The sequence below is a fragment of the Microcoleus sp. B9-D4 genome (genome assembly GCF_036705105.1).
Lineage (GTDB): Bacteria > Cyanobacteriota > Cyanobacteriia > Cyanobacteriales > Microcoleaceae > Microcoleus.
Map to the genome: position 1 here is coordinate 1 of NZ_JAUBTS010000031.1, position 57,671 is coordinate 57,671.

Annotated in this window: 49 protein-coding genes (1 of these 49 running past the window's edge); 20 read left to right on the plus strand and 29 right to left on the minus strand. The window is 46.7% G+C overall.

What is annotated here, in order from left to right:
- The 4 genes from QUB24_RS18740 to murJ all read right to left on the minus strand — a co-directional run.
- The coding region (locus QUB24_RS18740) for a DUF4347 domain-containing protein (RefSeq protein ID WP_333154679.1) at nt 1-2,268 on the minus strand (2,268 nt) is incomplete at its 3' end.
- 296 nt (nt 2,269-2,564) lie between these two features.
- Nucleotides 2,565-2,708: a hypothetical protein gene (locus tag QUB24_RS18745; protein ID WP_333154735.1), complete on the minus strand. Its 144-nt coding sequence runs from the start codon at nt 2,706-2,708 to the stop codon at nt 2,565-2,567.
- Nucleotides 2,656-2,859, minus strand: coding sequence for a sulfotransferase (locus QUB24_RS18750; protein ID WP_333154680.1), 204 nt, complete (start codon nt 2,857-2,859; stop codon nt 2,656-2,658). The genes QUB24_RS18745 and QUB24_RS18750 overlap by 53 nt, the downstream gene beginning before the upstream one ends.
- 512 nt (nt 2,860-3,371) lie before the next feature.
- A complete protein-coding gene (gene murJ, locus QUB24_RS18755; RefSeq protein ID WP_333154681.1) occupies nt 3,372-4,985 on the minus strand; it encodes a murein biosynthesis integral membrane protein MurJ in 1,614 nt (537 codons plus the stop codon).
- 67 nt (nt 4,986-5,052) lie between these two features.
- Between murJ and QUB24_RS18760 the strand changes: the two genes are divergently transcribed.
- The 3 genes from QUB24_RS18760 (at nt 5,053) to QUB24_RS18770 (ending at nt 8,602) form a co-directional block, all read left to right on the plus strand.
- On the plus strand, nt 5,053-6,222 hold the full coding sequence (locus tag QUB24_RS18760) for a DUF3095 domain-containing protein (protein WP_333154682.1): 1,170 nt from the start codon (nt 5,053-5,055) through the stop codon (nt 6,220-6,222).
- Between the two features lie 74 nt (nt 6,223-6,296).
- Nucleotides 6,297-7,028: a DNA/RNA nuclease SfsA gene (gene sfsA, locus QUB24_RS18765; RefSeq protein ID WP_333154683.1), complete on the plus strand. Its 732-nt coding sequence runs from the start codon at nt 6,297-6,299 to the stop codon at nt 7,026-7,028.
- A gap of 251 nt (nt 7,029-7,279) precedes the next feature.
- Nucleotides 7,280-8,602 (plus strand): 3-isopropylmalate dehydratase large subunit, encoded by a 1,323-nt coding sequence (locus QUB24_RS18770; RefSeq protein WP_333058197.1) that lies wholly within the window; start codon nt 7,280-7,282, stop codon nt 8,600-8,602.
- Nucleotides 8,603-8,817: 215 nt separating this feature from the next.
- Here the strand turns inward: QUB24_RS18770 and QUB24_RS18775 are convergent, their stop codons facing one another.
- Nucleotides 8,818-9,216, minus strand: a complete 399-nt coding sequence (locus QUB24_RS18775) for a transcriptional regulator (protein WP_333154684.1) — start codon at nt 9,214-9,216, stop codon at nt 8,818-8,820.
- A complete protein-coding gene (locus QUB24_RS18780) occupies nt 9,200-9,499 on the minus strand; it encodes a type II toxin-antitoxin system HigB family toxin (RefSeq protein WP_333154685.1) in 300 nt (99 codons plus the stop codon). Before QUB24_RS18780 ends, QUB24_RS18775 begins: the two co-directional genes overlap by 17 nt.
- Nucleotides 9,500-9,946: 447 nt before the next feature.
- Here QUB24_RS18780 and QUB24_RS18785 point away from each other — a divergent pair, with 447 nt between their 5' ends.
- The 3 genes from QUB24_RS18785 (at nt 9,947) to QUB24_RS18795 (ending at nt 12,359) form a co-directional block, all read left to right on the plus strand.
- Complete coding sequence (locus QUB24_RS18785; protein ID WP_333154686.1) at nt 9,947-10,708, plus strand: DNA-binding protein; 762 nt, start codon at nt 9,947-9,949, stop codon at nt 10,706-10,708.
- A 335-nt stretch (nt 10,709-11,043) separates the two neighbouring features.
- Nucleotides 11,044-11,742, plus strand: a complete 699-nt coding sequence (gene aqpZ, locus QUB24_RS18790; RefSeq protein ID WP_333154687.1) for an aquaporin Z — start codon at nt 11,044-11,046, stop codon at nt 11,740-11,742.
- Nucleotides 11,743-11,870: 128 nt separating this feature from the next.
- Nucleotides 11,871-12,359, plus strand: a complete 489-nt coding sequence (locus tag QUB24_RS18795; protein WP_333154688.1) for a gluconokinase — start codon at nt 11,871-11,873, stop codon at nt 12,357-12,359.
- Between the two features lie 221 nt (nt 12,360-12,580).
- Here the strand turns inward: QUB24_RS18795 and QUB24_RS18800 are convergent, their stop codons facing one another.
- Nucleotides 12,581-13,558 carry a carbohydrate kinase gene (locus QUB24_RS18800; RefSeq protein ID WP_333154689.1) on the minus strand — a complete coding sequence of 326 codons (978 nt, stop codon included), beginning with the start codon at nt 13,556-13,558 and terminating at the stop codon, nt 12,581-12,583.
- A gap of 238 nt (nt 13,559-13,796) precedes the next feature.
- Nucleotides 13,797-13,940 (minus strand): hypothetical protein, encoded by a 144-nt coding sequence (locus tag QUB24_RS18805; RefSeq protein ID WP_333154690.1) that lies wholly within the window; start codon nt 13,938-13,940, stop codon nt 13,797-13,799.
- A 60-nt stretch (nt 13,941-14,000) separates the two neighbouring features.
- Between QUB24_RS18805 and QUB24_RS18810 the strand changes: the two genes are divergently transcribed.
- From QUB24_RS18810 to QUB24_RS18825, 4 genes are all read left to right on the plus strand, one after another.
- The gene (locus tag QUB24_RS18810; protein WP_006633901.1) at nt 14,001-14,276 is read left to right on the plus strand and encodes a photosynthetic electron transport-dependent transcriptional regulator PedR; all 276 of its coding nucleotides are present in this window, start codon (nt 14,001-14,003) and stop codon (nt 14,274-14,276) included.
- A 34-nt stretch (nt 14,277-14,310) separates the two neighbouring features.
- Nucleotides 14,311-14,592, plus strand: coding sequence for a hypothetical protein (locus QUB24_RS18815; RefSeq protein ID WP_333154734.1), 282 nt, complete (start codon nt 14,311-14,313; stop codon nt 14,590-14,592).
- A 130-nt stretch (nt 14,593-14,722) separates the two neighbouring features.
- The gene (hisS, locus tag QUB24_RS18820) at nt 14,723-16,000 is read left to right on the plus strand and encodes a histidine--tRNA ligase (protein ID WP_333154691.1); all 1,278 of its coding nucleotides are present in this window, start codon (nt 14,723-14,725) and stop codon (nt 15,998-16,000) included.
- A gap of 256 nt (nt 16,001-16,256) precedes the next feature.
- Nucleotides 16,257-17,006, plus strand: a complete 750-nt coding sequence (locus tag QUB24_RS18825) for a Uma2 family endonuclease (protein ID WP_333154692.1) — start codon at nt 16,257-16,259, stop codon at nt 17,004-17,006.
- A 110-nt stretch (nt 17,007-17,116) separates the two neighbouring features.
- Here the strand turns inward: QUB24_RS18825 and QUB24_RS18830 are convergent, their stop codons facing one another.
- The 3 genes from QUB24_RS18830 to QUB24_RS18840 all read right to left on the minus strand — a co-directional run bounded on the left by QUB24_RS18830 (nt 17,117) and on the right by QUB24_RS18840 (nt 21,445).
- A complete protein-coding gene (locus QUB24_RS18830; RefSeq protein ID WP_333154693.1) occupies nt 17,117-17,440 on the minus strand; it encodes a hypothetical protein in 324 nt (107 codons plus the stop codon).
- A 280-nt stretch (nt 17,441-17,720) separates the two neighbouring features.
- On the minus strand, nt 17,721-19,886 hold the full coding sequence (locus QUB24_RS18835) for a hypothetical protein (protein ID WP_333154694.1): 2,166 nt from the start codon (nt 19,884-19,886) through the stop codon (nt 17,721-17,723).
- Nucleotides 19,862-21,445, minus strand: coding sequence for an ATP-binding protein (locus QUB24_RS18840; RefSeq protein ID WP_333154695.1), 1,584 nt, complete (start codon nt 21,443-21,445; stop codon nt 19,862-19,864). The genes QUB24_RS18835 and QUB24_RS18840 overlap by 25 nt, the downstream gene beginning before the upstream one ends.
- Before the next feature lie 175 nt (nt 21,446-21,620).
- Here QUB24_RS18840 and QUB24_RS18845 point away from each other — a divergent pair, with 175 nt between their 5' ends.
- From QUB24_RS18845 to QUB24_RS18855, 3 genes are all read left to right on the plus strand, one after another.
- Nucleotides 21,621-22,757, plus strand: coding sequence for a DNA cytosine methyltransferase (locus tag QUB24_RS18845; protein ID WP_333154696.1), 1,137 nt, complete (start codon nt 21,621-21,623; stop codon nt 22,755-22,757).
- Nucleotides 22,758-22,837: 80 nt separating this feature from the next.
- Nucleotides 22,838-23,485 carry a hypothetical protein gene (locus QUB24_RS18850; protein ID WP_333154697.1) on the plus strand — a complete coding sequence of 216 codons (648 nt, stop codon included), beginning with the start codon at nt 22,838-22,840 and terminating at the stop codon, nt 23,483-23,485.
- A gap of 117 nt (nt 23,486-23,602) precedes the next feature.
- On the plus strand, nt 23,603-23,827 hold the full coding sequence (locus tag QUB24_RS18855) for a DUF433 domain-containing protein (protein ID WP_333154698.1): 225 nt from the start codon (nt 23,603-23,605) through the stop codon (nt 23,825-23,827).
- 103 nt (nt 23,828-23,930) lie between these two features.
- On the opposite strand, the gene QUB24_RS18860 is transcribed toward QUB24_RS18855, so the two are convergent.
- Genes QUB24_RS18860 through QUB24_RS18875 form a run of 4 tightly spaced genes read right to left on the minus strand, consistent with a single transcriptional unit; the run spans nt 23,931 to nt 26,910 of the window.
- Nucleotides 23,931-25,145 (minus strand): class I SAM-dependent methyltransferase, encoded by a 1,215-nt coding sequence (locus QUB24_RS18860; protein ID WP_333154699.1) that lies wholly within the window; start codon nt 25,143-25,145, stop codon nt 23,931-23,933.
- Between the two features lie 34 nt (nt 25,146-25,179).
- The gene (locus QUB24_RS18865; RefSeq protein ID WP_333154700.1) at nt 25,180-25,407 is read right to left on the minus strand and encodes a type II toxin-antitoxin system HicA family toxin; all 228 of its coding nucleotides are present in this window, start codon (nt 25,405-25,407) and stop codon (nt 25,180-25,182) included.
- On the minus strand, nt 25,407-25,685 hold the full coding sequence (locus tag QUB24_RS18870; protein ID WP_228049875.1) for a type II toxin-antitoxin system HicB family antitoxin: 279 nt from the start codon (nt 25,683-25,685) through the stop codon (nt 25,407-25,409). Before QUB24_RS18870 ends, QUB24_RS18865 begins: the two co-directional genes overlap by 1 nt.
- A 40-nt stretch (nt 25,686-25,725) precedes the next feature.
- Nucleotides 25,726-26,910, minus strand: a complete 1,185-nt coding sequence (locus QUB24_RS18875; RefSeq protein WP_333154701.1) for an NAD(P)H-quinone oxidoreductase subunit H — start codon at nt 26,908-26,910, stop codon at nt 25,726-25,728.
- A gap of 57 nt (nt 26,911-26,967) precedes the next feature.
- Here QUB24_RS18875 and rsmH point away from each other — a divergent pair, with 57 nt between their 5' ends.
- The 3 genes from rsmH (at nt 26,968) to QUB24_RS18890 (ending at nt 31,039) form a co-directional block, all read left to right on the plus strand.
- Nucleotides 26,968-27,870 carry a 16S rRNA (cytosine(1402)-N(4))-methyltransferase RsmH gene (rsmH, locus tag QUB24_RS18880; RefSeq protein WP_333154702.1) on the plus strand — a complete coding sequence of 301 codons (903 nt, stop codon included), beginning with the start codon at nt 26,968-26,970 and terminating at the stop codon, nt 27,868-27,870.
- 562 nt (nt 27,871-28,432) lie between these two features.
- Nucleotides 28,433-30,106 carry a SpoIIE family protein phosphatase gene (locus QUB24_RS18885; RefSeq protein WP_333154703.1) on the plus strand — a complete coding sequence of 558 codons (1,674 nt, stop codon included), beginning with the start codon at nt 28,433-28,435 and terminating at the stop codon, nt 30,104-30,106.
- 510 nt (nt 30,107-30,616) lie between these two features.
- Nucleotides 30,617-31,039, plus strand: coding sequence for an ATP-binding protein (locus QUB24_RS18890; protein ID WP_006633914.1), 423 nt, complete (start codon nt 30,617-30,619; stop codon nt 31,037-31,039).
- A gap of 157 nt (nt 31,040-31,196) precedes the next feature.
- Here QUB24_RS18890 and QUB24_RS18895 read toward each other — a convergent pair whose 3' ends face one another.
- The 3 genes from QUB24_RS18895 to QUB24_RS18905 all read right to left on the minus strand — a co-directional run bounded on the left by QUB24_RS18895 (nt 31,197) and on the right by QUB24_RS18905 (nt 33,382).
- Nucleotides 31,197-31,442: a hypothetical protein gene (locus QUB24_RS18895; RefSeq protein ID WP_333154704.1), complete on the minus strand. Its 246-nt coding sequence runs from the start codon at nt 31,440-31,442 to the stop codon at nt 31,197-31,199.
- A 104-nt stretch (nt 31,443-31,546) separates the two neighbouring features.
- Nucleotides 31,547-31,981, minus strand: coding sequence for a nuclear transport factor 2 family protein (locus tag QUB24_RS18900; protein WP_333154705.1), 435 nt, complete (start codon nt 31,979-31,981; stop codon nt 31,547-31,549).
- Nucleotides 31,982-32,419: 438 nt separating this feature from the next.
- On the minus strand, nt 32,420-33,382 hold the full coding sequence (locus QUB24_RS18905; RefSeq protein ID WP_333056433.1) for an orange carotenoid protein N-terminal domain-containing protein: 963 nt from the start codon (nt 33,380-33,382) through the stop codon (nt 32,420-32,422).
- A 209-nt stretch (nt 33,383-33,591) separates the two neighbouring features.
- Here QUB24_RS18905 and queG point away from each other — a divergent pair, with 209 nt between their 5' ends.
- On the plus strand, nt 33,592-34,557 hold the full coding sequence (queG, locus tag QUB24_RS18910; protein ID WP_333154706.1) for a tRNA epoxyqueuosine(34) reductase QueG: 966 nt from the start codon (nt 33,592-33,594) through the stop codon (nt 34,555-34,557).
- A 171-nt stretch (nt 34,558-34,728) separates the two neighbouring features.
- The gene (locus tag QUB24_RS18915; protein WP_333154707.1) at nt 34,729-35,367 is read left to right on the plus strand and encodes an HAD-IA family hydrolase; all 639 of its coding nucleotides are present in this window, start codon (nt 34,729-34,731) and stop codon (nt 35,365-35,367) included.
- Nucleotides 35,368-35,642: 275 nt separating this feature from the next.
- Here QUB24_RS18915 and QUB24_RS18920 read toward each other — a convergent pair whose 3' ends face one another.
- The 3 genes from QUB24_RS18920 to QUB24_RS18930 all read right to left on the minus strand — a co-directional run bounded on the left by QUB24_RS18920 (nt 35,643) and on the right by QUB24_RS18930 (nt 40,272).
- A complete protein-coding gene (locus QUB24_RS18920) occupies nt 35,643-36,470 on the minus strand; it encodes an SWIM zinc finger family protein (RefSeq protein ID WP_333154708.1) in 828 nt (275 codons plus the stop codon).
- Nucleotides 36,471-36,497: 27 nt separating this feature from the next.
- Entirely contained in the window at nt 36,498-36,662 is a 165-nt protein-coding gene (locus QUB24_RS18925) for a hypothetical protein (protein ID WP_333154709.1), read from the minus strand.
- 250 nt (nt 36,663-36,912) lie between these two features.
- Nucleotides 36,913-40,272 (minus strand): DEAD/DEAH box helicase, encoded by a 3,360-nt coding sequence (locus QUB24_RS18930; RefSeq protein ID WP_333154710.1) that lies wholly within the window; start codon nt 40,270-40,272, stop codon nt 36,913-36,915.
- A 448-nt stretch (nt 40,273-40,720) separates the two neighbouring features.
- Between QUB24_RS18930 and QUB24_RS18935 the strand changes: the two genes are divergently transcribed.
- Nucleotides 40,721-42,874, plus strand: a complete 2,154-nt coding sequence (locus tag QUB24_RS18935) for a polyribonucleotide nucleotidyltransferase (RefSeq protein WP_333154711.1) — start codon at nt 40,721-40,723, stop codon at nt 42,872-42,874.
- 74 nt (nt 42,875-42,948) lie between these two features.
- Here QUB24_RS18935 and QUB24_RS18940 read toward each other — a convergent pair whose 3' ends face one another.
- Nucleotides 42,949-43,095, minus strand: coding sequence for a hypothetical protein (locus tag QUB24_RS18940; protein ID WP_333154712.1), 147 nt, complete (start codon nt 43,093-43,095; stop codon nt 42,949-42,951).
- A gap of 144 nt (nt 43,096-43,239) precedes the next feature.
- Between QUB24_RS18940 and QUB24_RS18945 the strand changes: the two genes are divergently transcribed.
- The gene (locus QUB24_RS18945; protein ID WP_333154713.1) at nt 43,240-43,419 is read left to right on the plus strand and encodes a hypothetical protein; all 180 of its coding nucleotides are present in this window, start codon (nt 43,240-43,242) and stop codon (nt 43,417-43,419) included.
- Nucleotides 43,420-43,546: 127 nt separating this feature from the next.
- Here QUB24_RS18945 and QUB24_RS18950 read toward each other — a convergent pair whose 3' ends face one another.
- The 7 genes from QUB24_RS18950 to QUB24_RS18980 all read right to left on the minus strand — a co-directional run.
- Nucleotides 43,547-44,770, minus strand: coding sequence for a Rid family detoxifying hydrolase (locus tag QUB24_RS18950; protein ID WP_333154714.1), 1,224 nt, complete (start codon nt 44,768-44,770; stop codon nt 43,547-43,549).
- Between the two features lie 299 nt (nt 44,771-45,069).
- Nucleotides 45,070-50,388 carry a response regulator gene (locus QUB24_RS18955; protein ID WP_333154715.1) on the minus strand — a complete coding sequence of 1,773 codons (5,319 nt, stop codon included), beginning with the start codon at nt 50,386-50,388 and terminating at the stop codon, nt 45,070-45,072.
- A 51-nt stretch (nt 50,389-50,439) separates the two neighbouring features.
- Nucleotides 50,440-51,258, minus strand: a complete 819-nt coding sequence (locus QUB24_RS18960; RefSeq protein ID WP_333154716.1) for an HNH endonuclease — start codon at nt 51,256-51,258, stop codon at nt 50,440-50,442.
- A gap of 140 nt (nt 51,259-51,398) precedes the next feature.
- Nucleotides 51,399-54,491, minus strand: coding sequence for a methyl-accepting chemotaxis protein (locus QUB24_RS18965; RefSeq protein ID WP_333154717.1), 3,093 nt, complete (start codon nt 54,489-54,491; stop codon nt 51,399-51,401).
- Nucleotides 54,492-54,638: 147 nt separating this feature from the next.
- Complete coding sequence (locus QUB24_RS18970; RefSeq protein WP_039887356.1) at nt 54,639-55,172, minus strand: chemotaxis protein CheW; 534 nt, start codon at nt 55,170-55,172, stop codon at nt 54,639-54,641.
- Nucleotides 55,173-55,870: 698 nt separating this feature from the next.
- On the minus strand, nt 55,871-57,109 hold the full coding sequence (locus QUB24_RS18975; RefSeq protein WP_333154718.1) for a response regulator: 1,239 nt from the start codon (nt 57,107-57,109) through the stop codon (nt 55,871-55,873).
- A 359-nt stretch (nt 57,110-57,468) separates the two neighbouring features.
- A protein-coding gene (locus tag QUB24_RS18980) for an RNA-guided endonuclease TnpB family protein (protein WP_333154719.1) crosses the window boundary here: on the minus strand, nt 57,469-57,671 show its 3' end. The gene runs 1,009 nt beyond the window's last position; only the last 203 of its 1,212 coding nucleotides appear in the window; the start codon falls outside the window, past its right edge; it ends in the stop codon at nt 57,469-57,471.

The following is a 57,671-nucleotide window of genomic DNA, read 5'->3' on the forward strand; positions in this document are numbered from 1 at the left end:
GGTGACATCAATAGTTTCTACAACTGAGTTATCGGAGAGTTTCTTGATGACAATATTGCCGATGCCTTTTTGTACGGCTTCACTCAAGGTGACGACTAAATCAGCAGCAACTGCAACACTGGTGGCGTTGTCTGCGGGGGTGAAACTGGCGGCTGTCGGTTGTGTGGTGTCAGCTACTGTGGTGAAATTCCAAGCAGTTGGGTCTACAAGGCCGGCATAATTGTTACCTGCTAAGTCTTTAATTGCACCAGTGGCAATTTCAACGTAGTAATCTGTACCCTCAACTAAATTTGCTGTGGGATTAATGGTGACGGTACTGCCGCTAACCGTGACATTGGCTGAGGTGACATCAATAGTTTCTACAACTGAGTTGTCGGAGACTTTCTTGATGACAATATTGCCAGTACCTTTTTGTACGGCTTCACTCAAGGTGACGACTAAATCAGCAGCAACTGCAACACTGGTGGCGTTATCTGCGGGGGTGAAACTGGCGGCTGTCGGTGGTGTGGTGTCGAGTAGGGTAATCGTTCCATAGGTATTACTATTATCAGTAGCAGTGGTACTGGCATTTGTGGCAGAATTACTACTGTAGGTCACTCCTGATGCTGTTACCGTTGCACCAGCGTTCACGAAAATAGCACCGCTTTTACCCTGACCGGGCTGAGCGCTAAATCCGCCCGAGCCTCCAGTGGCGCTGTTGTTATTAAACGTGACATTCGTTAGCATCAGAGAACCATTGCGAAGGAAAATGGCTCCGCCTAATCCAGCTCCGCCGCCACCGCCAGCGTTGTAACCATTGCCGCCGAAACTGCCTCCTAAGCCACCGCCGATATTCCCGCTACCACCACCACCACCAAAGCCACCATTACCACCAAGACCCTGGGTAGAACCGTTAGCATCAATGCCCGCATTACCACCACCGCCACCGAATCCTCCATCACCGCCTTGACCCGATACACCGCTAAACTGGCTAGCACCACCGGCACCGCCGCCACCAAAGTCACCTCCTTGACCGCCGTTGGTACCATTAGCACTGACAGCACTGAGGCCACCGCCGCCACCGCCACCGAACCCTCCGTTGCTAGCAACTCCACTATTGCTGGTTGTGCCTCCCGTGCCGCCGGTGTTACCAAAGAAGCTACTGCCACCACCGGTACCCCCACCAGTGGTGCCATTAGTCCCAATCTCACTAAATCCGCCGCCGCCACCCCCACCACCAGGTTGGTAGGCACCAGAGCCACCGACTCCGCCGAAGCCGCCACCACCCCCACCACCATTAGAAGCGCCTCCATTACCGCCTACTGCCTGGTTCTGGGTAAAGCTAACATTATTGATGGTCACTTGAGCGGGCAGTGAAGTTCCGTTGCCATTGATAAATAATGCACCACCAGCCCCTAGTCCACCACCACCGCCAGCAGCACCATTGCCACCATTGCCGCGTCCGCCATGCAGGGTGAGGTCGCTAAAACTCACTGTGCCTTGGTTAACAAAGAACAGGCGCACATCAGCGTTGTCATTAATGCCATTATTATTGGCATCTCCACTTATCTTCACGAGGTTCAGCCCAGTCCCCTGAATGCTCACACTGTCATCGACGATTAGTTGCGAATTGAGGCGGATGGTTTGGGAGGTGTTAAATACACTGGGATCGAAAACAATGGTGTCTGCACCCGTCTGGGTATTGGCTTGGGCGATCGCCTCGCGCAACGACCCCGCCCCACTGTCGTTGGTGTTCGTCACGGTAAAGGTGGCAAGTACCCCATCATACTTCTGTGCTCCTTGTGTCTGAAAAGCTATGGGAGTCTCAATGTTGCCGGTGTTTACCTCCAAAGCCCAGTCGCCACCTAATGCTGCATTACCGGTCTTGTCGGTGGATGCTGCCACATCCGCCCCTGTTATTTCACTGAGGCGTTTTACGAAGGTTGCTCCAACTTCTCCCGCTGCTACATCGCATCCATAAAGTAGAATATCCCCATTTGCTGTCAGCGCACTTCCCCACTGTTTTAGCCGATCGCTGAAAGTTTCTAGGTTATTGTCATTGAGTACGTCAGCACCGAGTTTTAAACTGCCTTCGCTGCCGTGAGAAACTATATGAACTGCTTCAATATCTTTTTGATCTGCCAAGGCGTTTGTAATTTGGTCGATCGCGCTGGAATTTTCATTTAAAATCACAATTTGAGCGGGATCGATGCCTTGGATCAGGCTTTGATAATCTTGTACAGAGGAGTCAACGAAAATAATTTGCTTGTTCGCGGTTGGTACGTTCATAATTCCTGACATCCTTTATATCTATCGTTTACATCCAAGTCTGGTCGGGGTTGAAACCCCCGCATCGCTTAAGTCCTCGCTATGAGGACGGAATAATTTATTAGTTCTATTGCTTAAATAAATCGGTCGGTAAAATTGTTAGCCCCTTCCGCTGGAGGATTAAATAACCTGGAAACATCCAAGGCGTTACCGCGAATTAGTAGCTCGATACAGTCCATAATTCAAGCGATGTTTCTGATACAGAACATCACTTTGGCTTCGGGAAATAATGCCAGGATTAATGACAGTTTGCTGCATCACAGGCGATTGGTGTCCCCCATCACTTCTTTTTCAGCTTGTGGCTGGTAGTAAGCCGAAAAGATACTCATAATCAGCGTCGGTTTTAGTTCAGGGGAAATAAACACGGAACACTGATTGTTTTGGGTCACGGCTGACAGCATTCGATCGACTTGCGCCCCCAATAGGGGAAGTCATAGCGCTGTGAAACCGGGGATTTTGTCGTAGTAGTGCAGCCAGTAAAGTAGAGCCTGAGCGGGGTAGTCCTGATATGAAGAGGGCTCTCACTGGCTTCGCGTGGGAATGAATGTACATAACATAGATGCAAATTTAATATATCATACTAAAGACATATTCTTATAGCCTACTTTTATTTAACACTTGGCAACACAACACTTCTGGTTTACGATATCTTTACAATCTAGAGATCGTGGGTTGGCTTTCCCTATCTCTATCGTTGCTTCGGGCCCCTGCCTCTGTAAAGTCGGAAAAGTCGGATCTTAAAGTCGGAAAAGTCGGATCTTTGCCATGAGGACATAATTTAGGCATCCAAGAGAGGCTGTGGGTATGAGGGTTTATTTGTTTTAGCGGAATTTTATTGGCTATTTTGCCAGACAGCATAAAGGTTGACGATATCTTGAGAATCTAGACATCGCCCTTGTTAATTACTCTGGAATTTTTGACCGCAGATGGTGGCGGATGTACGCAGATGGACGCTTCGGAGTGTTGATTTGGATTTAAGGACGAGATTCCTTTTTGGTATTTTGTGTACTTAAGGGATCTCGCACTTTTGTTGATTCCTTGAATCTGCCGCAAATTTCCGATATTTATTTGCGAAAACGGCCGCGAATGCGATCGACAAACATATCAACTTCCGGCAACTTCATCTGACTGACAAACAGGGCAAAAACCCCTAACCCTACAAAACTTGCCACACTCAACTGCACTAATTGAATTACCAAACCTTCAGTACCCAAAACTCTTTGACACGCTTGCAGAGTAGCCAAGGTAACGAAAGCAGTTAGAGAACTGCCCGAAGTTAACCCCAGAAAAGGCAAACTCCACTCCCCCCAAGGCAGGCCACCCAGCTTTTTATTTAAACAGTACAAAAGCATAATCATCGAAATAAGATTCACTCCCACCGTCGCCAAAACTAATCCGGGCGCGCCAAATGCTCCTACTAACAAATAATCCAAAAGAGCGTTTAAAAAGATATTGATTATACTGATGCGAAAAGGGGTTTCTCCGTCTCCCAAAGCGTAGAATACCCGTACCAAAACGTCGCGTCCCAAATACACAAACATTCCAATACTGTAAGCCATCAATATCGGCGTGACAAACTGCGAGGCCGATCGATCAAAAGCATAGCGTTCGTAAACCACGCGGACGATCGGCCCGGCAAGTGTTACCATTAAAGCGCTCAGAGGCAGCATCGTAAGGGCCGTCAAAATTAAAGATTGACGAATTCGAGCTTTTAATTCCGGCCAATCTCTCGGATCGGTGAGGCGAGAAAATATGGGTAGAAATGGCACTAAAATTACATTAGAAATAATGCCTAAAGGCGTCATAACTAACAACCCACTGTAACCCAACGCAGAGGCAGCTTGAGGGATGTAGGATGCGAAAAATAGGTCAGTATAAACATTAATTTGCAGCATTCCTGATGATAAGGTCGCAGGAACCATCACCTTAATTACTTCTTGCACTCCCGGCCGTTTAAAATTAAACCGCAAGCGCAATGTTCCCAAGCCGGCGCGCCACTGCGCCGCTAGTTGCACCAACCACTGCAAAACTGCGCCCGCTAAAGTTCCCCAAGCTAACACTAAGCCGCCAATTAGTGCGTATTCTGGCTGAATAATTTTGTTTCCGAGTTGCAGTGCGAGAATCCCCAAACCGCCGACAAGTGCAACGCTGGAAAATAAAGGGCTAATCGAAGGCAACCAGTACATATCGGCGGCATTGAGAGTGCCGAAACCAATGCCGATTAAGCCTGAAAGTAATGCCATCGGCGCCATAATCCGAAATTGCTGGACGGCAATTGCTTTAATTTGTAAACCTTCTGCTGTTCTATTTAATCCCGGTGCCACCAAATCGATCAGCGGATCGGCAAAAATAATTAAAGCGATCGTCACCAACAGCAGCAAGCCCCCGACTAAGGTGGTGATAGTCTCGACTAAGGGTGCTGCTTCTTTTTTATCCCGGCGGGCTAAAACACTGACTATGGCGCTGTGAAATGGCCCGTTAATCCCTCCGAGCAAAATAAATAAGAAACCAGGGATGACGTAGGCGTAGTTGTAGGCATCGACGGCGACACCGACTCCAAAGGCTGCGGCGATCGCAATTTGGCGCACTAATCCAAAGACTTTGCTAATTAGAGTGGCGACTGCGACAATGCCGGCAATCCCTGCGAGGGAACGAGAGGGCTTCTGTAATTGGGACACAAATGGTTACAAACGCTAATGCTAAAAGGATTCACTTATTTTAATCGCGAATCGGGAGAATGATAACATGAATTCCGAAAACTTCTATTCCCAATTACCTTTACTGGACAATTTTATCAAGATTACCGATCTCGGTAATTTTGTTGACGTACCTGATGATTGGTACATTGTTGTCACAGATATTCGCGGTTCTACAAAAGCGATTGAAGCTGGAAAATACAAAGAAGTTAACTTATTGGGGGCTTGTTCGATCGTTGCTGTTTTGAATGTCGCAGGCAAAACTGAGATTCCGTTTGTGTTTGGTGGCGACGGCGCTTCTCTTTTAATGGGGCCATCGCTTTTACCCGCTGCTAAGATTGCTTTGCTGGCCACTCAACAAATGGCTAAGACTCAATTTGACATGGATTTGCGAGTTGGGGCCGTCCCGGTTCAAGTTGTGGCAGCTAATTATCCGGTTAAAATAGCTAAGTTTAAAGTTTCAGAAAATTACAGCCAAGCTGTTTTTAGTGGCGGCGGCTTAACTCGTGCTACTGAACTTATTAAAGATCCGGCGCCTGGTAATATTTACAGTATTAAAAATAAGGGCATTTCTGCAACAGCCGATTTTTCTGGATTGGAATGCCGGTGGCAGGATATTCCCAGCAAGTATGGGGAAATAGTAACGCTGCTGGTAATGGTGCGAGAAGATTTTGGTCAGCAAAGTCATCAATTATATAGAAAAATTATCAAAAAAATTAACTACATTTACGGCAAGGAAAATTGTTTAAATCCTATCGATAGTAAAAACCTTAAATTGACACTTAATAGCACAAAGCTGATTAAAGAAACTCTAGTTAGGGCGAGCAATGCTAGTTGGTTTGACCGCCAGATGTATTTATCAAAAATCCAGTTAGAGACGGCGCTTGGTTCGCTGCTAATGAATTTGAAGGTTAAGACAGAAGAGTTAGATTGGGGAGTTTATAAAGATATTGCGATCGCAGCTACGGATTACCGCAAATTTGATGATATGTTGAGAATGGTAATTTCTGGCAATGAGTGGCGGCGAAAAAAATTGACGGGGTACTTGGAAAGGAATTACCGAGAAGGCAAGCTGGTTTACGGTTTGCACGTTTCTGACAGAGCGTTGATGACTTGTCTGGTGTTTGAACGCAACGGTCGCCAAGTACATTTTATAGACGGTGCTGATGGAGGTTATGCTTTAGCTGCTAAGGATATGAAACAAAGAATGCAGGACTAAAGTCCTTACTACAAACCGTCGTTTCATGCTATGATGCCTCACTCTAAAATCTAAAATCTAAAACCTAAAATCGAATGACTGACTTAATTTACAAATATCCTCCTCTTTTACCCGGAATTCTCATCAAACGTTACAAGCGATTTTTTGCCGAAATTGAACTAGATTCGGGAGAAATAATCACCGCGCACTGTCCGAATACTGGCCCGATGACTGGTGTTTACATTCCGGGAAATCCAGTGCTAGTATCTCCCAGCGACAATCCTAAACGCAAGTTAGCTTATACTTGGGAATTAATTAAAGTTTGCGACACTGTGCCAACTTGGGTGGGAGTTAATACGGGGCTACCCAATCGAGTAGTTAAATTAGCTTTGGAATTGAAATTGTTTCCCGATTTGGGCAATTACAGTTTAATTCAACCGGAGGTTGTTTACGGCACTGATAAAAAAAGTAGAGTTGATTTTTGGCTGACTGGTGAGGAAAAACCGATTTTTCTGGAAGTGAAAAATACAACTTGGGTAAAAGAGGAGTTGGCTCTATTTCCCGATACAGTGACGGAGAGGGGACAGAAACATTTGCGGGAATTGATGGAAGTGGTGCGGCAGGGTTCGAGGGCTGTAATGCTGTATTTTATTAATCGGGGGGATTGTACGGATTTTGCTCCGGGGGATAGTGCCGATCGCCTTTACGGAGAATTGTTCAGACAGGCTATAAGTGAAGGTGTAGAGGTTTTGCCTTGTCGGTTTGACGTGACGCCAGAAGGTGTTCGGTATTTGGGATTGGCGAAGCTAAATCTTTATAGCCTTTAATCCTAGTGAAAAAGTGGGATTTTATAAGTCTACTAATACTGCAATAAACTTTCCTTGACCTTTCATTAAAACTAATAGTTCGATCGCGCTTGACTAAATAAGTTTTTGGCGGGTGAACAATAACTTCGCAATCAGGCGTACTCCCACTTTGAGGAGAAGACGCTCATATTCATAATAAATTCCCTCTCAACATCAGGCGATGTTTCGTACAATACACTATATAGCATCTAATAAAAAAGAGCGATCGCACTATGGGAATGACCCTGACCGAAAAAATCTTAGCTAAAGCATCAGGCCGCACTAAAGTTGAGCCCGGAGAAAATATTTGGGTAGAAACAGACGTGTTGATGACCCACGATGTCTGCGGGCCCGGCACCATCGGCGTTTTCAAACGCGAATTCGGTGAGAATGCTAAAGTCTGGAACCCTGACAAAATCGTCCTCATTCCCGACCACTACATTTTCACCAACGACGAACGCGCTAACCGCAACGTCGATATTCTCCGCGATTTTGCCAAAGAACAAGGGATAAAATACTTTTACGACATCACGGATCGATCGGACTTCAAAGCAAATCCCGACTACAAAGGAGTTTGCCACATCGCGCTAGCACAAGAAGGCCACACGCGGCCCGGCGAAGTGCTCTTCGGCACAGATTCCCACACCTGTAATGCCGGCGCTTTCGGACAATTCGCCACCGGTATCGGCAATACAGACGCGGCTTTTATCATGGGAACCGGCAAACTGTTAATCAAAGTTCCCGCAACCATGCGCTTTGTGTTCAACGGTGAACTGCCGGATTATTTGTTAGCAAAAGACCTAATTTTGCAGATTATTGGTGATATTAGCGTTGCGGGTGCTAACTACCGGACAATGGAATTTGCCGGCGATACAGTTGAGCGTTTGACGATGGAAGAACGGATGACGCTGTGCAATATGGTGATTGAAGCTGGCGGTAAAAACGGCACGGTTGCGCCGGACAAAACTACGTTTGATTACGTTACTTCGCGGACTGATAAACCCTTCGATTCATTTTACAGCGATGGGGATGCTAAATTTTATAGCGATCGCACCTACGATGTCACCCAATTAGAACCAGTCGTCGCCAAACCGCACTCTCCCGACAACCGCGACTTAGCCCGCAACTGCCGCGATGTCAAGATCGATCGAGTTTACATCGGTTCCTGCACCGGCGGCAAAACCTCCGACTTTCTAAATGCCGCCCGCATTTTGAAAGGAAATCAAGTCAAAGTTCCGACTTATTTAGTACCAGCAACTCAGAAAGTTTACGAAGATTTGTTTGTCACAAAATACGACGGTCAAACGCTTTCGGAAATCTTCTTAGCAGCAGGCTGCATCGAACCCGCCGCGCCTTCTTGCGCCGCTTGTTTGGGCGGCCCGAAAGATACTTTCGGGCGGATGAATGAACCAGAAATTTGCGTGTCTACAACTAACCGCAATTTCCCCGGCCGCATGGGGAATAAAGAAGCGCAAGTTTATCTAGCGTCGCCTTACACGGCGGCGGCGTCTGCGCTGACTGGGTATGTCACCGATCCGCGCGAATTCCTGTGTTAGATAGTGGCTTTTTACCAGTTGTAGGGTGCGTCAGACTTTCACTCTAGAATTTATTGAGGGTTTGGGATATGACGCACCTTATATTATGTTCGATCGATTAGTATCGATCGGGGCGGGCGCGGGTTTATTGTATTGTCGATTCTAGGCAAATATTATTGGTGAACCCGCCCCTACAAGACATGGAATTAGATTGTAACTGATCGATTCATCTTAAATTAAATGAACAAGCTAGGTGAGATTTGAAAATAATCGCCGAGTGCCTTAGCTTGTGCTTTGCTAATGGATCGCTTGCCGTTCACAACTTCAGATACTACGCCGCTAGATCCAATGATACCTACCAAGTCTGCTTGGCGGGTGCCGCTGGATTCCATGATATGTTGCAAAATCTCATGAGGTTCGGATTTGTCTATCGGATAGTTTTCTGTCTCGTAAACTTCTATCAAAGTGACTAACAACTTGTATAAAACTTTCTCCTCTGGAGTGAGGTTTTTAGCAAATGTTAGCCTTTCTGCAACTGCCAGGAGGCGATCGTATTCTTCCTCAGTTTCGATCGCCTTGGGAGCAATTTCTGCGAGCAAGTTGCTGTAAGTCGTTCGGTCAAAAGTAAGGGTCATTTTTCCATTTTTCTTTGTCGTATTCAGAGTGGGTTAGGAAATATTTGTAGAAAACAGTTTGGTTGTCATAGTTAATCCCAACAATCAGGCGATAGTCGTTGCCTTTGATATTAAAGACGGTAAAGTTTCCTACTGCTTCGGCATCCCGATAAATTTTGCGAATATCCTCCAAATTCTGCCATTCCGCTTTGTTGACAGTTTCTTTCCAAATCTCAATTTGGTTTTTGACATCCGGGTACTTAGCAGCATCATTGCGGAGGTGGCGGAGCGAAATTAGGTGCATTTGTTTTTAGTTTTTTGGTCGTTTTGTACTGCATCTCTTTCCCCTCGCTAACGTGGCTTATTTCATCACTTTATGCAGGACTTACTCACAGATTTTATCTGTAGAGCGATCGCTGTCCACCAGAACTCTACAGGTGATGTAAAAGTTCGGTTATGTAGCGTCATACCAAATCCGGGTTGGTTAGGCATCCCCTTTATTGTCATTGCGAGCGAAGCAAAGCAATCGCAGAGAGGGAAGCGATTGGTTCGCTTCGCTCGCAATGACGGAATATTTATAACAGGGGTGGTAAACTCGGATTTGGTATAAGTTCTGTTTGTATACTTACACTCTCATTTTGAGAGGAAAATGTCAAGGGTCGATCGGGTAAACATTTTTTAAGCCGTGTGGGTGAGTTGTGTTTGTGCAGTACGCACTGTTCACCCTACTTGAATTGACAGGAGATTTACTTTGAAAACACTATTTTTGGCTTGGCAAAGCCCGGGCAGCGGTTCTTGGTTTCCGATTGGTAGATTGACATTTAACGGTAAAGAATACCAGTTCAATTATACAAATGGTGTTCTAGAAGCGAAACTTAAGTGCGGGTTTCTGCCTTTGCCATCTTTCCCGGATTTCAACAATGTTTACACTTCACAGAAACTGTTTTCGTTGTTTTCTAATCGAGTGATGGCCCGATCGCGCCCTGACTACCCTGAATTTGTACAGTGGTTGAATATCCCTGAACACGAACATGACCCAATTGCTTTATTGGCGCGCAGCGGAGGCAAACGGGTAACTGATAAATTTGAAGTGTTCCCTTGTCCTGAACCGGATGAAAATGGACGTTACTGTATCCATTTTTTTGCAGATGGACTGCGATACCTTTCAAAGTCGGCAATTGAACGGATTCATCGGCTTCAAGTGGGCGAACTTTTGTATTTAGCCCACGAATTTAAAAATCCGCGCCCTTCTCGTCTGCTTCTGTGTACTAAAGATCACTGGATTGTCGGCTATTGTCAGCGCTATCTGGTGGATGATATTTTTGAAATTATTTCGCAGCATCCAGAATTGGTTCGCGTAGAAGTTGATCGCGTCAATCAACCCCCAACGCCGCTACAATTCCGCTTGCTGTGCAAGATGACTGCCGATTGCCAGCAAGGCTTTCGCCTCTTCTCCAGTCAGATGTACCAGCCGGTTAGCAGTGATGTTTTAGCTGCAAGTGCGATCGGATAATCAGCAACAATAAGTAAAATTACGATCGCAGAATTAGGAAAAAAGTCAAGTTAATTATTGTGAATTGAATACAGAAGATTGCACAATTTATACAAATAATTGGCTCACTCTTGACATTTTTTCCATAATAGAGTATGTTTGAGCTAATTTATCGATTCCCAATTCCGCAGTCTCAGTTTAAGCCCAGAGAATTTATGAAAGTTAGAGCTACACGTTGCTAATGATTTCCATTAGTATTGTGGCGCTTAGTGAAACAAATTCGAGTTCTAATTTTTAGAATTAGAACTCGTAGGGGTGTGAAATAGACAGATCAGAAACTTCCGAGAATTGTGAGTATGAACAAAAAAATAAAGATTGGGGTTGCTGAAGCTTTTGGTACTTTTGTGTTGGTATTAGGTGGATGTGGCAGTGCGGTTTTAGCTGGAGACAAAATCGGCTTTTTGGGAGTGTCGATCGCCTTTGGTCTATCCCTCTTAATCATGGTTTATACCATCGGCCCTATCTCTGGATGCCACATTAATCCGGCGGTAAGTATCGGTTTAGTAGTTGCGAAACTGATCGATGCTGTTTTGCTTCCTTATTATATAGGAGGTCAGATTGTAGGGGGAATTTTAGGCGGTCTTGTTTTGTACATGATAGCATCAGGAAAACCCGGATTTGATGCGGCTGCTTCTGGATTTGCATCTAACGGTTTTGGAGAACATTCTCCCACTGGTTACGGACTTTTGGCAGCAGCTTTGACGGAAATTGTACTAACTGCTTTTCTGTTATTTACAATCATGGGTACTACCCATCCCAAATATCCCGTCGGTTTGGGCGGAATTCCGATCGGCTTGATGCTGGTGTTGATTCACTTAGTCGGAATTCCCGTAACCAATACTTCAGTTAACCCAGCTAGAAGTATCGGTGTCGCACTTTTTCAAGGCGGATGGGCAATCCAACAGTTATGGGCGTTTATTGTATTCCCTGTGATGGGTGGAATTATCGGCGTTTTGGCTTATAATTTCATTAAACCCACTATGGAAGAAATTTAAGCGACAATCATAAATAAACCGGGTTTATTGAATTTTTTAGGGTGGTAGAATTCATCCGGCAACTTAAGAAACCCGGTTTGTCGATCGCACAACTTGATAAAGTTCCAAGTATTCGATAAATAGGTGCCATGATTACGATCGTGATGGGAGTCTCAGGTTCTGGCAAAACTACTGTAGGCAAGTTGCTGGCGCAATCTCTCAACTGGGATTTCAGCGATGCTGACGATTTTCACCCATCAGCTAATATCGATAAAATGAGTGGGGGCATTCCTTTAGAAGATGCGGATCGCCTTCCTTGGCTTTTACAATTGCAAGCTGCAATAGACAGGTGGCTGTTAGAAAATAAAAATGTGGTTTTGGCTTGTTCTGCTTTAAAAACATCTTACCGCGAAATGCTCTACCGAGACCAAAAGCGAATGAAGATAGTTTATCTAAAATGTTCTTTTCAGCTATTAGCCACAAGGTTAAAAACTCGCGAAAATCACTACATGAAAGCAGACTTGCTTTTAAGTCAGTTAGACAGTCTCGAAGAACCAGAAGATGCAATTATCATAGATGCTTCGCAGCCGCTAGAGTTAATCGTGCGCCAAATTAAAAATCATCTGATGTGCGGTTAATTGCCCCAAATAAAACCTATAATACTAGATCTGGCTTCAATACCAGTTTATTTATTAGTCCCTCTTAACTAGGGCGAGAGTTTGTAGAGTAGCGATTTTAATCGCCGAGTCTTATAGAGGGTTTTTAACGCGAATTTGTATAAGAGTTATTTTTTCGGAGCAACCGGGTTTCTGAAGCAAATTTAGCCCCCTCTCCGTTTCCAGGGGAGAGGTTTGGCGTGCTAATTTTTGTACAAATACAAGAAAGCTTCTACTTCAGCGGCGGTTGGTTGAGCTTTAATTGCCCCAGGTTTCATCGCTGTCATCGAACCTACGGCATTCGCATAAGTTACAACTTTTTTTGTTATTTCTGGAGCGGCTAAACTCTTAATTCCCACCTTGCACAATTGGCTGACAAAACCAGCCAGAAAACCGTCGCCGGCACCATTTGTATCCTCAACATCTACTTTAAAGGCGGGAATTTTTCCTTCATTTTCCGAGATACAATAGGCGCAACCTTTCTCGCCTGCAGTAACCAAAACGCCTTCTACGGAATCGAGGCGGTAGGTAATAGCTCCAGCGTCGGTAGTGTCAAACAACCATTCGGCTTCTTCCTCAGATAACTTGACAAAATCCACTTTTTTTAAGATTTTTCTAATGGGCGCTTTTGCTTCGTCTGGATTTGGCCAAAACACGGGACGCCAATTGATGTCCAGTATAATTTTAACGTCGTACTGTTCTGCTAGTTCGATCGATCGGGCGATCGCCTCTCGACTTTCAGGATAAGCTAATTCTAAAGTGCCTAGCACTAAATATTCGGCATTTTCAAACAGCACCTCCGGTAGTTGTGCAGCGAGGAGGCGGGTGTCTGCAAAATCCGCAGTATCGAATTCGCCAAAACCGGCAAAAGATCGATCGCCCGCTTGATTCCGCAAGACATAAACTTGCCGCGTCGGCGCACTTGGATGCCGCTGCACTCCAGCAATATCAACCCCTACTTCTTGCAATACCTGCACTAGGGAATTTCCCAATTCATCCCCACCTACAGCACCGATAAATCCCGCCGCCGTCCCTAATTTAACCAAAGCACAGGCAACATTAGCAGGAGCACCGCCGGGATATGCCGTCCAAGATTCTACCTCTTCGAGAGATACTCCTGGTTTGTCTGCTAAACAATCAAATAAAACTTCACCCAGACACAGAACGCGAGGATAAGTCATATAAATTTTAGATTTTACATTTTAGATTTTAGACCAGCAGTAGACAGGCCAATAATTATTTTTAACCCATCCCAGAAAAATTGCAAGCTATTTTTTAATGGCTGCTCCTATAATATCAGACTTACTGATACTGGCAGTTACTCGGTCAACGCACAAGTGCAGTGCGGGCGTATCAGTTGTTTTACGTGCAAACATCTGCAGGTTGGGCCTGGATGTCAGATGCGCCCCGGTAAAGGGCTCATCCGTCACCCGACGCGCCAGCAGCGCAAGTGGCGGCGCGTCTTGCTGTGTCGGCGCTGGGTTTGCACTTTTTGCGCTTCTGCAAGCGATTTGGTGCTTTGGGCCCGAAAGAGTAGCACAACAAATTTAATTTTCTCTTCATACTCGATCCCTCATCCTCTAGAATTGTAGATAGGTAAATATGCAGACATAGGAAAAATTTATGAGTGGGATTGTCTCTGGAACCCCTGTCACCCTGTCGGACAGAGAATTGCAAGTGGTAGAGTTAGTAGCGGCGGGATTGACTAATGAGAAAATTGCCGAAAAGTTAGAGATTAGCAAGCGTACAGTTGACAACCACATTAGCAATATCTTGAACAAGACGCGCGCTGACAATCGAGTTACGCTTGTACGCTGGGCGTTGCAGTGGGGAAAGGTATGTTTGGACAATATTAACTGCTGCCCTTTACCGCGGCCGATCGATAAAGAAGTATCTTAAGTAGGGGATCAGGTTGGGGACAGGCAAAGAAATGATGCAAACGGCACAAGAAAAACAACTCCGCTATCACATTCAATCCCCTGGATTGCCGCTGGCGGTGTATCGCGAAGTGGCGACCCATTTGCGTCAAGTTGAAGGGGTGCAAACCGGTTTAATCCCGCAGCAGTCGCAGCGGTTTGATTACAGTGACAGCCAAATTGGGGGTTTGTGGATACAGTATCCTGAAGGGTTCGATTTGGCAGGTCGCGAGCTGGTCGATCGCATTTTGGCTTATTATGGCGATCGTTACGGAGCTTGGGAATTATTAAGTCATTAGTTATTGGAAATTGGAAATTGTTAGTTGTTGACTGTTGACTGTTAACTGTTAACTGTTGACTACTTACTAATGACTAATAACTAATAACTAATGACAACTGACTACTGCCAACTGACAACTGACTAACAAAATGAGTGCAATTAAAACTTTACCGGGAACGCGGGATATTTTGCCCGCTGAAATTCAATACTGGCAAAATATAGAAGAAGTCGCTAGAACCATTTTAAAAAAAGCGGCTTATCGAGAAATTAGGACGCCAATTTTTGAACAGACATCTTTATTTGAACGCGGCATCGGAGAAGCTACCGATGTTGTAGGCAAAGAAATGTACACTTTTAAGGATAAGGGCGATCGATCGACTACTTTGCGCCCAGAAGGCACCGCGGGAGTAGTGCGAGCTTTTATTCAAAACAGTTTGTACGCGGCGGGAGACGTGCAGCGTCTGTGGTATGCCGGACCGATGTTTCGCTACGAACACACGCAAGAAGGAAGACAGCGGCAGTTCAATCAAATTGGCGTGGAAGTGTTGGGGAGTGCGAATCCTCGTGCGGATGTCGAAGTAATTGCGATCGCCTGCGACATCCTGCAAACCCTCGGTTTAAAAAATTTGCGCCTCGATATTAATTCTGTCGGAAATAAGCAAGACAGACAAAATTACCGACAAGCTTTGATCGATTATTTTACACCGTACAAAGACAAATTAGACGCGGATTCTCAAGATCGCTTGACTCGCAATCCGCTGCGGATATTGGACAGCAAAAATCCGCGCACTCAAGAAATTGTAGCTGGTGCGCCGAGTATTTTGGACTATTTGGGAGAGGAATCGCGAGATCACTTCGAGCAAGTGCAGCTTATGCTCAAAAATTTAGGAATTAGCTATCAGTTAAATCCCAGATTAGTGCGCGGTTTAGATTACTATACCTACACCGCATTTGAAATTATCTCCGACGATTTGGGAGCGCAAGCAACAGTTTGCGGAGGCGGCCGCTACGACGGTTTAGTAAAGGAATTGGGCGGCCCAGATACGGCGGCAGTCGGTTGGGCAATGGGTATCGAAAGGTTGATTATCCTGCTGCAAAAGTTGCAACCTTTGCCCGCGCCGAAGTTAGATTTTTATTTGGTATCCAGGGGCGAAAAAGCAGAACAGCAATCGGTATTGTTAGCTCAAAAATTGCGAAGTGCCGGGTTTAGCGTAGAAATAGATTTGAGTGCTAGTCCTTTCAAGAAACAGTTTAAAAGAGCCGACAGAAGCGGTGCAGTTGCGTGTTTAGTTTTGGGAGATGCCGAAGCTGAAAACGAGACGGTACAATTGAAGTGGTTGGCGAGCGGTGAACAAAGTGCGATCGCCCAATCGGAACTACTAGCAATGACAAACGAGCTACAGCAGAAAATCCTAGCTGCATATTAAGTCCGGCAGGGAATGAATTCCCTGCCTCAAAGCTAAAGTCCTCGCTATGAGGACTAATTATTCCTCTCGTTACCAGGCTCTGCCCGGTAACGCCTATCCAGAGGCTCTGCCTCGTCATTAAGCCAATCCTCTAGTTACTAGGCTCTGCCCGGTAACGCATATCCAGAGGCTCTGCCTCGTCATTAAACCATTAACATTAATCCCAAAAACCAAAAGATATAATTTAAACATTAAAACATTTAACCTCTGATAAACTATGTCTGTAGCAACTAAAAATCATGAAACAAAACTCACAATCACCTGGCCGCTACTACCAGAAGATTTCCAACTACCAGACGACCCAGTGGAAGACGAAAGCCAACCATTATTAGCCGCCGCTTTGCGCCAGCCGCTAACAGCATTTCCTGAATTAATGCAGGATGCCTTAATTGTTTCCAACTTTGCCTTGTGTGCCGGAATTAGTTTCCCAGGTTCAACCAGCGACGAACAGCGTATTATCTGCAAAGCACCAGATTGGATGTACGTGAAACCCGTCAATCCAAAAAATGTCTCGCAAGTCCGCCGCAGTTACACCCCGCACACAGAAGGAACCATCCCCCAAATCGTGATGGAATTTCTTTCAGAAACCTATGGAGAAGAATACTCTGTAGAGTTTACCTCGCGGGTGGGAAAGTGGTATTTTTACGAGCAAGTAATCAAAGTCCCCAGATACGTCATATTCCGAGCCAAAACAGCTCATTTAGAAGTTTACGCTTTAGAATCAGAGCGTTACAACTTGCAAAAACCCGATGAAAACGGACGTTATTGGATACCGGGATTAAACCTATTTTTAGGTATTTGGGAAGGAACGCACGAAGGAAGGACAGGCTGTTGGTTGAGGTGGTGGAATGCAGAAGGCGGGTTATTGTTGTGGTCGGAAGAACGAGCCGATCGCGAACGCCTCCGCGCTGAAAGATTGGCCGAAAAACTGCGTCAAGCCGGGATCGAGTTAGATGATGAAGAGTGACCAATAAATTGGGTGGCCAGATTAAGATATTCAAATAACTCTTGAGCCGATCGCCCCTTTAGAATAAAAATGAGCGATCGCACCTGTCGGATTAAAGTGGAGAGCGATCGCTAAACAGTCACCCTTAAGAGGTTTTGCTTAAGTAGATCGATAATTTCTTCGCCCCACTTAATTTGATTTCCACTCCAGTTGCTATGAGAGGACTCGACTTTGTAGACTCGTCCGTATTTTTTGCCTCGTTCAGTGAGTTGCCACTGCCGCTTGCTTCCTCTGGGTTCTAACTTTTGCTGCAAGCCGAGTTTTGCCAAATCCTCGTTGACTTTAATGCAGGAAATCTTTTTTCCTGTCTCCTGGCTAAGCTTGGTGGCGATTTGCGTGGGTGTCAAATCGACATTTTCCAGCAGAACTGAACGATCTACCTTGTTTTTAAACATGGTAAACTCCTTATAAGTAAATTAATTGAACTTGAGCCAGACACCCGCGACGGCAATCGCTAGGTCTGGCTTTTTCATTGCAAAGCTGCAACAGATGGGATAACCGCTTCATAGAAGCTATTTGTCCGGCTTTGCTACAACAAATATTACAATAACTAATTATTGCAGATATTTAGGTAGCTGTCAAGTCTTTTGGCATCAGGCTGGAACAAAAATTTTTCGTAGGGACACGGTAGTGCCGTGTCCTTATCTGTATCTTAGAACCGCAACCAGAGCCTCCTCAATGCCCCTTTCCGAGCCGTTTTCTCAATTCTGCAATCAGCGCCCTAATCTTATCCTGTACCTCTTCACCCAACTTGTCGCGGGTAAAGGTTGCAGCTTCATGAGCACGGACAATAACATCGGGTACTAAGATAGGAAGACTATGTTCTCGATGTCCCGTATCAAACCCTGATTGTGTGTGACCGCGATCGAGCTCTATATGCCCCGCCGCCAACCAGGAAAGCAAACCATCTAAACACTCTTGTTCGTGTTCCGGCTCCCGTTCTAATCGTTCCGTATTGATAGCAACCTCCAAGCGAGGCAGTAAGAAATGTGCTGAAATACCGCTGTTGCCTGATAACAATGCGTAAGCAGATGTGGGCGCGGCGTAGCACATAGAAACGCCAACTTTAGAACAAAGATAAATAAACGGTCCGTAGTCGTCTATATCCAGATTGATTGATTGGTAATGTTTTCTTTTCTTAGCAATGTGCTGCTCGATAAACTCCTTCCAATCTTTCGGATTGTTCTCCCCCACTCGCCTAATTTCATCACCTTCTGAGATGATCGGAGACATTTCCTCTGCTTCAAGGGCGATATCTGAAAAACGTCGCAGAACTCGGCAAGTAACAAATAGGCGATCGGGGGAAAAGTTGCTCGCATTCTTTGCGACACCTAAAAACAGTAAATGCGATACTGCTGTATCCGCAAAAGGATATTGATAAACTTCCTCAGCACTGCTAACTGCAACTCTTCCGTCTACCACAGATTTATTAACGTACAGATACCAAAATACCAAAGGTGCGAGCCACGACATCCCAGGACTTTTAACAGCAGCACCGTACACAATATTATCTAATCCTGAGCCTAATAGAGTATTGTGAAAAACTTGCATAAATTTATCAATTTCGCTGCGAACAATTTGCCCGTACAAACCGCCACTTTCATAATCTCTCAGTCGGTGTACCAAAGGGAAAACTCGACCATCACGGATAATCAATGTCGGTTTATTTTTAGTTCCTAACTCTGGCGAATTGCCCATTGGTCGCCAATCCGCTTCTTTAGTAGCAATCCGAAAATCCTGCCAGTATTGGCGGAGATCCATTGCAGCCTTGCGAGTATGCTGTAAATTACTCTCCTCCACAAAGTTTCTTGCCAAAGCTGGCGACAAGACTAAGCCATTTGCAGCAGCGGTATGGTCGTCATAGTCCTTAAGTTTATCTGGAAAAATATCGAAATCTTGGTATTCGTCTGGAAAGCCATATTTGGAGTTAGTCACTAACGCGGCCGCTGAGGTGGGAACAATCACAGGATCGGGGGGAATAAAACTGCCAGATGTGTGCTCTAAAAATAGGTCTGCTACAGAAGCATCCGTACCTGCTGCTGATTTGTGCAAGTCTGTTGGTAACAGTTTTTCTTCTATTAACCGATCGCCAAAAATGCGTTTTTGCAGTTGCTCTCTAGCTTTTTCTTCATCTAATTTAGCAGTTTGCCTGTACAAGCGAAAGTGCTTGGCTTGAGACGGCAATTCCAAAATACCAGGAAGTTCATCGACGGGAGCATACAGCTTCCAGAATTCTTGAAAATAACGCTTTGCCCACCCTAACTGCGAATCTAGTTTCACAGCCATTTTTTTTGATTCATCTACTGCCCCGCGTCTCAATTTGCGCTCTAGATCAGCAGCCAGTTGGTTCAGATCGTTAACTACCCAACTCGCCATCTCAACTACTAAATCTACCGGATTTTTTTCTGCTAACTTAGGTGCAACTTGGATAATCGCCCGTGCATAGGATTCTTGATGTAAGTGACCGCTGGCGATGTTTTCTAAAACAGAAATTGCTTTTTGCCTCTGCTGGCTTTCTTCATAATTCAATTCCCCAATCTCAAACTCATTTTTAGTATGAATTTGATACTCTTTAATTCCAGGAATTTCAAGTTGGCGCGGTTGGGTCTTAGGGTGACAGTAAGTATAAGGTTGTGCGCCCGGTTTGCGACTCCAACCTTTGCGTTTAATTAGCTTGCCTTCTTTCGCCAATCGGTTGAGTAGACTGCGTAAACCTCTTTCTGAACCTACATCTTGGACTTGATTGAGTTGTTCGACAATCTCTGCAAATTCTAATCCATCTGGCTCTTGAACCAGCAATTCCATAATATTCTGAATTAGAATTCCTGCATCTTTCGCCATTCTTTTACATCCTCTGCTAAGTTAGGTGTCGGCGCACCATGTCTGGTCTGACGCTGACGAATTTTGATCAGGGCTGGATGTCGCATAATATCGGTAGCTGATGAAATAATTGCAGTCCCTTTTGCTAGTTTAGGAATGCGTGACTTCATTTCTTCAGAAACATCTCCCATCGTGCCAGATACTAATCTCAGGTCATCTGGATCTAGGGCAAATACTACCCGTGTATTGCAAGTTAAAATTACTTGTTTGTCCATAGATGCTGGACTTTGGGTAATCAATGTGATACCTATTCCATCGTGACGCGCCGTGCGGATCATCTCTCGAATCACCAAAGTTGATGGCGTTGTTTCTCCTCCAGAGGGCAAGAAGAAATGAGCTTCGTCAAGTAAAAATACAAACGGCGGAACTTGCCATCGCTTTCGGAGTGCTTGCAGCATTCGGGCTGTTGCTCCTACTATTAAGTTCCGCTGCTGTTGGCTCAAATGTCCGACAAAGATGTTAGTTATCGGTTTCTCTACAAATTCGCTCAGCCATTCTTCGGTTTTCGCAGTTAAAAGCGAGTTGCGGTTGAAAGCAGTTTCAACCTTCTTTGCCGCTCGCCCTCCTACGGCAGTTTGACCGAATTCTGCCGCTAGGTTCTGAATTTCGTCGAGTAGATTTTTAATGGGAATGTTGACTGCTGCTGTCTCGTCTAAGGTTTTGAATGCTTTGTTGAACAGAGCATCATAAGCAAAAGACACTATCTCCAGTTGGTCTGGTGTCAAATTTGGGACAAATCCCAGAAATTCCTTCACTCCAATAACTGAATAGGGGACTCGAAAGTTTTCTCCTGCTTTAAAGTTGCAACCTCCCAAATCTTCTGTTGCTTTTAGCATATCGCCGAGCACGTCAAAGGCAATGACGGGAATCCCGTGTCGTACCAATTCCTCCACCAAAACCCCGACAAAATAGCTTTTACCTACACCAGTTTTTCCAACTACTGCCAGATGTCGCGCGATCGCCTCCATCGGCAATATAAAGTCCACTGAACTATTCCCCGATTCGACTCGCCCAATGTGGAACCCGTTTTCGGATGAGTCTGGAATATTAAGCAACTGCGGAATCCTATCTGCTGGCAATTCATAGACACCTTTGCCCGTTTGTGCTAGCTGATTTGGCTCTTTAATCGTTATATTGCTGTTATCGTCCAGGTATATCTCCCCCAATACCTCTGCTGCCATCACGCGGGTAACGTGAGGTGCTTTATCCGTTGGCCTCGGATCTCTGTTACCGACCTGATAAGCTTGATTCTGTTGCAAAGCCGAGGGATTGGCGCGCGGGTTATCTTCCGTACCGCTGATGATGCGTCCGTAGTGAACAAACTCGTCAGCATCACCCACGATAATGATGTACGTACCCAAAGCGGGCCTGCATCCTACATGAACATGAAACGGCACCTCGTCAAAGGTTGGAGAACCCAAATAGGGGTCTGAGGAGGTTGTCCCAATCCGCATCTCCTCTGTCAAACCCAGTATTGCTTTGATGCCTGTGCCAGTGTCACTTCGCTTGGCTACCTGCATAAATTATTTGTTGTAATTTTACCTGTATTGTGATTATAGCCGGATCTCCTGGCTGCGACCACCCCACAAATTTTCTGTTACAAAGCTTTACATTTAGGCTGTGATCCCTCATCTATGATGAAAAAGCTGTTACTGCCTCAGTAGGAAAGGAGGCTAAAAGGAAGCGATTGCCTCTATGTCACTCGAACGTCTCAAGCGCACCTGGGAGAAGCCACCAAAACTGATATCCTTGTTTTCAGGTTGCGGTGGCATGGATTTGCCATTTAAGATGGCGGGATTTGAAGTAGTTTGGGCAATAGACTCAAATAAATATGCTTGCGAGACTTTCAAAAGAAATATTTCTCCGGTAATTACCCATAACTCAATAGAAAAAATTAATGATATTAAACAAGAAGTTCCCGATGCAGATCTTATTATTGGAGGCTTTCCCTGTCAAGATTTTTCTCTGATTTGGAAGCGTTACGGACTGGATGTAGAGAGAGGAAATTTGTACACATACTTCCGAGAGTTTGTTAAACAGAAACAGCCTAAAGCATTTGTGGCTGAAAATGTCAAAGGCTTGTTGAGTGCTAATAATCATCAGGCTATCAAGCAGATTATACAGGACTTTGAAAACATAGTAGAACCTGGATACTTAGTCAAGCCTAAGCTATACAACTTTGCAGATTACGGAGTTCCGCAATTTCGGGAAAGAGTGTTATTAGTCGGAATTCGGAAGGATACAGGATTTAACTTTATTCATCCTCAACCTGAATATGGACTAAATCGTAACCCTTACCGAACTGCTGCTGAAGCACTTAAAGATGTCGAGAAAGTACGAGACAACAATGAAAATCATAAAATTAATCCAAAAACTCAACAAAGATTGGCACAGATAAAACCCGGTGGAAATTTTAGTGATATTCCCAGAAATAGTCCACTCTACGTTAAAGGCTTGATCAGTCACGTTTATCGGCGACTCGATCCGAATCAACCCTCTAGTACAATTATTGCTGGTGGCGGCGGTGGCACTTGGGGATATCATTATGAAGAACCGAGAGCATTGACTAACCGAGAGAGAGCAAGATTACAAACATTTCCCGATCACTTCATATTTCAAGGTTCGATAACTGAGGTGAGAAGACAAATAGGTAATGCAGTTCCGCCCGAGGGAATTGCTGCTGTTGTTAAGTCTCTGATTCCGCTATTTGAGGAGAATTATATTAAAGTTGATTTAGATGAAATGAGTAAAAATTTGCAGGGGATGTCAATTCAACAACGATTAAAATGGGCTGAATCCGAGGGATTAGAGCAGAGTTTGCAGTTAATTTGAAATGCGGCGGTAGATCTAAAGCTTAACATTAGCTGGCTCTGGGTTTACGATTAAATAAAATACACCAAGAGGGAAAGTCAATGATAAAGTTTGCTCTAGGTCACTACACCGATTTTAAATTGCCCAGCAACTCAACTATTCCAGAGAAATTACAGCAAACACTTCAGACGGTTTGGGACAGAAAATATGACGATTTATACGAACGAGGTGGAAAGTGCAATGTAGAAGAAGCTTTTGTAGAAGTAATGACAGCCTTTGGAATGCCTAATGATCCAATATCCCATCAGCGATACGTCTATATGGCTTATGGAATAGCATTAGCAGCTAAACCGACCATTAAACATTACTTTCCTGAAGAACACAAGGCTGATATCGTTGAAGGAATTGTATCTTGTTGGCTGAAGGAGGGTTGTGAAATCCCAGAAACTTGGGCAGATACGTTGTTTCCTAATATCAACAAAATTGGAAAATATCAAGCTAGTAACGAAGCTTATAATATTTTCTACGGTTTGCTGCAAACACTCAACACCAAAACAGCTTATAATGCCATCTTGAATATTTTGTATGATGCAATTACTGGTGATGCCATTTCTGGTTGTACTGAAGCCAGACGAGATATGTTTAATTGGTGGTTAATTGAGGTGGTTCCTGCTGCCTATTGTTTAAAGCTGCCATCTACTTTATATTCAAGAGAATGGGAATTTCCGCCACTGAGTCAGTGCGCTTAAGTGATGATAAAAGTAATTGGTACAGCTTAATTAGTTAATAATCATGGGAATCCAGTTATTGACAATTACGATCGCACTCATTCATACTATAACTAAGCGTTGTAGGAGCTAACTTTAATGTCGGAGCTATTCGCAAGAATCACGGTTAATCCTAGACAGTGTGGCGGTCGCCCTTGCATTCGCGGCATGAGAATTCGGGTATCAGACGTACTTGACTTATTTGCGGCGGGTTTGAGTGCGGAACAAATACTAGAAGAAATGCCCGATCTTGAAGCAGACGATCTGAGATCGTATCTTTTGTATGCTTCGCGCAAACTCAATCATCAGGTATTGGTTGCATGACAATAATTTGGGTAGATACAGAATCAATCAAAATTACATCAGAGTTAATCTGCGGTTCAAAAAATCTCAACTATTAAATTAGTTAATAATCAATCTAAAATAATCAATCAGGCACCATCAAACCCTTCAATATTCTCCCCTTTTCCTCCTCCTTCAACCCCTTACACTGCACCAAAACCCCAAAACCGCCCAAACCCATCGGATCGATCAATTGATGCAAAGCCTCCCTGCGCCGCAAAAACGTTGCCACATCCAATACTTCTGCATCATTTGTTGATAGAGAAGCAATACGATCGCCCAAACCCAACGCCATCAAAAACAAAGCCTGCTGAGTAAACCCTACCACATCCAAACCGCACAATTCACCCTGCCTTTCCAGCGCCGTAAAATTAACATGAGCCGTTAAATCCTGCCGCCCCACATTAATATAAGTATTATTGTGATATCGGTGGCGATAATAACACTGTAGCGTCCCCTCCCTGCGCCTCGGATTGTAATAGCGGTGCGCCGGATAACCGTAATCAATAGTTAACAAATATCCCCGCTGCAACTTTTGAGCAACTGTACTCATCCAGTCCAAAGCCGCCAAATTTACCTCACTGCGATAACCATCCCCATAAGCACTCGCCGACAAATTGATGCTTACCAAATCCAAATATTCGCCAATTTTAGGGGTGGAAACTTCGCCAACTACCTCAACAAAATTTATCTCTTCTTGTTCATTTTGTGGAGTTTCGGCGGCAACGTAAATCTCCTTAAATTGCCCTTCTTCCAGAATGAATTGATGCACTGGCAAAGCATCTACTAACTCATTAGAAAAGAAACAACCGACGATTGAGTTATTAACTATCTCATCCCAATTACACCACTTAACACACTTAATATCGGCTAAAGTTTGCCGCTGTTCCGCTTGGAGTACAGGAGAAAGTTCAATAATAATGTATTCTAAAATATGAAATAAATCGGGATATTTTATCTGCAGATATTGCAGCACATTTTCGGCGAAAGTTCCCCGCCCAGCGCCCATTTCTACGATCGCGAAGTTTTGAGGTTGGCCTAGAATTTCCCACATTTCCACAAACTGCTGTGCCAAAACCTCCGCAAAATCAGCACCCCAATGAGACGACGTGATAAAATCGCCTTGTTTGCCGATCGACTGGCGATCGCTATTGTAATAACCGTGCTGCGGATGATATAATGCCAAATGCATATATTCAGCAAAAGTAATACGCTGCTGCGGAGTGGCGGCAATTCTTTCGCAGATTAAAGCGCAGAGTTCCGGGTTACTATCGTTAATATCTAATTGCTGGGATGTCATAATTTTATGAGCCACTTAATCAAGCTGAACAAAATCATTCGAGTAGTGCTATAAACTCTTCCCTTGTGAGTTCTGCATCCCGCAGTATCTTGCGGAGTAAACCTCTAACTATGGTTTTGCCAGCATGGACAGGAATCGTTACTACCCGTCCATCTGCATGGATCATTCGCACATGACTGCCCTTTTGTCGAATCGTCTGAAAGCCTGCATTTTCTAAGGCGCTAATAACTGTATTTCCTGTTAAAGCTGGTAGTTTGGGCATTAAATCATCACCCTTTGAATACCTACAAATTCAGGTAATTTTTCATTACCCTCTTCTTCTAAACAAAGTGCAATAACTTCTTTAATGTTGGCAATCAACTCATCAATAGTCTCTCCTTGGCTATAACAGGCTTTTAGCTGTGGGACTTCCCCGACATAATAGCCATCTTCATCTCGTTCAATAATGACGTAGAACTCTTGCTTGCTGACATTCATTCTGCAACCTCTTTGTTCTTTAAATTTTACTATATCATTATTAACAGTCAGGGCTTTAGTCATACTCGTTTAATAACTAAAGCCCTTACTGCTAACAGCGGGTCTACCTGTCAACCGAGCCCATAATAATGTCGATACTCCCCAAAATTGCCACCAAATCCGCAATCTTCACGCCACGCACAATGTGAGGCAAAATCTGCAAATTATTAAAATCCGCAGCCCGAATCTTCCAGCGCCAAGGAAACACACTATCATCCCCGATAATATAAATCCCCAACTCACCCTTGCCGCTTTCAACGCGGACATAATGTTCGCCCTTGGGAATCTTAAAAGTCGGGGCAACTTTTTTGCCAATAAACTGATAGTCAAAACCATTCCAATCTGATTTTGGCCCGCTTTCTAAGCGCTTCGCTTCCAAATTCTCGTAAGGGCCGCCAGGGAGTCCTTTCAAGGCTTGATAGATAATCTTAACCGACTCGCGCATCTCCCGAATCCGTACTAAATACCGGGCTAAACAATCGCCACCAGCTTCGGTACAGACTTCCCATTCGAAGTCATCATAACATTCGTAATGGTCAACTTTCCGCAAATCCCAATTTACGCCGGAACCGCGCAACATGGGGCCGGAAAGTCCCCAGTTAATCGCTTCGTTGCGAGAAATAGTACCCAAGCCTTCAATCCGGCGGCGGAAGATTGGATTGTTGGTAATTAAACGTTCGTACTCGTCAATTTTGGGAACGAAGTAATCGCAGAAATCTTGGCACTTATCTACCCAACCGTAGGGCAAATCGGCAGCAACTCCGCCAATGCGGAAATAGTTATTATTTACCATGCGATAACCTGTGGCTGCTTCCCACAAGTCGAGAATTGGTTCGCGATCGCGCATAGTATAGAAAAAAGGAGTTTGCGCGCCCACGTCCGCCAAAAACGGCCCTACCCACATCAAGTGGTTAGCAATCCGGTTCAACTCCAGCATAATTACCCGAATATAACTAGCCCGTTTGGGGACAGCAATATTCGCCAACTTTTCCGGTGCATTCACTGTCACCGCTTCGTTAAACATCCCCGCAGCGTAGTCCCAGCGGCTCACGTAGGGCACGTACATCACGTTGGTGCGATTTTCGGCAATTTTTTCCATCCCGCGGTGCAGATAGCCCAAAACTGGCTCGCAGTCCACCACATCTTCCCCGTCTAGGGTGACGATTAACCGGAGTACCCCGTGCATGGAAGGGTGGTGCGGCCCCATGTTGAGCACCATCGGTTCGGTTCTAGTCTCAATTCTTGACATAATTAAATGAATTAATGATTACTGACTATTGTTGATTTTTGTTTCGCTTTTATGATTATGAAGGATATCGAGCTCTCTGAGAAGGAGACCCTTGGATCGGATGTCAGTATTGACACCTATCACGTTCCAGTTTTGGGAAGCGAGTTAATTGCCGGTTTGGCTGTGCGTCCAGGCGGGCACTATTTGGACGCGACGCTTGGGGGCGGCGGACACACGAGTTTGATTTTAGCGGCGGCGCCAGATGTTACAGTGGTGGCGATCGACCGCGACGAACAAGCCATCCGTTTTTGCCAAGACCGATTTGCCAACTCGCCCGTTGAGTTTTGGCACGGCAACTTTGCTGAATATCAGTCCCCAGAGGCCGAATTTGATGGTATCATAGCAGACTTGGGCGTCAGCTCTGCTCAGTTCGATACACCGGAACGGGGATTTAGTTTTCGCCACCCAGCTCAACTAGATATGCGTATGAACCAGCAGCAATCTTTGACGGCAGAAGAGATTATCAACCACTGGGAAGAAGTTAAACTAGCAGATATTATTTACAAGTACGGCGAGGAGCGACTGTCGCGGCGCATCGCGAGGCGGATTGTGCAAAGCCGTCCTTTTCAAACTACAACAGAACTTGCAGGGGCGATCGCCTCCAGCTTCCCCCCCAAGCAGCGCAACGGCAGAATCCATCCGGCAACCCGCACTTTCCAAGCTTTAAGGATAGCCGTCAACTCCGAACTGTCGTCTTTAGAAACTTTCCTCAACCAAGCCCCAAGGTGGTTAAAGCCCGGTGGGAGAATCGGAATCATTACATTTCACAGTCTCGAAGACCGACCAGTCAAGCACCAACTCAGAGGAACACCCAATTTGCAGGTACTGACAAAAAAGCCGATCGTCCCACAATCCGAAGAAGTCGCTAGAAATCCCCGCTCTCGTTCTGCTAAGCTCAGACTGGCAGAAAGAATAACTTGATTCGGCAGTAGTAATATGCTTGCTGCAAAAAGTTCAGAGATTAGGGAGACTTGGATGCAGCAATCAAGTACGATTCGGCGAAGATGTAGGGAATAGCGCCAACAACCCACCACTAACCCTCCGGGTACAGTGGGGCTTGAAATACAGCCGGTGTTGACCAGACTTAGGTAGCAATACCTGCGTTAGTAGTAAGTGTTAAAATTCACACCGAGGACAGTGCCAAGCTAGTTAAGAACTCTGCAATCAGAGCATTAATTAGCCGTTTTGAATGCTGGTGTGTTTAGAAAAGTACCGACTGCTAACAAGATCATTGCTCGTATCACAGCGTGAAAGCTGACTCGGGAATTTTCCCTATTGAAGCGGCCTACCGAGGCGGGTTACAGTATCGAAAGCCTCTCATCTGTGCGAACAGATGGTGCGAAAGGAATGCTCACCTTGAGGTAAAACGGGTTTCTTTAACTCAACTTGACGTAACTGATATGTTGCATATATCCAGCCCCCCTTTTCCTCCCGCCACCTTGCTGATTACAGCTATGGTGGGGGTTTTCAAGGGGGAAGAAAGATGAGTCGGGGAGATGGAAGCAAGCTGAAACTGATGGTAGTCGATGACGAACCCGACAACTTGGATTTATTGTACCGGACGTTTCGACGCGACTTTCAGGTTTACAAAGCAGATAGCGCCCTCAGCGCCCTGTCCGTTCTAGACGAACAGGGCGAGATGGCCGTGATTATATCTGACCAGCGGATGCCAGAAATGAATGGCACCGAGTTTTTGGGGAAAACCGTCGAGCGATTTCCCGATACGATTCGGATTCTGCTAACGGGATACACCGATGTTGAAGATTTGGTTGAGGCCATCAACTCAGGTCAAGTTTTCAAATACATCACCAAACCGTGGAATCCAGAAGAACTCAAATTGGTGATCAATCAAGCCTCAGAAACTTACAAATACTACAAGCAGCGCAGCGTTGCATTGCGCCGCGCTTTACGCAAGGAATCTCTGTTCAATGAGGTAATGAGCGTGATTCGCGGGTCGCTAGATTACTCTAGTATGGTACAAACTATTGTTCAAACCGTAGGTCAAACTTTTGAGGCCAACTATTGTATGCTGCGGCCGGTAGAAGCCGATCGACTATTGCCGAGTACCTTCCCCTACCAAGCCCAAACCTCTGAAGCCAGTAGCTTTTCTTTTGATGAAAATTTGCTGGTTCAAGCTGTAGCCACCCGCCAAACTCAAGTGAACTCCAACAGTGGGGGGCAGGGTAACTCGGTTGAGATTGCCGTGCCCCTGACTTACCAGCAAGAATTGCTGGCGGTACTGGCTTTGTCCCAGATTGGCGGCACTAACCCTTGGTCGGCAGAAGAGATAGAGTTAATAGAAGGTGTAGCAGCTCAAGCTGCTCTCGCCCTGTCTCAAGCTAAGCTATACCAGCGCACTCTGGATTTAGCCAAGCAGATGCAAAACGAGTTGGAAGTGGCTCGCCAAATCCAAACAAACTTGTTGCGCCAAAGTTGGCCGGATTTTGAAACTGTCAGGGTGCAAGCTTGCTGCTATCCCGCGCGGGAAGTTGGCGGCGACTTTTTTGAAGTCTACGTCCACTCCCAAGGGGATATTTGGATAGCGGTGGGAGATGTTTCGGGTAAGGGAGTTCCGGCTGCTCTATTTATGGCCAGCGCGATTTCGGTGATGCGGCGGGAACTTTCCCAAGAAGTTTCTCCAGAGCCCGATCGAGTTATGCAGAACATGAATAGCAGTATGTCTGACGACCTGATCGGCAACAACCATTTTATTACAATGGTTGTAGCTCGTTACACTCCGTCAACGGGACACCTCGCTTTTGCTAATGCCGGTCACATTTACCCGATCGTTTGGTCTCACTCGGAGGTGAAAGCTCAAGCCGCTAGTGGTAAAACGCCAGCCGAGCCGAATTTCCTGAAAGCTCGTGGCATTCCCTTGGGGATACTACCAGTTTGGAGAGGGAAAGCAGGTACGATCGAATTAAAGTCAGGAGATGTATTTCTGCTGACGAGTGACGGAATTACTGAAGCTAGCGTGACGACTGAAGCGGTCGCAGGGGGTGTACCAACCCGTTCTATGCTACAACAAGAAGGGCTTTGGCAACTCTTGATTCAGGAACCTGGTTCTTTCAACTTGGACAATTTGTTGGCTTACATCCGAGCCGACAATCCCGTTCAGGAAGACGACCAAACCATACTCTCTCTGGAGGTTCTTTGAATCTGTCAGCGACTCCCGACGCATAGTCGGGGGTGAGCAGCCGAAAAAACTTAAGCCCTGCTTGTTGACGGCCCATAGAGTAGTCCTGCAAAGGACGGCGTTATCGTCAACAGTCAAAAACCACAGTAAAAAACCTAGCCGGCGATGGCGCAGCTAGTTTCCTGAATCGCTTTCCTGGGGGATTAAATACCTGTCAAGGGTTAAGGTAGAAGGCATTCGTCAGAAAACACCAACGCTTAAAAGCCAAGGATTGAAACACAGATTTTTTATACCTCGCTGCTTGCAGTCTCGGTATAATTATCAATTGTTAAGCGGCTTTAGGCCCATAAGAAAAGTTTTCAACTATACTCTTAACTTCTGCCTTCTACCGAATGACGAATGCCGGATTTTTAAACAGAAAAGGCTAGTATCCCCCAAGTAGCGACAAGTATTGAGGCCGAATCCATTCGGCGCGTCGTGTTTCATACCTGGTGTGAAGACACAGGGTTTTCAAACTTACGGGATTTTTTTATGAATACTGAGCTTCATGTGCCAAGCGACTTGCGGTTTTTAACAATTGTTGAAAATTGGTTGCTGAGCAGTTTGGAAGTAGAGCTAGGAGAGCACGTCGATTGGCCGCGTCAGTCGAATCGTTTGCGCTTGGTGTTAGCAGAAGCCTATTCTAACGTGATCCGCCATGCTCACAAAGATCAACCCAATTTGCCCGTGTTAATTCGCTTGAATTTAAAAAATAGGGATATTGGTTTAGAAATTTGGGATTACGGTAAAGGTTACGAAATGGATACTTACAATCCCCCGAGGCCGGAAGCTAAACAGGAAAGCGGCTACGGCTGGCTGATTATGAGCAGACTTATGGATCGGGTGGACTACACTTTGCAAATAGACGGTCGCAACTGTCTCAAGTTGGAAGCGAGTTTGCCGGAAAAATCTTAATTAGTCATTAGTCATTAGTCATTAGTCATTAGTCATTAATGATTGGCAAGGCACTTTTTGACTCGCTTTGGCTGTCTGTCGCACGCGCTGCGGTGACAGCCAATTTTCCGCGCAGTAGCGTCAATCGATTGCGCGATTTTAGATTTTAGATTTTAGATTAAAGAATTGAAGCATTGACTTGCGCGAGATAAATACGTTCGGCTCCTTTATCGGATACAGGTTTTTTATTTGTGGACGGATGAATCACGTGGCGGGTATCCTGGATGCGGGAATTGTCAGCCCAAGGCGAGACTGTAAGATTGTAGGGGTACAGTCCCGATCGCACAAATACCGCAGAAACGGGATTTTTATACCGTGAGTGGCACTTCACCAAAGATTTGAAAAAAGCCGGTTTCTGCCTCATTCTGGCGATCAAGAGCCGATTAACCTGTCAATCGCACGACTTTAGCTATGACGTGCGATCGACAGGTCAAACCAAAATAGACAATTTAAATGTGAAACAGCTTATCAAACATCAAATTTCGTCTGCGACCGCAGATTTAGCAATTCTTGGGGAGAAGCTAACAGTTTGACCGTGACAGAAAGGAGTTTTTGGTCAGAATTGAGCAATAACAGCCATCCGACATTAACACCAAAGGCGGAAGTTTGCACCCGGCCGCTGACCTGAACTTCTACATTGCCATCTTCTAAAATTTGGCTGACACCTTTCTGGGGTTCTAGCTGCATTCCTCGCGCTTCTTTTTTGAGATAAGTGGCGATCGAGATGTTGCCGATAATGGGATCTTCAAACGGCGCGTGCAGAACCCCGTCATCGGCAAATAAATTAGCCGTCGCGTCAAAATCGCCCGCGTTTAAAGTTTCAAAATATCGCAGTACCGTTGGGTTTGTGATGCCTGCAATCTTTATAGAGGTAGTTAAAATAGGTCGAGTTGTTGCGGTCATAAAAGAAGTGATTTTAGATGAATGAGTATACTGTAATCATTCTCTTTGTCGCAGCAAATCCCTCAAAAGATATAAGTAGGGCTAGGAAAATAATTCTCCGAAAAAAGGAGGAACGGGAGAGCGTCGATCGCAGCTTTCAGATCGACCAAAATCAATACTACTTTCAAAAAATGCAAGTGTAGCCAAGCTGCAAACCCTAATAAGCTGTCACGCATTTAAATTGCATATTCAGGGCGGGCTAGACGGCCCACCCCACAAGACTTAGATTATTTTTTGACATTCAATTTAAATGCACAACAGCTTACCATAAGTCATTTCCAATCCTTCAATTCTTGAATCTAAAATCTAAAATCTAAAATCTAAAATGATAGAAACCCAGACACCTAACGGCATCTGGGTTTCTGGCCAAGTCTGTTTAACAGAGCCAACCAGAATATTCTATTTGCGGATCAAATTGAGCAATTCTTTAGGAGATGCCAACAAGTCGATCGCCACAAAGAAAATTTGACCTTGGGGATCGAGCAAAAACCGCCACGCGATGTTCATACCCACATTCGATCCGAACCAGGGAGTTTCGACTTTGCCAGTGACTTTCACTTGGCGGTAGCCATCTTCTGCCGGTTCCGATACGCCTCGCTCGGGCATCATTTTCAGTCCGACGCACTCTTCGCGCATATAGTTGAGGATAGCGTCGCGACCAACGATCGGCTTTTGGAAAGGTGGTTGCAGGGCACCTTCTTCAGCAAATAAACCGACGGCTGGGGTGAAGTCGAAGGCGTTCATGTAGTCGATGTAGCTGAGCACTGTCTGCTCGCTGATACCCTCAATTTGGGTTTTCACCCGCTCTTCAGGAGCGGTGGGAGTGCTGCGGGGGGCTGAGCGTTTGCCGTACTCTTGGTTAAAAGCAGGGTCATAGCCCATGTTAACTACGGTATTCCGAAGTACGGTAATTTGCTGACCCGGATCTAGTTGCTTGATGGTTTCGAGAACTGCGGTGGCTTCGGGAGACATTTGATAGCCGGCGGGGATCGGAGCGACAACGCCCTGTTTCATCAACTGACCCAACTCGTACCAGAAACCGAGTTTGGTGTTGACCCGCAAAGAAGTGTAAATCCGGCCAATTGTTGTGTCGGCGTTGCTGGCTAGGTCAAACATGGTTTTGCTTTGAGCAGCCGGCGACATTTGCTTGATTTCGCTCAGAATGCCTTCGACAAGCGCCATGCTGGCTACTCCCGGTGCTGCTGCGGTGATGGAAACGCCCATTTCGGTGTAGGCATACCAGAGCAAGGCTAGTTGGTCTTCAACGCTGAGTTTGTAGAACGCTTCCGTGGTAGCCGGAACAACGCTAGCAATCTCGGTGTTGGAGAAAATAGATTGAGCTGATTGAATACTAACTGCCATATGTATGCTGTGGGATTCGCTGTCGGTTTTACTTGCGTACTTGAATTAGCGAATCGAATTCTCCCTAAATTAAATTATGTAACATTTTTGACATTTTGGAGTTCAAACTTATAAATATAAAGATTGCCAAAGTATTATCAATACTGTCTCAAAATTACTCTGAAAGTTACTAGACTTATGGCACAAATTGTGCAGTGGTTTCTTAGGTGATGAAAAAATCAATTAATAGCGATCGCATTAAGCAAAAAGCCCTTGAGTTGGGATTTCACAAAGTCGGGATAGCCTCAACAGACAAGGATTTTGATATAGAAAAACAAAGATTGCAAGCTTGGCTGGACAAGGGTTATCAGGCGGATATGGCATGGATGGCAAACCCGAAACGGCAGGATATTCAATTGGTGATGCCAGAGGTGCAGTCATTAATATGTGTCGCCATCAACTACTACACGCCCCACCAACGCCCCGAAAATCCCCTGTGGGAGGGGGGGGACGATGCAGCGATCGAATATGCTAAAATCTCTCGCTACGGTTGGGGGCGGGATTACCATAGAATTTTGCACAAAAAACTGAAGGTTTTGGCAAATTGGGTGCGATCGCAAGGCGAGGGAATTGAAGCGCGGTATTATGCTGATACCGGGCCGATTCAGGATAAAATGTGGGCGCAGCGTGCTGGGATTGGCTGGATTGCCAAAAATGGTAATGTAATTTCGCGCGAATACGGTTCTTGGGTGTTTTTGGGCGAAATCTTGACTAATTTGGAGTTAGCGCCCGATGAGCCTCATACGGAACATTGCGGTACTTGTACTCGCTGCATTGAGGCGTGTCCAACGGGAGCAATTACTGAGCCTTTTGTGGTGAATGCCGATCGATGTATAGCCTATCACACGATCGAGAATCGAGCTGAAAAATTGCCCGACGAAATTGCATCTAATTTACAAGGTTGGGTAGCAGGCTGCGATATTTGTCAGGATGTTTGTCCTTGGAATCAGCGATTTGCTAAACCAACTGATGTGGTAGACTTTGAGCCTTATCCTGAAAATATAGCACCGACACTTGCAGAATTAGCCGACATTTCCGACGAGGAATGGAACCGCAGATTTACCGCTTCGGCGCTGCGACGCATTAAACCCGAAATGCTGCGGCGAAATGCGAAAGCCAATCAAATTAACCCTTAAAAGTTGAGATGTTCGCGCTCAGGGTGTTTAGGGGCACCTTACCCTATAGATAATAAGCCTAGGGTGTGTACGGATCGCCAAGAGTCAATACATTATGCAGTAAGTCATTCCCAATCTAAAATCTAAAATCTAAAATTGTATGCTTCCCCGTTCCTTATTTGCTATTGTCCAATGACCAAAGTAATTATTTTTGATTTTGACGGTACTTTAGCAGATACAATCGATATTCTTCTAAGCATCACCAACCGTTTGTCAGTAGAACTAGGCTTTAAGTCTGCCACCAAAGAGCAAATCGCTCAACTGAGCAATTTAACTTCTTGGCAAATTCTTCAGTATTCGGGCATTTCTATCTTCAAATTCCCGCTGTTGATTAGAATGTTGAAAGCGGAGTTACGCAGCGAAATTCCCAACATTCAATTATTTCCGGGAATTAAAGAAGTTTTACTCGATTTAAAAAAACAGGGATTTCAACTGGGCATAATCACATCTAATTCCAGAGAAAACGTCTTGGCATCGCTGGAAAAAAACGGTCTGCAAGACACTTTCACGTTTATTTACTCTGGTTCAACTTTTGGTAAACATAAAGTTATTAATAGCTGGCTAAAAAGAGAACATATAAATCCTAAACAAGTCGTTTATGTGGGAGATGAGATTAGAGATATAGAAGCTGCTCGAAAAACAGGAATTAAGGTAATTGCTGTAGGTTGGGGTTTTAATTCTCAGGAGGCTTTGGCTGCACACAATCCCGATTTTTTGATTAAGCGCCCCCAGGAATTGATAGAGATTATGAGTAATTGGCGCGAAGTGTAAACTGAAATTGCAAAAAGTAAGACTCGTCGGTTGAAATCTATTCTAGACAAACTCTCTTTCCACCAGAGAGGGACTAAAGAATAAAATGGGTATTAAAGCCTGATTTGTTATCAGCCATAGTCCTATTATCCTAAGCTGTTGTGCATTTAAATTGTATATTTCGAGTCTCGATCAAAAATCGTCAAGTCCTCTCCCCCTCTCCTCTTCTCCCCCTCTCCCTCTCTAATACCATAGGCAATCTAGATGCAACACAGCTTATGTGCGATGAAATTAGGTTAATCTCCTTCGCCCCGTTTCAGTGCTGCTAAAACTGCTTGCTGGCTAACTGCTTGGTAGATTTTGCTAAAATGCTGCTTGAGGGCGTCAGATGCGGGCGAGGATTTGCTAGCGCTGCCTTTTCCGTCGGTGGCGATGGGAATTGGGCCTAAGATATCTAAGACTGTTTCGCTGCTGGGCGGCGGTACAATTACTACTAAAGATGATTCTAGCTGCTGATTGTATTCCCAAAAGCGATCGACCTTCGGCAATTTAGAATTGGTAGTGGGGGCATTTTCGCCGGATTTGAGTTGGGAATTTTCCTCTCCTTCCGTACCCCGTCTTTGGCGGAGTGCTGTCAATATTTGCTCTTTAGTTCTTCCGCGCAGTTGAAAGAGTACGAAAGGGTCTTCGCCGAAGCGATCGCCCAATAAGTAGTATACTGCACTGATGTGTTTGCAAGGGTTTTTGGGGTCAGGACAGCTACAGCGCGATCGAATATCTGACAAGCTTAACGGAAATAGGGTTTTGCCAGCAGCCGCAAATACATCCTCAATATTGTGTGGCATTTCTCCTGCTAGTAATTTAGCTGAAAAAACTGCTCTTTGTGACATATTTTCAATCACATAATCCCAATCTTCATCAGTCAATGTATCGAGTCCTAAAGAAACTTGATAGGGTTTTGGATCTGTTCCTTGAACTACGGCAATTACTTCTTGATTGGGAAATTTAATGCTGAGAACTTTACCTTCGCGCGCGTACTGCCAGCCACGTTCTAACCGCTTTTTGAAGCGGTAGGTATTGATTAAATCTAACCACTGTTGTGTCCACCATTCTCTGTCAATCATTCGATTTTAGATTTTAGATTTTAGATTTTAGATTTGGGAATCGGGAATTGGGAATTGGGAATCGGGAATCAGCAAAACAGGGAATTGGGAATTGGGAACCGGGCATTGGCAAAACAGGGAATTTTCCCTATCTCCTTCTCTTCCCTCTTCCTTCTTCCTTCTGGCTTCAATCGGGAATTGGGAATTGGGCATCGGGCATTGGGCATTGGTAATTGGGATGCTGGAGTCAATCGATTTTAGATTTTAGATTTTAGATTTTAGATTGAAGCATTGACCCCACGGATTAATTCGGAGGCTTGTTTATCGGATACAGGTTTTTTATTTCTGGACGCATGAATCCGGGGGCTTGTATCCTGGATGCTTTCGGTCAGAAAGGAAAAAACAGCTATCCGTGTATCCGTGACATCCGTGTCGTGCTGTTGGGAATTGGTAATTAATCATATTATTCTTCTTCTGTTTCTATGATAGCATTGCGATCGAGAATGAGTAAATTCCGAAGTTGGTCTGTATCTAGCTCGGTAAGCCAGTTTTCGCCAGCGCTGACCACTTGTTCGGCTAGAGCTTTTTTACTTTCAATCATATCGTGTATTTTCTCCTCTAACGTACCCGTGCAGACAAATTTGTGAACTTGCACATTGCGAGTTTGACCGATGCGAAATACGCGGTCAGTTGCCTGATTTTCTACTGCGGGATTCCACCATCTGTCATAGTGGAAAACGTGGGTTGCTCTGGTTAAGTTCAAACCAGTACCACCAGCTTTTAAAGATAAAATCATAATCGGCGGGCCTTGGGGGTCGTGCTGGAAGCGATCGATCATTTCTTCCCGCTGCTGTTGCCGAATTCCTCCGTACAAGAACAAAACTTCTCGTCCTAAATGCTGTTCTAGATGCGGTTTCAGGAGTTTTCCCCATTCGGCAAATTGAGTAAAAATTAAAGCCCGATCGCCCTCAGCGAGCACCTCTTCTAACATTTCCGCCAACCGCTGCAATTTCCCCGATTCCTGGCTCTTAATCTCCAATTGTTTCGGCTTAGCTTCTGCTTTCACAAGAGCCGGATGGTTGCAAAGTTGCTTGAGTTTTACCAGCAAAGCCAGAATCATTCCCCGGCGCTGAATGCCTTCTGCTGATTCTAATTCCGCTATTGACTCTTCGACTATTTTCTGATATAATACCGCCTGTTGAGTCGCCAGTCCGCAAAATACAGTCATCTCCTGTTTTTCGGGCAAATCTTGGATGATTTCTTTGTCAGTTTTCAGGCGGCGGAGGATGAAAGGCCGAACGAGCGATCGCAAAGTCTGCAATGATTCTCGATCTCCGTATTTCTCGATCGGAATTGCAAATCGGCGCTGAAAGAAATTGCGCGGCCCCAAATAGCCAGGATTGAGAAACTCCAAAATAGACCACAATTCTTGCAGTCTATTTTCCACGGGAGTTCCTGTCAGCGCAATTCTAAAAGATGCCTCGATTTGTCGCACCGCTTGCGACTGCTTCGCCTCGGAATTTTTAATATTTTGCGCTTCATCTAAAACCAATCCTTGCCATTTAATGCCTTGAAATTCCTTCGCATCCCGAAATACCAAGGCGTAACTGGTAATGATTAAATCCTTTCCCTTTATTTCAGCCGCAAATGCTTTGCCTTTAGCGCGTTTGTCTCCGTGGTGAACTAACACTTTTAGCGTCGGGCCAAATTTCTTGACTTCGCGCTCCCAATTGCCCAATACTGATGTCGGACAAACCAGTAATGTTGGCGCTTCTAGAGAATCTTGTTCTTGTAAATGCACGAGGAAAGCAATTAGCTCGATCGTCTTACCAAGTCCCATATCGTCCGCGAGACAAGCCCCCAAACCCCAGCGTTCTAAGAATGCTAACCAGCCTGCTCCTAGGGCTTGATAAGGCCGCAATTGTCCTCGGAAACTAGCCGGAGTTGCGATCGCACTTACCGCTTGATTATCGCTCAAAGTATTCAACAATTCCTGAAGTTGACCCGTAGCCTCAAAATTCACCACAGGCAATTTCTCGATCATCTGAGAATCGCCCGACGCCAAACGCAAAGCATCCTCCAAAGAAAGAGTCATTTGCTCTTTGCGGCTGGCGAAAAAAGTTTGAGCCGCTTTCACATCCGGTGCGCGCAACTCCACCCACTCACCGTTAATTTCCACCAAAGGCGAATTCAACGCGATCAATCTGTCAAATTCTGCCTTAGAAAGGCGCTGTCCGCCGATCGTCAATTCCCACTTAAAATTTAGCAGACTTTGCAATCCCAACCCGCCTTTCGCCGGATTCACTTTCGGAGTTTCCGCTTGAATGCTCAAACCCAAACGACTCGCCCAACCATCTGTCTTTGTCAAACTCGGCGGCAAAACTACGCCCAACCCGCTATCAGCAAACCGCCAAGCCACAGACTTGATAAAATTGTAAGCATCTAACGGTTTTAAAAGACAAGATTGAGGCCGCTGGGCTTGCAAACTCGGTTCAATTAACGGATAAAGTTTCGAGGCTAAACCCAAGCCGCTGAGCAAAGTTTCTTGAGGCAATTCTATTGTCCGCCCCGCGTAAGCCAAACGCTCGACAGAGTTGTTCCAAACAGTTGTCGCGTCTACCAAAAATTCGGTTTCATCTGCTGCTTGCAAGCAATAATTTAAATTCCAGTTGGCTTTACCGGGCGCTGGTGGTATGAGTTGAAAGCAAGTGCGAAATTGACTTTGTTGAGATAATTGGTTTTGCAGCGGTGCAGTCCAAGCACTCAGCTTGGTTGCCAAATTTTCCAATGCTGCTGTTTCTACTTGAACTCTCCCAGATTCCTGCTGCAAAGCTTGCAGCCAGTCGCGCACCGGAGAAACTGCTTTGATGTCTAAAGTAGAGCTACCAGCCGTTAGCGCAGCCCTCGAAGAGGATCGCACTTGACTATCTACAATACTGCTCAAAAACCCTAACACCAATTCCTCCGCCCCCATCGGCAAATCCACCGCTAAAGGCAATTGACTGGATTCTTCTTCCTTTTCCCCTCTGACTTCAACATCTGAGTCACGATCATCGATAATTAATCCGTGTATCCGTGTCAAAATCCGTGTCGTGCCTTCCTTCGATTGATATGTTCTGCAAGCCGTCGGCATTTGCTTGACAAAAGTGGCGAGGCGGAGTGTATCTGTAGAACTATCTAACAGAGGTTGCCATTTGGCAATAGCAGAACCGTCCGACTGTTTCTCCAATCCAGGCAAAAACTTGCATCTTGCCAACAAATCCAAACTCCACCTAGCAACATGAGACCAAAAACGCAAATCTGAGCCGACAAAAGAGTCGGGTTCCGTGCTGTTAAGCGGTAGTGATTGCAAGAAAACAAAAGCTGCTTGAGGGTTGAGACAAAAACCCTCGACTTGCCAGGGATAAAGGTAAATTTCCTCGGTTTTGGCCGGTTCCTCAAGTGCTGCTGCTGAGTGCTGCGGCATCAGAGTTGTGTTCGATTCTGAGATTTGGGTGGGAAGTGCGATCGCCCGAATTTCCCTTTTAATTGAGGAGTTGGGTGCGGTAATTTCTTCGTTGGGAGTTTTGGGCGATCGCCTAGTTTTTTTGCTTTTTTCCGGGGGAGTTTCTGCGGTTTCCGGTAATTGCCAGTTGAGTTTTCCCGACTGCTGCAAGGAATTTAGGAAAGTTTTAAATTCCGATTCGGTCATGGCTAAGGGGTGCGGTAAATTTATCCCCGATTCTAGGGTTTCAATTGCCCCAAGTTTCCGCCAAGTTTCTCCCCAAATAAATAAGCAACTTTTCTCATTTTCAAGTAGCCAACTGCCGTGTAAAATTGCCATCTTTTTTACCCTGATATTTGTATTTAAGTGCGAGGTTGACTACAGCATTTATATGGGATTTGTGAAAATTTTATTTAAAACAAACCGAGGAAATTTTGAGCCAGATAGGAATTAGGTAGAACCTTTATATTTAGGTACTTAGGGCACACCTTACCGCTTATTCCCTGGCCTAGATAACTAAATCCCTCTTCCTTCTTCCTTCAACGTCCCAATTCCCAAACGAAAATTGATCGTACCATCTATGGAAGGCGTTTAGCGGACGATCGACCGGAGAATCGACCCCAGACAGCAAAAAAAAAATTTCGAGTATAAATGCTTACAATCGAGACACAGACAGTCGATCGCGAGGCGATTATCCCTGTCTTTTGGCGTCGGACTCTCAAACATCCTGTGGTAATGTTACGATCCCGACAGAGAAAGAATGTGGTAGATAAGGAAGCAGTGCTACATGGTAGAGATAGACAAGTCAATATCCTTCGATGGACGGGATATTAGACTGAAGATTGGTTTACTAGCGCCTCAAGCAGGCGGTGCAGTTTTGATTCAGTCGGGTGACACGGCGGTTTTAGTGACAGCGACTCGATCGCAGGGGAGAGAAGGAATTGATTTCCTGCCCCTGTTGGTGGATTACGAAGAGAGACTCTACGCTGGCGGTAAAATTCCCGGTGGATTTTTGCGAAGGGAAGGGCGTCCCCCAGAAAAAGTGACTTTGACTGGCCGTTTGATCGATCGACCGCTGCGCCCGCTATTTCCAAGCTGGCTGCGAGATGACATCCAAGTTGTAGCCACAACGGTTTCGATGGACGAACAAGTGCCACCGGACGTTTTGGCGGTGACGGGGGCTTCGGTGGCGATACTGCTGGCGAAAATGCCGTTTTACGGGCCGATGGCGGCAGTGCGAGTCGGTTTGGTAGGGGACGATTTCATCATCAACCCCACCTACAGCGAAATCAAAGAAGGCGAGTTGGATCTCGTGGTAGCTGGTTCTCCTGATGGAGTAATCATGGTGGAAGCCGGCGCCAACCAGTTGCCCGAACAGGATATCATCGAGGCGATCGACTTCGGCTATGAAGCAGCCTGTGACTTGATTCAAGCCCAGCGCGAAATTATGGCGGAATTGGGCATCGATTTGGTGGTAGAGGAACGGCCATCGCAAGATTCGGCCCTGGAAACCTTCATTCGCGATCGCGCCCAAGAACCCATCCGCATCATTTTGTCAAGATTTGAAAAAGACAAAACAATACGGAATGCAGCATTGGATGAAGTTAAGGCAAATGCAGTCGAAGCTGCGATCGCCGAACTCCCGGAAGAGGACCCGGTAAAAGTAGCGGCCACCGCCAACAGCAAGGCGATCGGCAACGTTTTCAAAGACGTTACCAAAAAAATGATGCGGAAGCAGATCCTCGAAGATGGCGTCCGTGTAGACGGCCGCAAGCTAGACGAGGTGCGACCCGTTTCTTGTCGCGTAGGCGTGCTGCCGTCGCGAGTACACGGCACTGGGTTGTTTAATCGCGGGTTGACTCAAGTCTTGTCCGCAGCTACCCTGGGAACCCCAGGCGACGCCCAAGACTTAGGAGACGACTTGCACCCACAGCAAGACAAACGCTACCTGCATCACTACAATTTCCCGCCGTTTTCGGTAGCAGAAACCAAGCCGATGCGATCGCCCGGACGCCGAGAAATCGGTCACGGAGCCCTCGCAGAACGCGCTTTACTGCCGGTTTTGCCATCCAAAGAAGATTTCCCCTACGTGATTCGCGTAGTTTCAGAAGTCCTTTCTTCCGACGGTTCCACCTCAATGGGTTCAGTTTGCGCCTCAACGCTAGCATTAATGGATGCAGGCGTTCCCCTTTCCCAACCCGTCAGCGGCGCGGCAATGGGCTTAATTAAAGAAGGCGATGAAGTCCGAATTTTGACTGACATTCAGGCAATTGAAGACTTCTTAGGCGACATGGACTTCAAAGTAGCCGGTACCGACACCGGGATTACTGCTTTGCAGATGGACATGAAAATCAAAGGTTTGCCCTTAGATGTAATTGCCAATGCCATCCGCCAAGCCAAACCCGCCAGACTGCACATTTTAGAAAGAATGCTGGCAAGCATCGACACTCCCCGCAAGGAAATGTCGCCGTTTGCACCACGTTTGCTAACCCTGAAAATCGATCCAGAATTTATCGGTTTGGTAATTGGGCCAGGTGGCAAAACGATCAAAGCCATCACCGAAGAAACCGGTGTCAAAATAGACATCGAAGACGACGGAACCGTGACAATTGCCGGCAACGACAGCGAAAAAGCTCAGCGGGCTTACAACATTGTCCAAGGCATGACGCGCAAGTTGAATGCAGGAGACGTGTATGTCGGTCGCGTAACTCGAATTATTCCGATCGGCGCTTTTGTGGAAATTTTGCCCGGAAAAGAAGGAATGATTCACATTTCCCAGTTAGCCGACTACCGCGTTGGCAAAGTGGAAGACGAGTTAGCTGTGAACGATGAAGTGATTGTCAAAGTGCGAGAAATTGACAACAAAGGTCGAATTAATTTGACCCGCTTGAATATTCATCCCGACGAAGCGGTAGCCGCCCGCGAAGCGCTGAATAAATAGTTTACGGTTGGTAATTGGTAATTACTTGTAGAGTAATTGCTAATTGCTAATTGGTAACTCGTGATTAGTAATTGCTAATTGCTAATTGAGATTAAATCTGATTGTTTCAGATTGATTTGGGAGTAGGTGCGCGACAGCGACAGATCGACAAAAGTGCGATCGGCTGTAGAAGTTAATACATTCGCGCACTTTACCCTCGGCGGTTGAAACCGCAACTGCATAAATTAAGTTTACTCCTAGCGGACTCAATCAAATATAAAGTTACCTCTTTTATCTTTCGGCGGTTGAAACCGCAACTACATAAACGAAGTCCGCCTACGCGGACTGAAGAAAATATAAAGTATGTTAGAAGGAGGCATAAATCAATGCCGAAACGGTTGATCGTTTTCAAAACGGAATCGCTTTCTTCCCCTGGATGGGAGGATAGATTGCTTTCCCATACAGGTGCTCTCACGAGTATCCTAGCAGAACATTACGACTACTCAGACAAACCTCTTCCTAAAACGGGCGATCGCCTGCGAAACAGGGTTCAATTTTCAGCCTAAAACCCTTGATAAATCTCTCTTTTAGCTGAGTCTCGATCCCCCTAAATCCCCCTTAAGAAGGGGGACTTTGAGACGGCTCTTGTCCCCCCCTTATTAAGGGGGGCTAGGGGGGATCGGGCCCTAATAGTCAAATAACCGCAATACAGTCAATCTCAACTAATACATCTTTCGGCAAACGCGAAACCTCCACACAAGCGCGTGCCGGTGCAGTTTCCGCATCAAAATATTTCGCATAAACCGCATTCACGGCGGCAAAATCATTCATATCTTTGAGGAAAACCGTAGTTTTTACGACATCCAACCAAGTAGCGCCGGCTTCTGTGAGAATGGCTTCGAGATTTGCCATAACTTGTTCGGTTTGTTTTGCCACGTCGTCGGTGTAGACAATATCGTTTAGTCTAATGTCGATCGCAATTTGGCCAGCTACAAACAGCATAGTGCCCGTTGCGGCAATGGCTTGATTGTAAGGGCCCACGGGTGCCGGTGCTTTGTCAGTACGAATAATTTTGCGCGTCATAGATGTCACTTTTTGGGATTGTTGTTGAGAGGTTTCCGGTTTGTAAAATTCTCCATCGGGCATGATTGTACCAGTGAAGTCTGCATCCTTGATGTTCATACCATAACTCTTTGCGTCAGTCAAATCTGCTCTTTTAAGCTTAGCACCCTCCAGATTTGCTCGCATCAAATTAGCTCTTTGAAGACCTGTTCTCTCTAAATTTGTCCTCCGCAAACAAGCGTTTCTCAGATTTATTTCTACCAGTTCTGCTCCAGCTAAATCGGCTTCTGCTAGATTGATACCAGACAAGTCATAGTTAGACAAATTGACACCGCGCAGCTTGGCTCCCTGAAGATTAGTATCTCTGATTTTTATGCCAGTTAGATCCGCCCGACTTAAGTCTGCTTCAGTCAAGTTTGCCTTAGTCAAATTTGCATTGTTAAGTTTAGCTCTACTCAAATACACTTCAATCAAGGATGCTTCAGTGAAGTTTGCAGAAGTTAGTTCGGCATCACTTAGGTTTGCTTCATTCAAGTTCGCATTACTAAACTTAGCATAATTAATATTGGCTTTACTCAAATCAGCACCGGACAAATCTGCATAAGTGAAGTTTGGAGAAGAAGTTGCTACTAACCCGCTCAAATTTGCACCTTTCAGAGATGCCTTGGTGAGGTTTGTACTATTAAGCGTTGCTTTGGTTAGGTTTGCCTCATTCAACTCTGCTGCTGTCAAGTTTGCAGAGGTTAAGTCTATTCCACTCAAGTCTGCACCTTTGAGGTCTACCCCTCTCAGCATAGCCGACTGAAAGTTCCGTTCGCCTTTAGCGTATCTTTCTAAAAGTTCTTCAGCGTCCATAAATAATCGATCGCCCTTCCGCTACACCCCACTTTCCCAGCCTACCACCAAAACCGAAAGCGCGATCTAAATCCGCATCAATCCATTTTCATCTGCGGTCAATCAACTCCCTTTTTCAACCGCAGATAAACACAGATAAACCCAGATAAATTATATCAAATTCGTCCTTCCTCGGAACCATCGATCTCTCTGTTCTCTTTCTCTGCGTTCTCTGTGTCCTCTGCGGTTTAATCAATCCAATTTCATCTGCGGTTAACAAATTCGCATTTTTCAACCGCAGATAAAAGCAGATTTACACATTACACACCAACCGGAGCACCAACAACCTCACCTTTCAACATCCGAGAAGCAGCATCAAGCAATTGCTCCTCCAAATAAGGCTTAGTGAAATAACCTTTCGCGCCCAAACTGTAAGCCATTTGGCGGTGTCTGTCAGCACCGCGAGAAGTTAGCATCGCGATCGGCAATTCACACAAAACCGCATCCTTCTGCATCCGAGAAAGTAGTTCCAAACCGTCCATTCTCGGCATCTCAATATCGCAGAAAACGATATCGCAAGGCAGACCAGATTTCATCTTTTCCCAAGCTTCCTTACCGTCGCGAGCTTCTTCCACACGATAGCCAGACTTCTCGAAAGTAATCGACAATAGCGATCGCACGGTAATCGAGTCATCGACAATCAGCACAGTCGGCTCAGTCTTCTCGATTTCCGCCTCCGCAGCAGCCCGATCGCCCTCATCCCAAAGCGTACCGCCAGTATCCTTCCGCAGCCTTCCCGTAGCCAAATCGATCAGCTCCAGAACATCCGCAATCGCCACGATCCGGCCGTCCCCGAGCACTGTGGCCCCAGCAATCCCGATCGGCTTCGGCACCGGCCCCTCCAACGGCTTGATCACAATTTCCTGTTCCGTCGAAACCTGATCCACCTGCACCGCCAAGAAATTGCCAGCAGAGCGCAGCACGATCACCGAAATCATGTCATCGTCAGTATTGAACCCGTAAACACTCCCCCGACCCAAATGGCGACTGTAAGCCAGCAGATCCCGCAGCGGCCGGAACGGCAAGCTTTGACCCCGCCACTCAATGCAAGGCAAACCATCCGCCCCCGTCGTCACCTGATCGCGAGGCACATCGATCATATCCTCGACCCCATCCATCGGGAAAGCAATGCGAGCGCGATCGCTAATGCAAGTCAGAGCCTTAGAAATACTCAACACTAGAGGTAAACGGATGGTAAACACAGTCCCTTTGCCGATGGTTGAATCGATCGACACAGTGCCCCGAATCTCCTGCAACGAAGTCTGCACCACATTCATACCGACCCCCCGGCCGGCGTACTCCGTCGCCTGTTCCTGAGTGCTGAAACCCGGCATAAACAGCAAATCGTAAACTTCCGAGCGAGACATCCTCTGAGCCTGAGCCGCCGTCAGCATACCCTGCTTAATCGCCTTCGCCTTCACCTTTTGCGGGTCAATTCCCGCCCCGTCATCAGAAACCGAAACCACGGTTTGATTCCCTTGGTGGAAAGCGCGAATCGTAATCCTGCCGACTGCAGGCTTCCCAGCCGCCAGACGCACCTCCGGCGCTTCGATCCCGTGAGTAATCGCATTGTTCACCAAATGAGTCATCGGGTCATATAGCTGATCCACAATCATCTTGTCGATCAAAATATCCTTACCCTCAACCTGCAACTGAGCCTGCTTCCCGCACTTAATCGCAATTTCCCGCACCGCCCGAAACAGCCTGTCCGTCGTCTCCGCAAACGGCTTCATCCGGGCGCGAGTCAAACCTTCTTGCAGTTGAGTCGTGACTTGTCGCAGTTGGCGAGTCACCTGATCAGCCTCATCCACCAAAAACTCAATGTCCGCAGCCGACTCCCGCACCCGCACGATCAGCTCAATAATCTCCTGAGCCAAACTGTGGAAAGGAGTAAACCTGTCCATTTCCTCCGGTCTCCAGGCACTTTCCCGGGTGTGGGCCGAATCTTCAGAGCGCCAGGCCGATCGGTGTCCCTGCCGATTTGCCAGCAAAGCAATCTCCAAAAGACTCCGCTCGTAGAAATCCTGAGTCCGCTGGCTCACATCGCTCAGCAGCGTTACCTGGTGCAGCAAATTGTCCAAAAACTGCCGCATCCGTTCTTGGTCTTGCTCCAAACTGTTGCGGTTCACCACCAGTTCCCCCATCAAATTGCTGAGGTTGTCCAGTTGCTTGACCGGCACGCGCATCGTCTGGTCGCCGAACCCGCCCGCGCGGGCATTCCGCCTGGGTCTGTTGATCGCCGACGGCCCCATATTGCCTTCCCCTTGGCGGCCGCCGTCCTTTGGATCTTCCAGCAGTTTTTCCAAATCGCCAAATTCGTCGTCGCTCTCATCGGCAGCAGCGCGCGGAGCTTTACTAGCAGTTGTCGGTGCATGAATTTCCGGCATAGTTGCGCTCTCGCTGAGGAGTTCTTCGAGATCCGAGAAAACTTCTGTATTTACCGGACTCTGATTTGTGCTTCCAGAAGCTGCTATGACAGCGACCGCACCCCCTGCAATTAACAGTGCTTCTAAATCGTCAAAATTGCCTTCGGCATTCTCCTCGTCTGATTCGCCATCGCCAAAAAAGTCTGCCAGCGACCCCTCTTCCAACTCCGAGGAATCGGCCTGGGCCGACTCGTCCTCAGCGTCCCAAAAGCCCGTCGTCAGTTCCGAAGTCACCAGAACCTCAGCATCGATCGAATCCAACAAATCATCAAAACCCTCCAACTCTTCGTTGTTGAGAGTAGCCCCGCTTTCCATCACCGAGAGCAAGTCACCATCGCCCTCAAACATACCATCGAGAGATTCTGCAGGCAGTGCCTCTAAATCCGCACTCGAAAAATCCGTTTCCAGGGCATCAAACAAATCATCTTCGCCCTCAGAATCCCCGGCGCCATCTGTTTCGGCTCGATCGAACAAATCCGCACTCACCTCGTCGAACAAACCATCGGTAGGTTGGGCAGACAACTCCTTCACATCCACGGCCGCGCCGTCATCTGGCGCCGATCCAGCATCGCCGTGCTGCACCATGCCTTCGCCAAACATATCCTCCAAGAAATCGAAAGCTGCGCCCTCATCAGATTCGACATTTGAAATTTCCGACTCAGGACGATCGTGCGACAAAGCCCCAAGTTCAACCTCTGCCGAATTTGTCAAGCCTTGGTCGGAAACAGCCGCACCATTGTTATTGTTGTCGAACAAACTCCCCAAGTCGCCCTCCTCAACTCCCAAATCGGCGGCACTCAGCAATTCTGAATTCCCATCCTTCAGCCAACCCCCACGGGCTTGCCCCGAAGCTTCTCCGTCATACTCAGTACCCGTAGGTACAGAACCGAAAAGCTCAGCCAAATCCGCCGCCTCTTGGGAAGTAGCCACTCCTTGCCGATCCCGCACAGTCTGTTCCTCCTCAGAAATCGCGTCCGAGGTCATATCCCCAAACAGCGCATCTAAATCCGTATCGTCCACTTCCAGGTTGAGCGATTGCACAGACTCGTCTTCCATGCCGAAAGCATCTTCTAGCCAGTTTTCATCCGCAGAGATATCTAAATCAGAATTTGATGTCATGTTAAGAACGTTGCCCATTTCCTCATTTTGTGCGGTGCCTGCAGCTTGAGCTCGATCGCCCCCGTTCTCCGTACCTTCGTCTTCTGAAGAAAGGAAATTAGAAGTAATCGCCAACAGCTCGCTCAAATCCGATTCCTCGCCAAGCTCAGAGAACAACTCGAAATCATCCATTTCAGGCAGAGCAAGCGCTTCTGCCTCCGCTGAATCATTGCCCCCCCCGGCTGCAGGCTCCTTCGATTCTCCGTCTAAAGCCTCAGACTTCAGGGAATACTCCGAAGAGACTGCAGGCACACCTGTTGTCTCAGATAAGCCTAAATCGCCGAACAAGTTCTCGAAATCAGCATTGTCCTCCGTACCACCTGCAGAAGTTTGGGCCGCCACTTCGTCCAACAGCGTACCAAGAGCATCTTCGTCCGCTTGTCCCCTCGCTGGGGCCACCGTGTCGGATCGTCGCTCCAAACCACCCCTACCGTTACCCGTTTTAACCTGGTTGCGAGTTAACCGCTGGCTCGAACCCGCATTTTTCTGACCGGCAGCTACTGTCGAGCCCTCTGCCTCCTCTCCAAACAGCAAATCCTCCCCAAACAAACTCGTCAGGTCGTCAATCGGAGGCTTCGTGTTCGTTTCGGAACTTTCCGCATCGTATTCGTCAAACAACAAATCAGTAAAATCGCCGGAATTGTCGTCGTCTAAACCCAGCATTCGGGCCGCCGATATCCCAGAAGACTGTGCATAGTCGAGGTCTTCTTCTTCTTCCCAAGCGCCGTCGAGATCCGGGGACTCCCCGTCAAACAAGTCAGCTAAAGTGTTGAGTTCTGCAGCGCCCACTTCCGGGCCGGTGCGGGTCGAGCCTCTAAAAGCACCCGTCTCCATATCCGATTCTGCGAAGGCGGAATCCTCGTCGAACTGGGACGATCGAATGCCACTGTCATCGTTGCTGTCGCCACTGTCTAGTTGGTCGAACAGCTCGTCTATACTCAGCCCAGAAATAGTCGGCAGCAACTTGTTCAATCCATCCCCGGAATCGCCCGATCCCACCAGATCCCAGGCCTCATCCTCAACAGAAACCACGTTTTTCCCGGATGTACTCGGTTGAGCAAAGGCCAGCAAATCTTCAAAATCTGTTTCTGGAACCAGAACAGCCGGCTGCAGCGCCAGAAGTTTTGCGCTTGGTGCGATCGACGATTCTAGACCAGAAATTACCAGTTCTTGCGCTTGTTTGATGTCTTTGATCACCGTTGGCGCTAAGGTGCGGTAGGTATTTTCTGGGTTGGCTATCGCCTTGGATACAGCTTGGATCAATTCTATCCAGCAGGGCAGTTCAAATTCTTCCCCTGCCCTGAGCAAGTTCCGACAAATGTTCTTGAGTTGCCGCCTGCTTTCTGGCCCCTCCGGCTGTTTAAACTCTTGCAGGAGTTCCCGCATCCTCGCCGGCACGTCCGAGTCAAATACTAGCTGCAGCGCGCTGTCTTCTGTTGCTCTGGCATCCGGTGCGTAAACTGACCGCGAATCTGGAAAACTCTTTGATGAGGCAAAGGCCCCGACTCCCACCCCCGCCATAACTGGTTCGGGTACTGGCATCGCGTAGCTCTCGTCTGCATGGTGTTCTCCGTGTCCAACGAGTCCCCCCAAGTGCCCGTTGAGCTCTTCAAATACTGGTTCTAATTCTCGAACCATCTGTTCTCCCAATTCTTCTGTCAGTCCAAAAGGCCCCGACAGTTGCTCTAACAGCCCTTGCAATGTGTCAAAAATTCGCAGAAAAAGGGACTCTAGCTGTTGGTCTACTTTAACGCTGCACTCTTTTAAAACTTTAAAACTATCTTCTAGTCTGTGAGCTGTTTGCTGAATGCTCGTCAGCCCCAGCATTGCTGCTCCTCCTTTGACAGAGTGAGCGGCCCTAAATACTTCGTTGACCAGTTCTGGGTCTTCGATCGTGGTTTGCAGATTCAGCAAGCCTTGTTCGATCGTATTGAGGTGGTCTTTTGCCTCCTCAATAAAGTAGCCCATTATCCTCTGTTGTTGCTCCGGCAGCATAGTTTTATTCCTGATTTTAAGCGTTATTGTATTGGCTCTATTTTAGTATTTCTAGAGAAGGTCTCTGTAGATATCGCCCCTTGCCAAGAGAATAATCTGACTGCGAGATATGGCAAATGTCCTGGCTATTTTTGCTTTCGATATGCCCTCACTTAAAAGATAGCGAATCTGCTGCACTTGTTCTGGTTTGAGTTTGCGGTGGACAGATATTTTGCCGGGAGCGAAAGGAAAGCGGTTTTTTTCTATAGCATCGCGGGAGTTATCGGCGGGGGTTCCTTCCCACAAATGGTCGGGATTGATACAACCGCGATCGTCGCAACTGTGGCACGCAAAATAACCGGGTTTTACAGGTCTTCCCAGTTTGTGTTCCAGTACAAGTCTGTGAGCGTAGAAACTTTTTGTTTTGCCATTAATTTTAGTACCTTTAATGGCGTAACCATCACTTCTTTTAGCCAAGGTACAAATCATGCAGCCGTTCGGCTGTATTTCAGCGCGAATGCCTGGAATTACTTCTATGCCTCGCACTTGTTTTTGAGGTTTCGGCGCAGATGTACTTCCTACATCTTTAATTCGTCCTTTCTTAAACCTATCTTGAGAATTTTCCAGTCTAGAACCTTCCCATAAATGGTTTGGATTAATGCAGTTGCGGACATCGCAAGTGTGGCAAGCAAAGTATTCCGGTCTAATCGGACGACCTAAGATATTTTCTAATACTAAACGGTGGACATTAAAAGTTTTCCATTCACCGTTAATGCGAAGTCTCTTGTTTGCATAGCCACTACTAGATTTAGCGAGGGTAGAGATAATACAGCCCGTCGGCTGAACTTCACCAAAGATGCCCGGTATTACCTCTACTATGTTATCGTCCATCTGTGCAACTCCTACTTCCTTTAGGTGTTGAATTAGCAGCCCCGCAGGGGGTTCAAGACTGCGAGGTTGCTTTTTTTATGCCATAATTCCCACACTAATCTGATTGTAAATCAGCCCGCAAAAAAGCATTAGACAATTGATTATTGTCTTTCTGCTGTTTCTACTCGGAATCTTTCCACCGATGTCAAAAGGTCGCGAGCAACGCCTACCAAGTTTTGCAAAGCACCGGAAACTCGCTGCGCTTCTTGGGATGTTTCCTGAGCAGTTAGCTCTACTGCTTGCATCACACTGGCTACCGCGCGAGCTGTTTCGTTTTGCTCTACTGTGTCGGCAGTAATCGATCGCACTAACACGTCAATTCGGTTAGTTACTTGAATGATATCTTCAAGCGATCGCTTCGCCTGTTCTGCCAATCTTGTCCCCTCAATAACTTGCTGCGTCCCTTCTTCCATCGCCGTCATTACCGCGCCGGTTTCGCTTTGAATTTGCATCACGATCTGTTCGATTTCTTTCAAAGACTTAGCCGATCGGTCTGCCAATTGTCGCACCTCATCTGCCACGATCGCAAAACCCCTGCCCGCTTCCCCAGCTCTCGCCGCCTCAATACTGGCGTTGAGGGCCAACAAATTCGTTCGGGAGGCGATCGTCGCAATTAAAGCCACAATCTTAGAAATTTCTTGAGAAGCTTCCGCCAACCTCTTGACTTTTCTCGTGGTTTCTGCTACCGTTTCTCGAATTTCCAAAATCCCGGCCACCGTCCGCTCCACAGCCTCGCCCCCTTTCAGAGCCGTTGCCGCCGCCCCCCGGGCCACTTCTTCCGCCTCTCTAGCGCTCTCTGCGACCCGCTGAATCGCATCGGTGAGGACTTGTACCGAATTCAGCGTTGCCGCCAGTTCCTCAGCTTGCCGCAGCGCGTCGGAAGACAAATCGCCCGCAAACTTAGCACTATCTGTCGCGCCTTTGCTGACCTCCCGAGCCGCCTGCTTCACCTGATGGACGATTTCGCGCAGATTTTGAATTGTCAAGTTAAACGAGTCAGCAACAGCGCCCAAAACGTCTGCGGTCACTTCCGCAGTCACCGTCAAGTCACCCCGTGCCGCTCCTTCCACGTCGTCTAGCAAGCGAATCACTTGGCGCTGCAAGTCTTCTTTTGCCTGTTCCTGCTCGTCAGACTTGCGCCTGGTATCGCTAATCGTGGTTTGGATGACCTTCGCCATGTGGTTGAATTTAGCAGCCATTTTGCCAAATTCATCTTCCGAGTAAACCGTAGCGCGAGCGTCCAAAGTTCCTTGAGATACGGCATCGAACTGAGCTTGCAAATTATCCGACGACTTGCGTACCTGCTTGGCGATCAACTGGCCGATGCCCCAAGAAGTTAAAAAGCTGGTAAAGCCTGCGGCTGCGGTCATTACCCAGCCTGTTTGGCGCAGGTAAACGATCGCCTCCGGTTTGTCTTGCCGCAGAGCTTGATAGGAGGCAATGTTGGTGACGAAAGCCACAGCTACCAGAGAAACCAGTCCCGCCCCGATTGCCGTGTACAACTGTTTTGTAAACAAAGGGGCATTTTCCAAGAAAGCCAGTCCCCCCTGTTCTACTGTTACCGAAGTATCGACCGCTTCTGTTTCTGTGGGAGAAAAAGTCGGCACAGACGCATCAGCCGGGCCGCTGATGCTAAATATTTCGTCATCCCGAATTGCTGAGCCATCGCTGTTGTCAAAGTCCAGGCTGCTGCCAGTCGTTCCCATCATGCCGCTGGTCGAGTTGCCGAAATTGGTGTTATTTCTAGTCAAGATCGAACTGGTGGCATCTTCTGAGATGTCAAAGTCGGGCAAATTGCCCAAATCGTCAAACTCGTCAAATTCGTCTAAAAAGTCGCTGTGTTCTTGAGCGTTCCCAGCTTTGGACGACCAGGCGCTGTGGTTCTTGTCGGACGCCCCGAAAGCTGTTGCTTGTTCGTTTTCGTCGAAAGAGAAAGAATCGCTAAAAGCGTCGTCTTCAAAAGCATCTAACTCGAAGTTGTCTCTAGAGCTAAATGCCGGGGGTTCCGAGTCGCTGTAACCGTTGCTGTTGGCAGAGGGTGGATCGACTGAATTAAATTGTCCCCGGCTCGACCTTTGACTTTGAGAGTTGGGGACAGCACCTCCCATCAACAGCGTTTCGTCTTCCGCCAGCGAATAGTTTGACGAGTAGTCCGACCCGTTATTCGGCTGTTTGTTTTGAGGTCGAGAAGACCCGAAACCCGACGAGGGCATCGCCTCGGCAAAGGGGTCTTCCTCTTCGACATAGGGTGCGTTATGACCGTAATTTTGACCACTCTGGGGCGGGGATTGGTAGTCGTAGTCGGAGTTATCGTCGAATTCGTCTGGCAAATCGAGCTCCCCAAAAGGTTCGCCAAAATTGTCCGAGGGGCCGATGGGGGAGTCTAGTTGGTTCGAGTCGAAGGAATTCCCGATTTCTTTTGAGGCAAAACTTTGACCGTTGAGCATCTGAGTCGGAGCTTCTGAAAACGAATCTCCTGAGTAAGGTGCGCTTTTGGCAGACACTTTGCTGCTAGACAAGTCAGCACCATCAAACCCTCCATCATCTAAGGCAAAAGGGTCTGGAAAGTCCGAGTCGGCAAACTCGTCTATGTCTAGGGAGCCGGAGTTCTCAGCATAAGCTGCCATTCCGCCGCTGTCGCCACCAAAGGGGTTAGAATGTGAGGCTAAATCTGGGACTGAGCCTGCGCCATCGTCGTCTTCTGCTTCCCACCCCAAGCCACTCATGCCCAAGTCTGCCAAGTCCTCGTTTTCCAAGTCGTCTGGGGATTGACTTCTATAGGAAAGGGATGGGGAATTTCCTTGGAAAAGTCCCAAATCTGGGTCTTCTAACCCTTCATCGAGAGATAAGTCTGGGTAGAATTCTAATTCAGTTTCAGCAGACAAAGCCTCGAAATTTTCCGTTGGCAGTTCTCCTGATAAAAATTGATCTGTGTAGGTAATTCCGCTATGAGCGTGTTCCACCAAACTCTGGTCGTCACTCAGGCCTAGCACAACCGTGTACTGTTCCCGCGCCACCTCATACTGTTGCAGTCCGTAGCAGTAAATGTGTCCGCACAGCAGGCGAGCGCTGGGGTCTTCGGGAAAATCTTCTACTAATTGATAAACTAGGGCTGCGGCTTCTGAATAATTGCCATCCATGTAGGCCGCTTCTGCCCGTTGGTAGTCCTGCTGAAAGTTGGTACTTGTTGCCATTTGCCGCCCTCTTTGGATTTTAGATTTTAGATTTGAGATTTTTGATTTTTATCTTGAATTGAATGTTTAGATGCGCGCCTCAAGTCGTGTGACTGTTGATGGTTAGACCTCAATCGAAAATCGCAAATCGCAAATCTAAAATCGATTTCACGCTGCCCACCGCGCCGAGCGCAGAATTTTCACTTGATCTAGCAGTCGGAGCACTTTCTGAGCTGGTGCACCTAACATCCATTCTCCCCTCAGAAATGGAATCATGCCGTCTGGTGCATTGTTCTGAGAGTGCAGTTGCTCTACGTCGAGCCAGTCCATCCCCACAATTCGATCGACTGCCAGCCCCAAAATCGTGTCTTGGTCTTCCACAGCCACGATCGGGATTTCTGGTCTATCTGTGTTCAGAGGTGTTTGATCTCCCAGAAATTGGCCGAGGTCTGCCACCCAAATCACTCGTCCTCTCATATTTAGCGTACCTAAAAGCAAAGAGGAAACGTTGGGGATCGGTGTCATGCGGTCTGGGGACGGGGATAGGACCTCTCTAATCCCTGTCGCCGGCAGTGCGAACTCGTTCCCCGAAGGAACGTAGAACCGCAGGTGCAGCTCGCCTTCGGGAGTTTCTAGTTCTTGGAATTCCGGAGCCGGATCTACACCTAGTCCTGGTAATATAAAGTCTGGGCTACCGCTAATCATAATTCTGACACCTGCATTTCTAGCAAATTGTTGAGGTTTCCCGCCAAGAAGAACCGGATCGAAACTTCGATGGTCGAAACTTGACACAGCCAAGCTTGACACAGCCAAGGGGTGAATGACGCGACGGCAGGAGGTGCTTGGCAATAAATTTGCTCCGTCAATAATTGACTACCATCAATAAATTCGCGCGACTTCTGCTGGCAAATTAGCTCAAATCGACTACGAACAATTAATTTGAAACCCCTAAAGCTTCACTTTGTACTCCCACCGCCGTCTCAATTGGTAAAACTCTGGGTAATTTCTGCGATGAATGCTAAACCGATACTCGGATTAGCGAGGATTTGTTGACATGGCTGGTGTCGCGACAATCATGAACGGAGTCACTTAAGACTGAGAATTGGACTCTCTGACTTTGTACAGAAATACCTAGCCATAAGTAGCTCTGTGCATCAGTTTTTCGGAGCGGCTACAAGTGGAGAACAAGTATATTATATTTGCACTTTGAGCGTGTTAGACCCACTTGGGTCTAGAAATTGAACAGAGTTTTACCGACGCCCTTATGCCAGCGCGCGGATTAATACATTCTAGTTTATGGTGCGATCGCCAATAATACCCCCAGCTTTGTCCTTGTGGCGGCCGAGACTCGATCTAACCGCAGGTACAAAAAATCTCCGATCATGGCATCGGTGCGATAGTTATTTTTCTTCTAATTGGTCTTCTAGCGAGCGCTCTAATAATCTTTCCGAGAGATTGACCCGAGGGTAGCCTGGGCCCACATATTTTTCTACCAGCATCAATAACTCGCTTTCACCAAAAGGTTTAGTGTAAAAGTCTGTAGCTCCGGCCATGCGGGCTTTAACGCGGTCGATAAATCCGTCGATGCCCGTCAACATCACGATCGGCGTCTGCCGGAAAGCGCTCGAACTACGCAGCATAGCGCAAATTTCGTAGCCGTCGAGTTCCGGCATGGCGATGTCACACAGAATTAAATCGGGTTTGAGTTGAAACACCAAACTCAATGCTTGGAGGGGATTGCCGATCGTAGTAGCTTCGTAACCGTGTTCATTTAAAATTGACTCGACTGTTTTGCGAATAGTATTGTCGTCGTCTATACAGACAACTCTGGGAACCTTGGTTTCTAGGGACGACCATTCTTTTTTGTTGTTGGTCGGGGCCACAGAGGGTTCGTAAAATACTTGCACCAATCCCTGCTGCACAAATGGATAAATCGCCTTAGCGACAGTGAGCACGTCTCGGTTGAGGTAGCGCGCCATTTGGCGGATGGAAGTGTGCCCGTCGGCCCAGCGTCTGAGAGTATTAAAGGTATTGACAGGCAGTGCGACTCGCAGCTCGGAGGGGTCGGAAATCACCGGGCATTGGTTGGGCGACTGAATGTGAGGGTGAAACTGCTTCCACTGCTGCACCTGTTTGACAATCTTTGCCAGCAGGGAGCTAATTTCTAAGCTGGTCAGTTGAGGAGCCAAAGCTGGGCCCATTTCAAAAGTGAAGGAACCCTGGTGGAGACTGAGCAAGTCAAATAGGGTTTCGTGGATCATGCTCTGGATGATGTTGCGTCCTTGAGCTGGGGTGAGGATGTGGTTTTCGAGCAGGGCCCATAGGTAGCCGTATTCTGGGGCATTGGTAGATGCCATATAGGGAACTTGGATTTTGTCGAGGGCGGTATCTGCTTTGTAGCGGCGCAGGTAGTCGCGCAAGCGAAACAAACTGCCCGCACTCTGGGTAGCGTAAATAATCTGACCGTTGAAGCAGAAGACATACCAGGATTGTCCTGCAAGGGAGCGCGGGGTAGGTTGAGTACCCGTGCTGCTGCCGGTGGAGGTGTAGGCCTCTACGAACAGTTCTCCGGTTCGCTGACCTAACTCAATCAATTGCAGGATGCTGCGGATGTCTATTTCACTCAAATTTCCCTGCATGCAGCTAAAGTATCCTCCTTAAAACCGTTGGCGTCTGAGCTCGGAAAGACTGTGTGCTGGCGAAAAGATTGACTTTAGTTTCCGTCAATAATTTACGCGCTGATGCTGATCTCACAATTGGGAATTGACGAAAGGGCGATACTTGCTGCCACTCCTCCGCGGCGCTACCAGTCCACAAGCTGAAACCGCGAAACTCGCGGCATTCTCTAAGTGTAGAGTTTCACCTTAGTATTGCGTTACATAAGACCTACTCACATCTACTCATGACTAGACAAGTCTACTCAGTAGTATTGTGAAGCTTACTTCCTGTTTCATCCTGGCGGTGTCGGCACTCACCAGTCCACAGGCACGAGCCCCGCCTAACTGACGGTTGTTGACAAATTAATTGCGGCGTTTAAGTCACGGTCAATCACCAATCCGCAATGGGAGCATTCAAACACTCTCTCGCTCAAGGAAAGTGTTTCTTTTTTTGTTCCACAGTTAGAACAGGTTTGACTGGACGGGAACCAACGGTCAGCAATTACCAACTTTGAACCGTACAACTCGCATTTGTAGGTTAACT

Excerpts from the sequence above, each read along its gene's own strand:
- QUB24_RS18780 (WP_333154685.1), bottom strand. The coding sequence starts at position 9,499 with ATGCACCTAATTTCGCTCCGCCACCTCCGCAATGATGCTGCTAAGTAC.
- sfsA (WP_333154683.1), top strand. The coding sequence starts at position 6,297 with ATGACTGACTTAATTTACAAATATCCTCCTCTTTTACCCGGAATTCTC.
- QUB24_RS18960 (WP_333154716.1), bottom strand. The coding sequence starts at position 51,258 with ATGGACGATAACATAGTAGAGGTAATACCGGGCATCTTTGGTGAAGTT.
- aqpZ (WP_333154687.1), top strand. The coding sequence starts at position 11,044 with ATGAACAAAAAAATAAAGATTGGGGTTGCTGAAGCTTTTGGTACTTTT.
- QUB24_RS18830 (WP_333154693.1), bottom strand. The coding sequence starts at position 17,440 with ATGTTTAAAAACAAGGTAGATCGTTCAGTTCTGCTGGAAAATGTCGAT.
- queG (WP_333154706.1), top strand. The coding sequence starts at position 33,592 with ATGAAAAAATCAATTAATAGCGATCGCATTAAGCAAAAAGCCCTTGAG.
- QUB24_RS18760 (WP_333154682.1), top strand. The coding sequence starts at position 5,053 with ATGAATTCCGAAAACTTCTATTCCCAATTACCTTTACTGGACAATTTT.
- QUB24_RS18930 (WP_333154710.1), bottom strand. The coding sequence starts at position 40,272 with ATGGCAATTTTACACGGCAGTTGGCTACTTGAAAATGAGAAAAGTTGC.
- QUB24_RS18845 (WP_333154696.1), top strand. The coding sequence starts at position 21,621 with ATGTCACTCGAACGTCTCAAGCGCACCTGGGAGAAGCCACCAAAACTG.
- QUB24_RS18945 (WP_333154713.1), top strand. The coding sequence starts at position 43,240 with ATGCCGAAACGGTTGATCGTTTTCAAAACGGAATCGCTTTCTTCCCCT.
- QUB24_RS18965 (WP_333154717.1), bottom strand. The coding sequence starts at position 54,491 with ATGGCAACAAGTACCAACTTTCAGCAGGACTACCAACGGGCAGAAGCG.
- QUB24_RS18805 (WP_333154690.1), bottom strand. The coding sequence starts at position 13,940 with ATGAAGAGAAAATTAAATTTGTTGTGCTACTCTTTCGGGCCCAAAGCA.
- QUB24_RS18950 (WP_333154714.1), bottom strand. The coding sequence starts at position 44,770 with ATGGACGCTGAAGAACTTTTAGAAAGATACGCTAAAGGCGAACGGAAC.
- QUB24_RS18915 (WP_333154707.1), top strand. The coding sequence starts at position 34,729 with ATGACCAAAGTAATTATTTTTGATTTTGACGGTACTTTAGCAGATACA.
- QUB24_RS18885 (WP_333154703.1), top strand. The coding sequence starts at position 28,433 with ATGAGTCGGGGAGATGGAAGCAAGCTGAAACTGATGGTAGTCGATGAC.
- QUB24_RS18870 (WP_228049875.1), bottom strand. The coding sequence starts at position 25,685 with ATGACTAAAGCCCTGACTGTTAATAATGATATAGTAAAATTTAAAGAA.
- QUB24_RS18935 (WP_333154711.1), top strand. The coding sequence starts at position 40,721 with ATGGTAGAGATAGACAAGTCAATATCCTTCGATGGACGGGATATTAGA.
- QUB24_RS18800 (WP_333154689.1), bottom strand. The coding sequence starts at position 13,558 with ATGACTTATCCTCGCGTTCTGTGTCTGGGTGAAGTTTTATTTGATTGT.
- rsmH (WP_333154702.1), top strand. The coding sequence starts at position 26,968 with ATGAAGGATATCGAGCTCTCTGAGAAGGAGACCCTTGGATCGGATGTC.
- QUB24_RS18895 (WP_333154704.1), bottom strand. The coding sequence starts at position 31,442 with ATGAGGCAGAAACCGGCTTTTTTCAAATCTTTGGTGAAGTGCCACTCA.
- QUB24_RS18825 (WP_333154692.1), top strand. The coding sequence starts at position 16,257 with ATGTCTGTAGCAACTAAAAATCATGAAACAAAACTCACAATCACCTGG.
- hisS (WP_333154691.1), top strand. The coding sequence starts at position 14,723 with ATGAGTGCAATTAAAACTTTACCGGGAACGCGGGATATTTTGCCCGCT.
- QUB24_RS18865 (WP_333154700.1), bottom strand. The coding sequence starts at position 25,407 with ATGCCCAAACTACCAGCTTTAACAGGAAATACAGTTATTAGCGCCTTA.
- QUB24_RS18840 (WP_333154695.1), bottom strand. The coding sequence starts at position 21,445 with ATGCAGGTAGCCAAGCGAAGTGACACTGGCACAGGCATCAAAGCAATA.
- QUB24_RS18775 (WP_333154684.1), bottom strand. The coding sequence starts at position 9,216 with ATGACCCTTACTTTTGACCGAACGACTTACAGCAACTTGCTCGCAGAA.
- QUB24_RS18955 (WP_333154715.1), bottom strand. The coding sequence starts at position 50,388 with ATGCTGCCGGAGCAACAACAGAGGATAATGGGCTACTTTATTGAGGAG.
- QUB24_RS18900 (WP_333154705.1), bottom strand. The coding sequence starts at position 31,981 with ATGACCGCAACAACTCGACCTATTTTAACTACCTCTATAAAGATTGCA.
- QUB24_RS18905 (WP_333056433.1), bottom strand. The coding sequence starts at position 33,382 with ATGGCAGTTAGTATTCAATCAGCTCAATCTATTTTCTCCAACACCGAG.
- QUB24_RS18855 (WP_333154698.1), top strand. The coding sequence starts at position 23,603 with ATGTCGGAGCTATTCGCAAGAATCACGGTTAATCCTAGACAGTGTGGC.
- QUB24_RS18975 (WP_333154718.1), bottom strand. The coding sequence starts at position 57,109 with ATGCAGGGAAATTTGAGTGAAATAGACATCCGCAGCATCCTGCAATTG.
- QUB24_RS18920 (WP_333154708.1), bottom strand. The coding sequence starts at position 36,470 with ATGATTGACAGAGAATGGTGGACACAACAGTGGTTAGATTTAATCAAT.
- QUB24_RS18835 (WP_333154694.1), bottom strand. The coding sequence starts at position 19,886 with ATGGCGAAAGATGCAGGAATTCTAATTCAGAATATTATGGAATTGCTG.
- QUB24_RS18850 (WP_333154697.1), top strand. The coding sequence starts at position 22,838 with ATGATAAAGTTTGCTCTAGGTCACTACACCGATTTTAAATTGCCCAGC.
- QUB24_RS18925 (WP_333154709.1), bottom strand. The coding sequence starts at position 36,662 with ATGCCCAATTCCCAATTCCCGATTGAAGCCAGAAGGAAGAAGGAAGAG.
- QUB24_RS18795 (WP_333154688.1), top strand. The coding sequence starts at position 11,871 with ATGATTACGATCGTGATGGGAGTCTCAGGTTCTGGCAAAACTACTGTA.
- QUB24_RS18875 (WP_333154701.1), bottom strand. The coding sequence starts at position 26,910 with ATGTCAAGAATTGAGACTAGAACCGAACCGATGGTGCTCAACATGGGG.
- QUB24_RS18770 (WP_333058197.1), top strand. The coding sequence starts at position 7,280 with ATGGGAATGACCCTGACCGAAAAAATCTTAGCTAAAGCATCAGGCCGC.
- QUB24_RS18750 (WP_333154680.1), bottom strand. The coding sequence starts at position 2,859 with ATGTACATTCATTCCCACGCGAAGCCAGTGAGAGCCCTCTTCATATCA.
- QUB24_RS18745 (WP_333154735.1), bottom strand. The coding sequence starts at position 2,708 with ATGCTGTCAGCCGTGACCCAAAACAATCAGTGTTCCGTGTTTATTTCC.
- QUB24_RS18890 (WP_006633914.1), top strand. The coding sequence starts at position 30,617 with ATGAATACTGAGCTTCATGTGCCAAGCGACTTGCGGTTTTTAACAATT.
- QUB24_RS18940 (WP_333154712.1), bottom strand. The coding sequence starts at position 43,095 with ATGCAGTTGCGGTTTCAACCGCCGAGGGTAAAGTGCGCGAATGTATTA.
- QUB24_RS18810 (WP_006633901.1), top strand. The coding sequence starts at position 14,001 with ATGAGTGGGATTGTCTCTGGAACCCCTGTCACCCTGTCGGACAGAGAA.
- QUB24_RS18815 (WP_333154734.1), top strand. The coding sequence starts at position 14,311 with ATGCAAACGGCACAAGAAAAACAACTCCGCTATCACATTCAATCCCCT.
- QUB24_RS18860 (WP_333154699.1), bottom strand. The coding sequence starts at position 25,145 with ATGACATCCCAGCAATTAGATATTAACGATAGTAACCCGGAACTCTGC.